The 55,486-nt window shown below is 69.8% G+C and carries 53 protein-coding genes and 7 pseudogenes (1 of these 60 cut by a window edge); 25 read left to right on the top strand and 35 right to left on the bottom strand.

From position 1 onward, the window contains the following. The 3 genes and pseudogenes from ABZ656_RS06815 to ABZ656_RS06825 all read right to left on the bottom strand — a co-directional run. A partial coding sequence (locus ABZ656_RS06815) for an LLM class flavin-dependent oxidoreductase (protein WP_360265412.1) occupies nt 1-318 on the bottom strand: 318 nt, incomplete at its 3' end. Then, nucleotides 295-696: pseudogene (locus tag ABZ656_RS06820) on the bottom strand (transposase); the annotation flags it as partial. The pseudogene ABZ656_RS06820 and the gene ABZ656_RS06815, both read right to left, overlap by 24 nt. Then, the gene (locus ABZ656_RS06825) at nt 581-1,102 is read right to left on the bottom strand and encodes a hypothetical protein (protein ID WP_360265285.1); all 522 of its coding nucleotides are present in this window, start codon (nt 1,100-1,102) and stop codon (nt 581-583) included. The pseudogene ABZ656_RS06820 and the gene ABZ656_RS06825, both read right to left, overlap by 116 nt. Before the next feature lie 234 nt (nt 1,103-1,336). Here ABZ656_RS06825 and ABZ656_RS06830 point away from each other — a divergent pair, with 234 nt between their 5' ends. Further along, nucleotides 1,337-1,606: a hypothetical protein gene (locus ABZ656_RS06830; protein WP_360265419.1), complete on the top strand. Its 270-nt coding sequence runs from the start codon at nt 1,337-1,339 to the stop codon at nt 1,604-1,606. 135 nt (nt 1,607-1,741) lie between these two features. Here the strand turns inward: ABZ656_RS06830 and ABZ656_RS06835 are convergent, their stop codons facing one another. Next, complete coding sequence (locus ABZ656_RS06835; RefSeq protein WP_360265288.1) at nt 1,742-3,334, bottom strand: oleate hydratase; 1,593 nt, start codon at nt 3,332-3,334, stop codon at nt 1,742-1,744. Nucleotides 3,335-4,426: 1,092 nt separating this feature from the next. Between ABZ656_RS06835 and ABZ656_RS06840 the strand changes: the two genes are divergently transcribed. Further along, a complete protein-coding gene (locus tag ABZ656_RS06840; RefSeq protein WP_360265291.1) occupies nt 4,427-4,624 on the top strand; it encodes a hypothetical protein in 198 nt (65 codons plus the stop codon). A gap of 439 nt (nt 4,625-5,063) precedes the next feature. On the opposite strand, the pseudogene ABZ656_RS06845 reads toward ABZ656_RS06840, so the two are convergent. Beyond that, nucleotides 5,064-5,534, bottom strand: a pseudogene (locus ABZ656_RS06845) (universal stress protein); the annotation flags it as partial. On the opposite strand from ABZ656_RS06845, the gene ABZ656_RS06850 reads away from it, so the two are divergent. The 3 genes and pseudogenes from ABZ656_RS06850 to mgtA all read left to right on the top strand — a co-directional run bounded on the left by ABZ656_RS06850 (nt 5,424) and on the right by mgtA (nt 9,341). Next, nucleotides 5,424-6,326: a universal stress protein gene (locus ABZ656_RS06850; protein ID WP_360265294.1), complete on the top strand. Its 903-nt coding sequence runs from the start codon at nt 5,424-5,426 to the stop codon at nt 6,324-6,326. The pseudogene ABZ656_RS06845 and the gene ABZ656_RS06850 sit on opposite strands and share 111 nt — an antisense overlap. A 78-nt stretch (nt 6,327-6,404) precedes the next feature. After that, nucleotides 6,405-6,515, top strand: a pseudogene (locus ABZ656_RS06855) (universal stress protein); the annotation flags it as partial. A gap of 165 nt (nt 6,516-6,680) precedes the next feature. Beyond that, on the top strand, nt 6,681-9,341 hold the full coding sequence (mgtA, locus tag ABZ656_RS06860; RefSeq protein ID WP_101407064.1) for a magnesium-translocating P-type ATPase: 2,661 nt from the start codon (nt 6,681-6,683) through the stop codon (nt 9,339-9,341). A gap of 120 nt (nt 9,342-9,461) precedes the next feature. On the opposite strand, the gene ABZ656_RS06865 is transcribed toward mgtA, so the two are convergent. After that, the gene (locus ABZ656_RS06865) at nt 9,462-10,334 is read right to left on the bottom strand and encodes a slipin family protein (RefSeq protein ID WP_360265297.1); all 873 of its coding nucleotides are present in this window, start codon (nt 10,332-10,334) and stop codon (nt 9,462-9,464) included. 395 nt (nt 10,335-10,729) lie between these two features. Here ABZ656_RS06865 and ABZ656_RS06870 point away from each other — a divergent pair, with 395 nt between their 5' ends. The 4 genes from ABZ656_RS06870 to ABZ656_RS06885 all read left to right on the top strand — a co-directional run bounded on the left by ABZ656_RS06870 (nt 10,730) and on the right by ABZ656_RS06885 (nt 14,935). After that, nucleotides 10,730-10,996 carry a hypothetical protein gene (locus ABZ656_RS06870; RefSeq protein ID WP_101407061.1) on the top strand — a complete coding sequence of 89 codons (267 nt, stop codon included), beginning with the start codon at nt 10,730-10,732 and terminating at the stop codon, nt 10,994-10,996. A 230-nt stretch (nt 10,997-11,226) separates the two neighbouring features. Further along, on the top strand, nt 11,227-11,652 hold the full coding sequence (locus ABZ656_RS06875; protein WP_129592377.1) for a hypothetical protein: 426 nt from the start codon (nt 11,227-11,229) through the stop codon (nt 11,650-11,652). 2 nt (nt 11,653-11,654) lie between these two features. Continuing rightward, on the top strand, nt 11,655-13,574 hold the full coding sequence (locus ABZ656_RS06880) for a tetratricopeptide repeat protein (protein ID WP_101407059.1): 1,920 nt from the start codon (nt 11,655-11,657) through the stop codon (nt 13,572-13,574). Next, the gene (locus ABZ656_RS06885; protein ID WP_360265301.1) at nt 13,571-14,935 is read left to right on the top strand and encodes a serine/threonine-protein kinase; all 1,365 of its coding nucleotides are present in this window, start codon (nt 13,571-13,573) and stop codon (nt 14,933-14,935) included. The genes ABZ656_RS06880 and ABZ656_RS06885 overlap by 4 nt, the downstream gene beginning before the upstream one ends. Nucleotides 14,936-15,075: 140 nt before the next feature. Here the strand turns inward: ABZ656_RS06885 and ABZ656_RS06890 are convergent, their stop codons facing one another. Both ABZ656_RS06890 and ABZ656_RS06895 read right to left on the bottom strand, forming a co-directional pair. Then, nucleotides 15,076-15,573 carry an SDR family NAD(P)-dependent oxidoreductase gene (locus ABZ656_RS06890; protein ID WP_360265304.1) on the bottom strand — a complete coding sequence of 166 codons (498 nt, stop codon included), beginning with the start codon at nt 15,571-15,573 and terminating at the stop codon, nt 15,076-15,078. A gap of 48 nt (nt 15,574-15,621) precedes the next feature. Then, on the bottom strand, nt 15,622-16,413 hold the full coding sequence (locus ABZ656_RS06895) for an SDR family oxidoreductase (protein WP_360265307.1): 792 nt from the start codon (nt 16,411-16,413) through the stop codon (nt 15,622-15,624). 85 nt (nt 16,414-16,498) lie between these two features. Here ABZ656_RS06895 and ABZ656_RS06900 point away from each other — a divergent pair, with 85 nt between their 5' ends. Then, entirely contained in the window at nt 16,499-17,350 is an 852-nt protein-coding gene (locus ABZ656_RS06900) for a helix-turn-helix domain-containing protein (RefSeq protein WP_101407056.1), read from the top strand. A 497-nt stretch (nt 17,351-17,847) separates the two neighbouring features. Here ABZ656_RS06900 and ABZ656_RS06905 read toward each other — a convergent pair whose 3' ends face one another. Continuing rightward, nucleotides 17,848-18,456, bottom strand: a complete 609-nt coding sequence (locus ABZ656_RS06905) for a TetR family transcriptional regulator (RefSeq protein WP_360265311.1) — start codon at nt 18,454-18,456, stop codon at nt 17,848-17,850. Nucleotides 18,457-18,631: 175 nt separating this feature from the next. On the opposite strand from ABZ656_RS06905, the gene ABZ656_RS06910 reads away from it, so the two are divergent. Next, nucleotides 18,632-19,345: an SDR family oxidoreductase gene (locus ABZ656_RS06910; RefSeq protein WP_360265314.1), complete on the top strand. Its 714-nt coding sequence runs from the start codon at nt 18,632-18,634 to the stop codon at nt 19,343-19,345. Nucleotides 19,346-19,396: 51 nt separating this feature from the next. Here ABZ656_RS06910 and ABZ656_RS06915 read toward each other — a convergent pair. The 15 genes and pseudogenes from ABZ656_RS06915 to ABZ656_RS06985 form a co-directional block, all read right to left on the bottom strand. Then, nucleotides 19,397-19,624: pseudogene (locus ABZ656_RS06915) on the bottom strand (IS630 family transposase); the annotation flags it as partial. 71 nt (nt 19,625-19,695) lie between these two features. Then, the gene (locus ABZ656_RS06920) at nt 19,696-20,109 is read right to left on the bottom strand and encodes a cupin domain-containing protein (RefSeq protein ID WP_101407053.1); all 414 of its coding nucleotides are present in this window, start codon (nt 20,107-20,109) and stop codon (nt 19,696-19,698) included. A 14-nt stretch (nt 20,110-20,123) separates the two neighbouring features. Continuing rightward, nucleotides 20,124-20,471, bottom strand: a complete 348-nt coding sequence (locus tag ABZ656_RS06925) for a carboxymuconolactone decarboxylase family protein (RefSeq protein ID WP_101407052.1) — start codon at nt 20,469-20,471, stop codon at nt 20,124-20,126. 226 nt (nt 20,472-20,697) lie between these two features. Then, nucleotides 20,698-21,618 carry a helix-turn-helix domain-containing protein gene (locus ABZ656_RS06930; protein ID WP_101408384.1) on the bottom strand — a complete coding sequence of 307 codons (921 nt, stop codon included), beginning with the start codon at nt 21,616-21,618 and terminating at the stop codon, nt 20,698-20,700. Next, nucleotides 21,513-21,932: pseudogene (locus ABZ656_RS06935) on the bottom strand (hypothetical protein); the annotation flags it as partial. The gene ABZ656_RS06930 and the pseudogene ABZ656_RS06935, both read right to left, overlap by 106 nt. A 36-nt stretch (nt 21,933-21,968) precedes the next feature. After that, nucleotides 21,969-22,724: an SDR family oxidoreductase gene (locus ABZ656_RS06940; protein WP_101407051.1), complete on the bottom strand. Its 756-nt coding sequence runs from the start codon at nt 22,722-22,724 to the stop codon at nt 21,969-21,971. A gap of 375 nt (nt 22,725-23,099) precedes the next feature. Then, nucleotides 23,100-23,723 (bottom strand): flavodoxin, encoded by a 624-nt coding sequence (locus tag ABZ656_RS06945; RefSeq protein ID WP_101407050.1) that lies wholly within the window; start codon nt 23,721-23,723, stop codon nt 23,100-23,102. 71 nt (nt 23,724-23,794) lie between these two features. Then, nucleotides 23,795-24,568 carry an SDR family oxidoreductase gene (locus ABZ656_RS06950; RefSeq protein ID WP_360265319.1) on the bottom strand — a complete coding sequence of 258 codons (774 nt, stop codon included), beginning with the start codon at nt 24,566-24,568 and terminating at the stop codon, nt 23,795-23,797. 40 nt (nt 24,569-24,608) lie between these two features. Next, the gene (locus ABZ656_RS06955) at nt 24,609-25,460 is read right to left on the bottom strand and encodes an aldo/keto reductase (protein WP_101407048.1); all 852 of its coding nucleotides are present in this window, start codon (nt 25,458-25,460) and stop codon (nt 24,609-24,611) included. Between the two features lie 61 nt (nt 25,461-25,521). Next, entirely contained in the window at nt 25,522-26,499 is a 978-nt protein-coding gene (locus ABZ656_RS06960; RefSeq protein WP_101407047.1) for an aldo/keto reductase, read from the bottom strand. A 292-nt stretch (nt 26,500-26,791) separates the two neighbouring features. Beyond that, a complete protein-coding gene (locus ABZ656_RS06965; protein WP_101407046.1) occupies nt 26,792-27,931 on the bottom strand; it encodes an XdhC/CoxI family protein in 1,140 nt (379 codons plus the stop codon). A gap of 177 nt (nt 27,932-28,108) precedes the next feature. Continuing rightward, on the bottom strand, nt 28,109-30,304 hold the full coding sequence (locus tag ABZ656_RS06970) for a xanthine dehydrogenase family protein molybdopterin-binding subunit (protein ID WP_360265324.1): 2,196 nt from the start codon (nt 30,302-30,304) through the stop codon (nt 28,109-28,111). Continuing rightward, on the bottom strand, nt 30,301-31,035 hold the full coding sequence (locus ABZ656_RS06975; protein ID WP_360265327.1) for a response regulator: 735 nt from the start codon (nt 31,033-31,035) through the stop codon (nt 30,301-30,303). Before ABZ656_RS06975 ends, ABZ656_RS06970 begins: the two co-directional genes overlap by 4 nt. 69 nt (nt 31,036-31,104) lie before the next feature. Further along, nucleotides 31,105-32,154, bottom strand: coding sequence for an LLM class flavin-dependent oxidoreductase (locus ABZ656_RS06980; protein WP_360265330.1), 1,050 nt, complete (start codon nt 32,152-32,154; stop codon nt 31,105-31,107). Nucleotides 32,155-32,190: 36 nt separating this feature from the next. Beyond that, a complete protein-coding gene (locus ABZ656_RS06985) occupies nt 32,191-33,255 on the bottom strand; it encodes an LLM class flavin-dependent oxidoreductase (protein WP_360265333.1) in 1,065 nt (354 codons plus the stop codon). 122 nt (nt 33,256-33,377) lie between these two features. Between ABZ656_RS06985 and ABZ656_RS06990 the strand changes: the two genes are divergently transcribed. The 4 genes from ABZ656_RS06990 to ABZ656_RS07005 all read left to right on the top strand — a co-directional run bounded on the left by ABZ656_RS06990 (nt 33,378) and on the right by ABZ656_RS07005 (nt 35,035). Next, nucleotides 33,378-33,902 carry a helix-turn-helix domain-containing protein gene (locus ABZ656_RS06990; RefSeq protein ID WP_101407043.1) on the top strand — a complete coding sequence of 175 codons (525 nt, stop codon included), beginning with the start codon at nt 33,378-33,380 and terminating at the stop codon, nt 33,900-33,902. Nucleotides 33,903-33,948: 46 nt separating this feature from the next. Further along, nucleotides 33,949-34,428, top strand: a complete 480-nt coding sequence (locus ABZ656_RS06995) for a hypothetical protein (RefSeq protein WP_360265337.1) — start codon at nt 33,949-33,951, stop codon at nt 34,426-34,428. Continuing rightward, complete coding sequence (locus tag ABZ656_RS07000) at nt 34,401-34,553, top strand: hypothetical protein (RefSeq protein ID WP_180362668.1); 153 nt, start codon at nt 34,401-34,403, stop codon at nt 34,551-34,553. The genes ABZ656_RS06995 and ABZ656_RS07000 overlap by 28 nt, the downstream gene beginning before the upstream one ends. A 197-nt stretch (nt 34,554-34,750) precedes the next feature. After that, complete coding sequence (locus tag ABZ656_RS07005; RefSeq protein ID WP_101407041.1) at nt 34,751-35,035, top strand: hypothetical protein; 285 nt, start codon at nt 34,751-34,753, stop codon at nt 35,033-35,035. 26 nt (nt 35,036-35,061) lie between these two features. Here ABZ656_RS07005 and ABZ656_RS07010 read toward each other — a convergent pair whose 3' ends face one another. Both ABZ656_RS07010 and ABZ656_RS07015 read right to left on the bottom strand, forming a co-directional pair. Then, nucleotides 35,062-36,600, bottom strand: a complete 1,539-nt coding sequence (locus ABZ656_RS07010; protein ID WP_360265340.1) for a glycoside hydrolase family 43 protein — start codon at nt 36,598-36,600, stop codon at nt 35,062-35,064. 132 nt (nt 36,601-36,732) lie between these two features. Then, nucleotides 36,733-37,034 (bottom strand): annotated as a pseudogene (locus ABZ656_RS07015) (sugar hydrolase); the annotation flags it as partial. A 295-nt stretch (nt 37,035-37,329) separates the two neighbouring features. Between ABZ656_RS07015 and ABZ656_RS07020 the strand changes: the two are divergent. The 3 genes from ABZ656_RS07020 to ABZ656_RS07030 all read left to right on the top strand — a co-directional run bounded on the left by ABZ656_RS07020 (nt 37,330) and on the right by ABZ656_RS07030 (nt 41,061). Then, complete coding sequence (locus ABZ656_RS07020) at nt 37,330-39,015, top strand: Tat pathway signal sequence domain protein (protein WP_360265343.1); 1,686 nt, start codon at nt 37,330-37,332, stop codon at nt 39,013-39,015. 79 nt (nt 39,016-39,094) lie between these two features. Next, the gene (locus tag ABZ656_RS07025) at nt 39,095-40,111 is read left to right on the top strand and encodes an ABC transporter permease subunit (RefSeq protein WP_101407036.1); all 1,017 of its coding nucleotides are present in this window, start codon (nt 39,095-39,097) and stop codon (nt 40,109-40,111) included. Beyond that, nucleotides 40,108-41,061 carry a carbohydrate ABC transporter permease gene (locus tag ABZ656_RS07030; protein WP_101407035.1) on the top strand — a complete coding sequence of 318 codons (954 nt, stop codon included), beginning with the start codon at nt 40,108-40,110 and terminating at the stop codon, nt 41,059-41,061. The genes ABZ656_RS07025 and ABZ656_RS07030 overlap by 4 nt, the downstream gene beginning before the upstream one ends. A 30-nt stretch (nt 41,062-41,091) precedes the next feature. On the opposite strand, the gene ABZ656_RS07035 is transcribed toward ABZ656_RS07030, so the two are convergent. The 3 genes from ABZ656_RS07035 to ABZ656_RS07045 form a co-directional block, all read right to left on the bottom strand. After that, the gene (locus ABZ656_RS07035) at nt 41,092-41,559 is read right to left on the bottom strand and encodes a hypothetical protein (protein WP_360265347.1); all 468 of its coding nucleotides are present in this window, start codon (nt 41,557-41,559) and stop codon (nt 41,092-41,094) included. Between the two features lie 43 nt (nt 41,560-41,602). Next, nucleotides 41,603-42,451 carry an aldo/keto reductase gene (locus ABZ656_RS07040; protein ID WP_101407033.1) on the bottom strand — a complete coding sequence of 283 codons (849 nt, stop codon included), beginning with the start codon at nt 42,449-42,451 and terminating at the stop codon, nt 41,603-41,605. Between the two features lie 97 nt (nt 42,452-42,548). Next, on the bottom strand, nt 42,549-43,874 hold the full coding sequence (locus ABZ656_RS07045; RefSeq protein WP_101407032.1) for an MFS transporter: 1,326 nt from the start codon (nt 43,872-43,874) through the stop codon (nt 42,549-42,551). Nucleotides 43,875-44,117: 243 nt separating this feature from the next. Here ABZ656_RS07045 and ABZ656_RS07050 point away from each other — a divergent pair, with 243 nt between their 5' ends. Continuing rightward, complete coding sequence (locus tag ABZ656_RS07050) at nt 44,118-45,038, top strand: helix-turn-helix transcriptional regulator (RefSeq protein WP_360265351.1); 921 nt, start codon at nt 44,118-44,120, stop codon at nt 45,036-45,038. Between the two features lie 23 nt (nt 45,039-45,061). Here ABZ656_RS07050 and ABZ656_RS07055 read toward each other — a convergent pair whose 3' ends face one another. After that, complete coding sequence (locus ABZ656_RS07055) at nt 45,062-45,976, bottom strand: helix-turn-helix domain-containing protein (protein ID WP_101407030.1); 915 nt, start codon at nt 45,974-45,976, stop codon at nt 45,062-45,064. A 345-nt stretch (nt 45,977-46,321) separates the two neighbouring features. Here ABZ656_RS07055 and ABZ656_RS07060 point away from each other — a divergent pair, with 345 nt between their 5' ends. The 4 genes from ABZ656_RS07060 (at nt 46,322) to ABZ656_RS07075 (ending at nt 48,351) form a co-directional block, all read left to right on the top strand. Next, on the top strand, nt 46,322-46,612 hold the full coding sequence (locus tag ABZ656_RS07060) for an aldo/keto reductase (RefSeq protein ID WP_360265354.1): 291 nt from the start codon (nt 46,322-46,324) through the stop codon (nt 46,610-46,612). Next, entirely contained in the window at nt 46,564-47,043 is a 480-nt protein-coding gene (locus tag ABZ656_RS07065) for a zinc-binding dehydrogenase (protein WP_360265357.1), read from the top strand. The genes ABZ656_RS07060 and ABZ656_RS07065 overlap by 49 nt, the downstream gene beginning before the upstream one ends. A gap of 58 nt (nt 47,044-47,101) precedes the next feature. Next, nucleotides 47,102-47,467 carry a transposase gene (locus ABZ656_RS07070; RefSeq protein ID WP_360265415.1) on the top strand — a complete coding sequence of 122 codons (366 nt, stop codon included), beginning with the start codon at nt 47,102-47,104 and terminating at the stop codon, nt 47,465-47,467. A 92-nt stretch (nt 47,468-47,559) separates the two neighbouring features. Then, nucleotides 47,560-48,351, top strand: a complete 792-nt coding sequence (locus tag ABZ656_RS07075; RefSeq protein ID WP_360265360.1) for a class I SAM-dependent methyltransferase — start codon at nt 47,560-47,562, stop codon at nt 48,349-48,351. A 263-nt stretch (nt 48,352-48,614) separates the two neighbouring features. On the opposite strand, the gene ABZ656_RS07080 is transcribed toward ABZ656_RS07075, so the two are convergent. The 4 genes from ABZ656_RS07080 to ABZ656_RS07095 form a co-directional block, all read right to left on the bottom strand. Further along, nucleotides 48,615-50,180: an MFS transporter gene (locus ABZ656_RS07080; RefSeq protein ID WP_360265362.1), complete on the bottom strand. Its 1,566-nt coding sequence runs from the start codon at nt 50,178-50,180 to the stop codon at nt 48,615-48,617. A 63-nt stretch (nt 50,181-50,243) separates the two neighbouring features. Then, nucleotides 50,244-51,596 (bottom strand): alpha/beta hydrolase, encoded by a 1,353-nt coding sequence (locus tag ABZ656_RS07085; protein WP_360265365.1) that lies wholly within the window; start codon nt 51,594-51,596, stop codon nt 50,244-50,246. Between the two features lie 139 nt (nt 51,597-51,735). Then, on the bottom strand, nt 51,736-52,596 hold the full coding sequence (locus ABZ656_RS07090) for a PaaX family transcriptional regulator C-terminal domain-containing protein (protein ID WP_360265368.1): 861 nt from the start codon (nt 52,594-52,596) through the stop codon (nt 51,736-51,738). A 674-nt stretch (nt 52,597-53,270) separates the two neighbouring features. Continuing rightward, nucleotides 53,271-53,612 carry a LysR family transcriptional regulator substrate-binding protein gene (locus ABZ656_RS07095; protein ID WP_360265370.1) on the bottom strand — a complete coding sequence of 114 codons (342 nt, stop codon included), beginning with the start codon at nt 53,610-53,612 and terminating at the stop codon, nt 53,271-53,273. Between ABZ656_RS07095 and ABZ656_RS07100 the strand changes: the two are divergent. Continuing rightward, nucleotides 53,589-53,717 (top strand): annotated as a pseudogene (locus tag ABZ656_RS07100) (transposase); the annotation flags it as partial. The gene ABZ656_RS07095 and the pseudogene ABZ656_RS07100 sit on opposite strands and share 24 nt — an antisense overlap. A 288-nt stretch (nt 53,718-54,005) precedes the next feature. Here ABZ656_RS07100 and ABZ656_RS07105 read toward each other — a convergent pair. Further along, nucleotides 54,006-54,764 (bottom strand): alpha/beta hydrolase, encoded by a 759-nt coding sequence (locus ABZ656_RS07105; protein ID WP_360265373.1) that lies wholly within the window; start codon nt 54,762-54,764, stop codon nt 54,006-54,008. 358 nt (nt 54,765-55,122) lie between these two features. Here ABZ656_RS07105 and ABZ656_RS07110 point away from each other — a divergent pair, with 358 nt between their 5' ends. Beyond that, nucleotides 55,123-55,486 carry the 5' portion of an FxLYD domain-containing protein gene (locus ABZ656_RS07110; protein ID WP_101407010.1) on the top strand. 275 nt of this gene lie beyond the right edge of the window, so the window shows 364 of its 639 coding nt (coding positions 1-364); the start codon lies at nt 55,123-55,125; its stop codon lies beyond the right edge, outside the window.

Consider the following 55,486-nt stretch of genomic DNA (forward strand, 5'->3'; position numbering starts at 1 on the left):
GCCAAGGTCGGTGGCCTGGGCGATCGCGGCCAGCGGGACGGCTGGGTTGGCGACGGCGAAGTCCGGGCTGTGGTGTTCGCCGAGGCCGAAGACGTCCAGGCCTGCCTGGTCGGCGGCGACGGCGTAGGACACGATCTCGCGGGTGTGGCGCCCGGCGTCGTGCAGGGTTCCCGTGGCGGGGCCGGTCTGAAGGTCGGACAGGGAAAGGATGCCGATTTCCAAGAGCATCTCCTGGGCACGGTCGGGTGGTTGGCGGGTTGGGCCGCGGTCAGGCGCCGGACGCCTCGGGCGGCCTTTGGCCGGCAGGTCGAGTCCCATGTAGCGGCGGGCCTCGGTCCACTCGTCGTTCTGTTCGGCCAGCACGGCGCCCACCAGGCGGATCAGAGCGGTGCGGTCGGGGAAGACGCCGACCATGTCGGTGCGGCGGCGGATCCCCTTGTTCAGGCGTTCATGAGGGTTGTTGGACCAGATCTGCCGCCAGATCTCGCGCGGGAACGCGGTGAACGCCGACAGGCAGGCCGAACCGTCCCCGAGACTCCGGGTCCTCACCGGGCGTTCAGGACCCGGTCCGTTCAAGCGGTCAGCCCACGGGCGAAGTGGCGAAGTCGTGCCAGGACGCGGCCGTGCTGCTCGTCTGCTTGAGCAGCCGGGCCGGTTCGGGCGGGGCAGGCCAGAACTGCAGCAGATACCGGTCATCCGTCTGAGACTCGTCGTCCTCCCGGACGTTCTTACTCCTGCCGGCGTCCATACCGGTGGCGGAGTACCGCACGCGGTAGTCGCGCACCTCCAGTCCCAACTCCCACCACTTCTTCCAGTTCCACTGCCGCAGCTTCGTCTCCTCCGACACCGGCCGGAACGGGACCTCGACGATCTCCTCCCACGTCTCGTCCAGCACAGGTCGGCTGTCATGAAGCTCGGCGGTGAAGCCGACGCCACCGATGCGCAGACCGGTCAGTAGGAGCAGCGTCCCGTCCGTCCCGCCGCAGAGCCCGATGCCCTCTTGCCCGGCGAAGGCATCGTGCAGGTCGCATTCGTCCCCGCCGCTCTCTACAAAGATCTGGCCGTAGTCCACATGCACCTCGCCACTGACAAGCACCTTCATTGATCCCGCCCTCACCTCGGCCGACTTGCTCTCTGATCTTGCCAGTCGGCACTGACAACGGGGCGGGCAGGGACGGCTTCGGCTGATCCCGGCGGTTTGCGCGGTCCGGGGTGACGGGCAGGCGGACAAGGCTCTGGTGGCCGCGGGTGATGCGGCGGCCCAACGGCGGGGCAGGACGACGAACCCGGACGCGCCTTTGGAACGGCGTCGGCCAGCCGGCGCCAGGCGGTCGGCGTGGAGGCGAGGGGGGCCGAACACCTCTGCCTGGTCGCGCAGCAAGGCCAGGTCCGCTGTCGCCTCGCCGCCGTCGGCGAGCATGACCGCGAGATCGACCGCGAGATCGACCGCGAGATCGACCGCGAGATCGACCGCGATCCGGCCGGGGCCGTGCCGGTGCCACGTGGTCGCAGTCGACACAGCGCGTCCGTGCAGGCACTGGTCAGACCAGTGGTGTCGGCGAGATCGGCCAGCAGACGGGATCCCGCGTGGCTGACCACCCCGTGACCGTCGGCCGAAGACGACGAGCTTGGGACGCGACCCGGTCGTGTGCACGCAGAAAGTGCCTTCCTGCTGTGATGACAGAGACCTTCCTGTCTTTCCTGCCCCCGGACGGGAGCGCGTCGGTGATCACGCTCCGAGTTACCGACGGTGCATGGTCTCCAGAGTGGCGGCCAGTACGTGGGGGTCGTGGTGGCCCTTGTAGACCGCCGGAGGGCGCTTGTCCAGGTTCAGGAGCTGAGCCACCGCCGTCCAGGCGGTTCGCACGGAGTACTCGACGGTGAAGACGACATCGTCGGGCACTTCGGCGAACTGCCCGATGAAGGCGAGGTTCACCGATCCCTCGGGTACCACCTGGGGCCGGTCGGCGCGGCGACGGGCCAGGAACTGGCTGGTGATGTACGGCATCACACAGGGCACGACGCTGGACGTCTCCAGGACCCGGGCCGCTGTCTGCTCGTCGAACGGGAGGTGGTGCAGGACCTCTTCGAGGATCTCCCGGCCGGAGCACATGGTCATCGGCTTGGGCGTGTGGTTGCCCGCACGGTCGGGGAACAGGCCGTAGCCCCACCAGACGGAGACGTCCTCGGGCTGGTCGCGGTAGACGGGCTGGCGGTTGGCGACGATGGTAAGCAGCCAGTTGGAGTTGGTGAAGGTCATCAGGCCGCCCTTGCCGGCCGGACGGCCGCTGAACTCCTCGAGAGCCTTCAGGAAGGCGGGGTCCTTCGCGGTGACCGTGAACGACTCCCAGCGGGACGCCTTGGCGTCCTTGTCGAAGACGGCCGGGTCGCCGAAGTCGTCGCGTCCGCGGGCCAGCCGGTGCCACAGCAGCCAGGCGTCCGAGCGATGCGGAGCCGACGGGGGTGCGGAGGTGTGCGAGCCGACGCTGGAGGCATCGGTCATGGAGCCGTTGGTGACGAAGACGAGGTCCTCGGGAGCGACGGCGATCTTCTCGTCGTGGCCGTCCCGGCTCAGGTAGAGAATCTCGACAGTGCCGCTTTCGACTCCCGGGGCGAACCCGAGGTCGATGACACGGCAGCCGGTGTGGACGGTGACACCGCGTTCGCGGAGCCAGGTTGTCAGCGGCCGCACGATGGAGTCGTACTGGTGATAGCGGGTCCGGTGGATGCCCGACATGGTGGCGAACTGGGGGAAGAGGTGGATGAAGCGCCTCAGGTAGCGGCGGAACTCGATCGCGCTGTGCCAGGGCTGGAAGGCGAACGTGGTGCACCACATGAACCAGAAGTTGGTGGTGAAGAAGTGCTCGCCGAAGCAGTCGGTGATCCGCCTGCCGTCCAGGTGCCCCTCGGGGGTGGCCAGGCAGCGCACCAGCTCCAGCCGGTCGCGCTCGGAGAATCCCATCGAGGTCGTGTCCACGATCTCGCCATCGTCGTTGACGAGACGGGCGATGTCGTCCCAGGCGGACTCCTCGTGTCCGGCCAAGATCTCCTCGGTCACGGAGACGGAGGGGTCGTCGAGAGTGGGGATGCCGGACAGCAGGTCGTAGGTGCAGCGGAACTCGGCCTCGAACATCCGCCCTCCGCGCATGGTGTAGCCGGCGTCCGGCGTGCCGGCCGCGTCCAGGCTGCCGCCGATGGTCCGCTGTTCCTCGAAGAGGTGGATGTCGGATCCCTTGAATCCGCCGTCGCGGATCAGGAACGTGGCAGCGGCGAGTGCCGCGATTCCGCTGCCCACCAGATATGCCTTGGCCATCACACAACTCCTCGTTCTCACCGGTCGATCGGGAACCACTCGTCCCACGGTCTCCCTAGGCCCGGAGTTCCGCAGTGGGCCGTTGGTCACCTCATGTGTCCGGACGGCCCTCGAAGTGAGTTTCGGCGGTTTCCGCCTGCAGGCGGAGGACAGGGCGGCGGCCCGGTCGGTGGACCGTCACCGACCGGGCCTGTTCTCACGCGGATTCATGCAGTGCGGGAGTCCTCTGCCGTGCTGCCGGGCTCCGTGGCGGGACGCGACTGTCGGCTTCCGCCGCGCCACGGCGGGGCAGTCGTCCGGTGGCCGTTGTCCCAGGTCTGGGCGGCCTTGGCGCCCCAGCCACGGTGGGCAGGGTGGCCCGTACGAGTGCGGCGGATTCTGCGGACAGCATGGAACCTCCCGGAAAGGGCGGAGGAAGGGGAAAGGAGCCGCATCGCGTCAGGGCGGCGGTCTTCTGTGTAGCCGGCGGGCGGACCGCGTTTCGGCGCCGTTCGGCGGCAGTGGGTGAAGTAGGGCCGAAGTGCCCCATCACCAGGGGCACTTCGCTCCACCGGGTCAATGCGGCCGGGGTCGGACGGCGCTTGGCGCTGCCCCCTCGGCCCCTGCCACCGCCGTTCTCGCGGAGGAGCGCTTACGAGGCAGTCGTCGCCCGGCTGATGTGGGCGGCGACGAGCCACGAGGCCCGCCCGCACGGTCGCTTGAACACGTCAGGCCTGGTCGGTTCATCGGAACGGCGGCCCAGCGCTGCAGCGCGCAGGCGGCCCGCATCGTGCGCGATGAGGACGTGCTAGTCCGCTGAGGGTGCGACCCCGAAGGGCGCGACGTATGCCTTCATGATCGCCGCCTTTGGCACGGATGTCCGCGCTCGGCCGGCTTCTTCGGCACCGTGTCTGTGGCCTCGTCTGTGACGGGTGGCCGGATCACGAGGCGATCGTCCACCAACCTCGGGACCTCTCGCTCTTCCCCTCGGGCGGGCCGGCCCAAGGCCGGTGAGCCCCCGTGTGCAAGGGCCGTTGTGGACCTCTGGCAGGCCTTCTTGGCCCATGCGCCCCGACCTGCGGCGGAGTTGGCTGGGAGCACGGAGAAGGACGTCGGCCAGGGAGGGCGAGGGCAGTGGGTACCAGTCTCACACCGGAGTTTTGGGAGCGGTTCGCGGTGCTGCTCGTGCTGGCGGCGGGTCTGACGTGTGTCCTCGCCGGGGTCTTCGACGATCTCGCCGTCCGGGTTTTGCGCCTTCGGGCACACAGGACGCCGCCACAGGCGCCGTACCGGCCGGAGCGGAACGACCACCGTACGTCGGTGCACTGCTGACGCGTTCGGCGAGCAACGTTTCGTGGGCTGGGGACCTGGTCCCCGGCCCACGCTGCTGAGTACGACGCCTGCGGCGTCGCCACGCGTTTTCGTGAACGTCACGCAGCTCCGCTCTTGAGGAGCACCAGCGTTCCGGGTTTCCCGACCGGCCGCATCGGCTGGTCCGTCGCCGGCACCGCGACCACAGGGAACAGCCGAGTGCCATAGGCACTCCAGGCAGACGGCGCCGATCACGGGCGATCCGCCCTCTCCAGGAGCCGTGCCCCCGGTGGCCGGCAGGAGCGCTCCGTGAGCGGACCCCGGCGGGCTTCCCTCGGCCACGAAGGTACGTACGGTGTTGTCGACGTACGGGGCTGTAGACCTCGCGAAGGGACTCGGCGAGTACTTGCTTGGCCTCCTGCCTGCTGGGACATCGTCGGGTCAGTCTGCACAGGAGCGTAGGGGCGAGCCCGGGCCGCTCCCACGCGTGGACGGCAACCCTCCGGCTCTGCGGGGCTCCGGCCTGCTCCACGGCCCAGCGGAGAGCGGCCGGGGGTGCCACGGATCCGTCGACGCGCACCACGACCCGTTTGTCGGCGGTGATGACGCCGATGTCGAGCGGAACGCCGAGGATCAGACTGCCGGACCGCGCTGTCCGCGGGCAGCCGGGGAGGGGCGTGCCGGCTGCTGCTTCCGGGCTGACGACGGCGGTGCGGCAGGGCCGGACGGCCCTCCGAGGGGACCTGACAGCCCCTGCCCCAGTGCGGGCCGCGGCGTGACGCTGGTACCGGATGACAGACCTAGCGCTGGAGGTGCCGACATGCTTCTGCCCGTTGTCGCCGGAGTCGACGGATCCGCGGAGAGCCTGGCCGCCGCCGCATGGGCGGCGCGCGAGGCCGTGCGGCGAGGACGACCGCTGCGCCTGGTACACGTCTGGGACTGGCACCCCCGTCGGCGGGACGGTGAGATCGCGAACGCCGCGCAACGGCATCTGGCCCGGCGTTCACTGCGCCAGGTGGAGGAACGCGTCCGCACCGAGTGTCCGGACGTCCGTCTCTCCGACGAGCAGGTGGAGGGCCCGGCCGTCGCGGCCCTGCTGAAGGCGGTGGACCAGGCCGACGTGACGGTCCTGGGCTCGCGCGGACTGAGCGGTGTCACCGGATTCCTCGTGGGTTCCGTCGCGCTCGGCGTGGTCGCGGAGGCCACGCGTCCCGTCGTCCTCGTACGGGCGGACGAGGAGGCGGAGGACGAACACGTACCGACGGGTGAGGGAAGAGCCTCGACGGACACCGGATACCGGGACGTGGTGCTCGCCATCGACCTGGACGACCCCTGCGACGAGGTCATCGAGTTCGCCTTCGAGGCGGCCCGGCTCCGGCATGCGCGGCTGCGGGCTGTGCATGCCTGGCACGCGCCCCACCCGACCGGCCTCGGATCCGGCGACATCGGTCTGGTGAACGACGTCTGGCAGGGCGAGGAGTGGCTGGGCTTCCTCAAAGCCGTGCTCCAGGTGTGGCGCGACAAGTACCCCGACGTGGAGGTTCTGGAGACGGTAGTGGAGGACAAGGCCTCGACCGCGCTCCTACGGGCCTCGACCGGAGTGAGCCTTCTGGTGGTAGGGCATCGTCTCGCCGAACGGTCGCTCGGCCCCCGCACCGGACCCGTCACTCACGCCGTGATCCATCACGTCCGATGCCCCGTGGCCGTCGTGCCCCATGCGTAGGAGCCCAGGACCGTGCTGTTGCCGCGTCGCTCGTCGAAGGACCGGCGACAGCAGGGATGGACGAAGGAGGTGAAGGTCATGACGAGGCCAGTCGTGGCCGGTCTGGACGGTTCGGGCGAGAGCCTCGCGGCAGCCGACTGGGCGGCCAGGGAAGCCCTGCGCCGAGGGCTGCCGCTCCCGGGCGTCAGCTGCGATGAGCGTGCGATGCTGGACCCCACGGAGCGCGCCGGTCGTTGGACCCCGCGTCCTCACCGGGCGTGACAACCTCAAGGCGGCGATGTGCATGACTGAGCAGCAGTGCCGAGATCGTGAGACCGACCGATGAGACACCCCCGCCTCCGTAGGCGGGGCCGGATGAGCGTCTCTGCTCCGGCGCAGCCGCCTGTGTCCTCGCCCGGGGTGGTGTCGGCGGCGGCCCTGCAGGGGGACGACGTCCTGCGCGAACTCGGCGTCGTCGCCGCGGAGGGCCTGAGCGGCGAGGAAGTCCTGCGCCGCCAGGCACAGTTCGGCCCCAACGCGGTCGCCACGCACCGTGCCCGCGTGTTCCCTGTGCTGTGGCATCAGCTCCGCTCGCCGCTGCTCGGGCTGCTGGTGGCGGCCGCTGTCGCGTCCTTCCTGGTCGGGGAGCGAAGTGACGCGGTGATCATCGGACTGATCGTGAGTGCGTCCGTGGGACTGGGCTTCGTCAATGAGTACCGGGCCGAGAAGGCGGCCGAGGCACTGCACTCCCAGATCCACCACCAGACCGTGGCGCTGCGCGACGGCCGGGCCACGCTGGTGGACGTCACGGCGCTCGTTCCCGGTGATCTGGTGGAACTGCGCCTGGGCGACATCGTGCCGGCGGACCTGCGGCTGGTGGAGGCCAACGGTTTGGCGTGCGACGAATCGGTACTGACGGGCGAGTCGCTGCCGGTGGACAAGAACCTCGCCGCTGTCGCGGCCGGGACCCCGTTGGCCGAATTGTCCGGGTGCGCTCTGATGGGTACGGTCGTCCGGGCCGGCGCTGCCCGCGGGGTGGTGGTGGCCACCGGGGCGCACGCCGAGTTCGGCAAGATCGCCGCCGGGCTCGACACCCACCCGCTCGACACCGAGTTCCAGGTCGGCCTGCGGCGCTTCTCTCTGCTCCTGGTCTACGTCGCGGGTGCGTTGACGACCTCGATCTTCGTGATCAACGTCGCCCTGCACAAGCCGATCATCGACGCGCTGCTGTTCTCACTGGCTATCGCGGTCGGTATCACCCCGCAGCTACTGCCCGCTGTCGTCTCCACCAGCCTTGCCGCCGGGGCGCGCCGGATGAGCCGGCGCAAGGTGCTCGTCAAGCGGCTGGTGTGCATCGAGGACCTGGGCGACGTCGATGTCCTGTTCACCGACAAGACCGGCACGCTCACCATGGGCCACATCGAGTACATGCGCGCCGTTCCGGCCGACGGCCACGGCCTCGACGCTGTGGTGCGGTGGGGACTGCTCAGTACCGAGAACGCAGCGAGGGATGCGCAGGACGTCGGCGGGAACCCGCTGGACCAGGCCCTGTGGCGGTCTCCGGCCACCGCCGGCGTGCGGGCCGCGCTGGACGGGTACACACAGGTCGCGGTGCTGCCCTTCGATCACGAACGGCGCATGGTCTCGATCCTCGTGCGGGACAGCAACGGCCATACGAGCCTGGCCACCAAGGGCGCCCCGGAAGCGGTCCTGGACCGCTGTGTCGACGTCCCATCCGGAGTCCGTGACGCCCTGGCGGCGGAGTTCGCCGCAGGCAACCGGGTGGTCGCTGTCGCCACCCGGCCGGTCGCCGCCGCGACGCAGGGCGTCGGGCCCGAGGACGAGAGGGGGCTGCGCCTGGCCGGGCTGCTGGTGTTCCTCGACCCGCCCAAGCCGGACGCCGCCACAGCGCTGCGCAGACTCTCCGGCCTAGGCATCGCGGTGAAGGTCGTCACTGGCGACAACGCCGCAGTCGCCACCAAGGTCTGCCAGGACCTGGGGCTCACCGATACGGGCGCGATGACCGGTAGCGAGGTCGACGCACTGGACGACGCACAACTGGCCGAGGCGATCACCAGGACCACCGTCTTCGCGCGAGTGAGTCCCGAGGCCAAGGCCCGTATCGTGCACGCGCAACGGCGCAGCCGCGGCGGCGTGGCGTTCCTGGGCGACGGAGTCAACGACGCACTGGCTCTGCACGCGGCCGACGTGGGCATCTCCGTCGACTCGGCCACCGATGTCGCCAAGGACGCGGCCGACGTCATCCTGTTGGAGAAGGACCTCAATGTCCTCGCGGACGGTGTGGGCGAGGGCCGCAGGATCTTCGCCAACACCATCAAGTACGTGTTGATGGGCACCTCGAGCAACTTCGGCAACATGGCCTCCGCCGCGGGCGCCTCGCTGTTCCTGTCCTTCCTGCCGATGCTCCCCTCGCAGATCCTGATGAACAACCTTCTCTACGACAGCAGTCAACTGGCCATCCCGACGGACAACGTGGACGAGGACCAGCTGCGGAAGCCCTCGCACTGGGACATCGCCTTCATCCGCCGATTCATGATCTCCTTCGGACCGCTCAGCTCGGTGTTCGACTTCGCCACCTTCGGCGTCATGCTCTGGGTCTTCCACTCCGGGCCGGCCCAGTTCCGCTCCGGCTGGTTCGTCGAATCGCTGGCCACCCAGACCCTGGTGATCTTCGCCATCCGCACCCGGCGCATCCCGTTCTTCCGCAGCCACCCCAGCCTGCCGCTGACTCTCGCCGCGCTCGGCGTCGTCACGATCGGCGCCGTGCTGCCGGCCACCCCACTCGCCCACACTCTGGGCTTCCAGCCGCTTCCGGGAGGGTTCTTCGCCACGCTGGTCGGCATGATCCTTGCTTACCTGGCCCTCATCGAGATCGGTAAACGGCTCTTCTACGGGGCTGCAGTCATGGCACCTCCGGTTCCCAGGCACTACCACAGGCGCCGTCACCTGCGGCGCCGTGCGGGCCGCTTCAGCACCGCAAATCCCCGCCCTGCACCGGTCGACGGCCAGCCCTGATGCGAACCGTCAGCCTCGCCGCGAGCGGCGGGGCGGGGCAGGGACGCGGATCACGGTGCGGTGACCCGGCCGGCGTATGTGCGCCGTGGGCCACCGCAGGTTTCGCGCTGCCAGGGGTGCTCACAGGCTCTCGGTCGCCCCGTACGGTGCCGGCACGCGAGCGGACTCGGTCAGGCCGGGAGCCGGTACGGGTGTGGGGGACGGCGGCGCTGTGGTGGCTGCCGCGGTCGTTTCGCGGGCGAGGAAGGCGCCGAGTTCACCGATGGTGCTCATCAGCGGTGCGGGGAAGACGACGGTGGTGTTCTTGTCCACGCCGATCTCGACCAGGCTCTGCAGGTTGCGCAGTTGCAGGGCGATCGGGTGGGCCATCATCGTGTCGGAGGCCTCGCCCAGAGCGGCAGCGGCCAGGGACTCGCCCTCGGCATTGATGATCTTGGCGCGCTTTTCCCGCTCGGCCTCGGCCTGCCTGGCCATCGCGCGCTTCATGGACTCGGGCAGCTGGATGTCCTTGAGCTCGACCAGGGTGACCTGCACGCCCCACTCGGCGGTGGTGACGTCGAGGATCTGACGGATATCCAAGTTGATGCGGTCGGTCTCGGACAAGGTCTCGTCCAGGGTGTGCTGGCCGACGACCTTCCGCAGGGTGGTCTGGGCGATCTGGTTGATCGCCGAGTTCACGTTCTCGATCGCGATGACCGACTTGATCGCGTCGACCACGCGGAAGTAGGCCACGGCGGAGACATCGACGCTGACATTGTCGCGGGTGATGATGCCCTGGGACTGGATCGGCATGGTGACGATGCGCAGCGACACGCGGTGCAGGACGTCGACGAAGGGGACGATGAACCGCAGCCCGGGTTCGCGCGGACCGACCAGCCGGCCGAACCGGAACAGGACACCCTGCTCGTACTGCCGGACGATACGGATGGCCATCGCCAGCCCGATCAGGACCAGGACGAACAGCACCAGCACGACGATGATCAAGGTGGCCATGTTTCACTCCTGCAGAGGATGGACCGCGGTGACGGGGTCACCAGGTCGAAAACGCGTCGCTGCAGCGGAGCACCGGACGCGCGAGACCGCTTCTCGGTCACATGGCGAGCCTGCTCCGCCCACCCTGCGGGCAGTAGGGCCGACAGGCCCTGTGTCGCACACGACCGGCCCTTGTCTCGCCAGCCTGCCGCCGCACACGACCGGCCCTTGTCTCGCCAGCCTGCCGCCGAGGTCGCTCCGCACCGTCCTGGTCGCCGGAGAGGAACCAGAGCATCTGGTTCCGGGCTTCGAAAGCGGCGAGCAGGGTCGGCCAGACCACGGTGTCCCGGACGCCATGGGCTTTGACCTTGCCGTAGTCTCCATCGACCGACACGGTTCGGGCGGGGAGACGGCGGTTGGCCACTCGGTCCAAGGCCTCCTCCGCGGTGCCTTCGGGCGTCGGCAGGATCGTGAAGGACGCGTGGAGGGCTTCACGTCGGCGCTGCGCGATCGGCGTCCCACCTCAGCTCGCGCGCCACGCGTCGCTGATGGATATCGCCTCGGAGCTGCCCGCTTTCGTCATCAGCCGGCTGCTCGGATTCCACCAGTCCACCGGAGACAACCGGACCCGCGAGAGCCAGGGCTTCCGCGGCGACTACGCCGCAGAAGTCAGCCGGCGGTGAGCAGCCACCAGGCGCCGGTCAAGAGTGGGTGAAGCCCAGCACGCAGCGCAGCCGAAGGAAGAGAGGGTCAGATACGGAGGAGGTGGAGGAGTTCCGGGTGACGTAGCGCATCCTTTCGGCTCCCCCACGATTCCCGGAGTGGCACACTGATGTGAGGAGCAGAACACGGGGGGCCGCCGATGATCCGCGGGCCCGATGAGACAAGGCGTGCGGTGGAGAGGCGGTCTGCCATGCGATCCCTGCTGGCAATGGACGGCTCCGAAGGGCCCGACTCCCTTGCGGACCTCAGAGATTGGCTCAGCGACGAGGCACTGTTGCATGGACGGGTGCACGTTCCGCCGTCCGCACCCGGTGCGGGCGAATTGGGCGCCTGGAGCGACACCCTCATCGTGGCGGTCGGCGCCGGAGGTGCACTGACGGCACTGGCCAGGGCGGTTGCGGTCTACGTGCGCCAGCCGCGCCGCAGCACAGTACGGGTCAAAGTGGTCGCCCCCGACGGAACACGTACGGAACTGACGGTCCAGCACGCGAAGAATCTCGACGCGGTCGAGAACCTGCTGCGCACGGCGCTGCATTCGGACACGGATACGGGCAGGGAGGCTGTCTTCGGTGGAGCCGCCCCCGCTCTCGGTGAGGCGTCCGAAGCGGAGGGCTGAGCATGATGCGCCCACCCGACCCGGCTCGTTCACGCGCTGTTCTGGTCGGCACAGCGGAGTACACCGAGGATGCCCTGCTGCCCTGCGTCTCGGCCGTACGCAACAACGTCCGTGACCTTCAGCGACTGCTTACCGAAGGCCGGCCAGGAGCCTTCTCCACGGAATCCACCCGCACGGTTCTCGATCCGGCCACGCCGAGGGATCTCGGACTGCCGCTGCTGGAGGCCGCCCGTCAGGCCGAGGACGTCTTTCTCGTCTACTACGCGGGGCACGGCCTGATCGGCCACGAGCGGCGCGAGTTGTATCTAGGGCTGTCCAAGTCCGTCAGCGAGGCACCGTCGTTCACGGCCTTCCCGTTCCAGGGAATCCGCGAGGCGTTTCTGGCTACTCCGGCGCGCAACCGGGTGCTCGTCCTCGACTGCTGTTTCTCCGGACGTGCCATCACAGGTGGTCTGTCCGGAACGTACGAGCCGCTCGTCGAACAGATGGAGATCACGGGCACCTATACGCTGACGTCGGCAGCCGCCAATGAGCCCGCCCGGTTCCAGGACGGCGAACGGCACACCGCGTTCACCGGCGAGCTGTTGCTCACCCTGCGGGACGGCATCCCCACCACGTCCTCGGCCGAGGTGACGCTGGGCGCATTGTTCCGGCACCTCAAGCGGGTGCTGCCGGCCAAGGGCCTGCCGGAGCCCCAGCAATGCGGAACGGACACCGCGGAGTTCCTGATCCTGAGTCGGCCCCGCCCGCGTGCCAGACGCGGACCGGTCGCCGAGGCCGACGTGGGTGGGCCTCCCGGTACCCGGGAAGGGCTGCTGGCCCGCTGGGACCTCGGCCGCCGCCGTGGTGAGGAAGGCCAGACAGGCGAGGCCATGCGTCTGCTGAACGAAGTGGTGCCCGATCTCACCCGGACGCTGGGGCCGGACGATCCGGCCACTCTCGTCGGGCGGATCAACCTCGCCTACTGGACCGGGCGGGAGGGGGACACCGACGAGGCGCTCAGGCTGTCCACCGCCGCCGTCAGTGACATGACGCGCGTGCTCGGTCCGCACCACCGCGCCACGCTCGTGGGCCAGAGCCAACTTGCGCATTGGATGGGCGAGTCGGGCAGACACCATGAGGCGCTGAGCCTCACCACCTCCGTCCTTACCGACCTCGTGAGCGTCCTGGGCCCCGACGACCGTGAGACCCTCATAGGCCGTGCCCGGCTGGCTCGTTGGACCGGGGAGGCCAGTGACCCGGCTGCGGCGGCGCGGCTGACCGGTGAACTCGTACCCGACATGTCCCGCGTCCTGGGCGCGGAGGACCGCGAGACCTTCACCGGGCGTATGAACCTGGCGCAGTGGACGGGCCGGGCCGGTGGGAGCAAGCGTGCCGTGCGGCTGCTCAAGGACCTGGTGCCGGACGTGTCCTGGGCTCTGGGCCCCGATGATCGGCACGCCCTTCTCAGCCGCTCGCGGCTGGCCCACTGGTCGGGCGCCGCGGGACGGCGGCGCCGGGCGCGGCGGCTGTTCGCCGCCGCGGTACCGGATCTCGAACGGGTGCTGGGCCCCGACGACCGCGAGACCCTGCTCGCACGCAGCCAGCTCGCCCACTGGACCGGAGAGACGGGGCACGCCGCGGAAGCGGTGCGGATCTTCAGCCTGTTGGTGAGCGACATCGCCTGGGTTCTCGGCTCCGATGACAGGGCCACGCTGGTCAGCAGGGCGCGGCTGGCCCACTGGACGGCGGTACAGGGTGAGGTGGGTGACGCCATCCGCCAGTTCCACACCGTCCTGCCGGATCTCAACCGCGTCCTGGGCCCGGATGCTCCCGAAACCGTCGAGAACCGCGTGCTGCTGGCCTTCTGGCGCAAGAAGGCGGACCGGCGGCTCAAGGAGCAGATCTTCTACGGCACCGGGCCGCGCGGAGGCTCGCCGTGAGCCGGCGGGAAACGCAGGGCGTACGGGACGAAGGGGGGATCGGCCCCGGAGTCGGCTCCGCCCTGGAGCGTTCGGATCCCGCGCGGATCGGGCCCTATCAATTGCTCGGCCGGCTGGGGTCCGGCGGCATGGGCAAGGTGTATCTCGGCCGCTCCCGCACGGGGCAACTGGCCGCGGTCAAGGTGCTGCACGACCAGCTCGCGGAGGACCGGGAGTTCCGCAGACGGTTCGAGCGTGAACTGCACGCGGCATCGCGGGTCAGCGGTCGTTTCACTGCCGCCGTTCTGGAGTCGTCCCAAGGTATCGAAGAGCGCCTGTGGATGGCGACCGAGTACGTTCCGGGCCCTTCCCTGAGCCAGGCGGTCTCCGAGTTCGGGCCGCTGGCCCCGACGACGCTGCTGGCCCTGTGGCTGGGGCTGCTCGGTGCGTTGGAGTCGATCCATGCGGTGGGAATCGTGCACCGCGACCTGAAACCGTCGAACGTACTGCTCGCGGAGGACGGCCCCCGGCTGATCGACTTCGGTGTCTCCGTCCTCGGCGGCGCGAGCACCCTCACGCGTACGGGAGTGGTCATCGGAACCCCTGGATACATGTCGCCGGAGGAGGTCCAGGGTCACAAGTCGGGACCCCCCAGCGATGTGTTCGCCTTGGCGTGCACGCTGATGTACGCCGCCACGGGTACCGGCCCGTTCGAGGGGACGAACCCGATGGGGGTGATGTACCGCGTCATCCATGACGAACCCGACCTCAGTCGTGTGCCGGACCAGATCACCTCACTGATCCGCCCCTGCCTCGACAAGGATCCACTGTCGCGGCCCTCGGTCACCGAGCTGATCAACATGTTGCCCGCAGCGGAGACGGACGAGGTGTCCCGGCTACTGGCCCATGGCAAATGGCTGCCCGAGGCCATCGGGCGCCAGACGCGGGAACACGCGGGAAAGGTCTTCGAATGGGACGGCGCGCGCCCGTCCGCCCTGCCTGTGGCGCACCCGGAACATCACGAGGACGGCGAACCCGACTCTCGCACCGGGACGGTGTCCGAACAACCACGGTCGCAGCCGGACGCGACGCCGCAAGCGGACCGCACCGTCACCCGGGGCGTGGACGGCGCTGTGCGCGAGCCGATCCCCGAGCCTCCTACTGTGCCCCGGGGCAGTGTCGCCGCACCTCCGAACGGCAGTCCCCCGAACCCCCCGGGCCCCTACGACACCGGCGCCACCGGCGGTCCCGAGCCCGATCCGACGAACGGAGAGTTCTTGCGGACCCACACGGTTCCTCTGCCCGCGGACCTGCCACCGCTGCCACGGATCCCGCGCCGTACCTGGCTCCGCTGGCTGCCGGATCGACGTGGTACGCGTTGACCATCGCGGGATTCCGCGATGACACCGGACTCGCCGGTCGCGCCAGTTAGGCCCGACAACTGGTTGAAGGCCGAACAGGATCTGAGGTTGGCCGTCATCCACGAAGTCGAACGCGGCAGCTCCTGGACCCAGATCGCGGCCTACCTGGGAATCAGCGCCAGCGAGGCAGAAGAGCGAGATTCGTCTGCTCTCCAAGCATGGAACTCGGCTTTCGAGTCGGTGACGTCGAGCACCGGGCCGAGGCACTCGTCGAGGCCGGCGTTCGCCACGACGACGTCAAGGCCGCCGAACCGGCTGTGCGCCGTGTCGAGGAGTGCCTCGATCTCGTTCGGCTTCGACACGTCCGCGCGGACGCCGATGGCGCGGGAGCTTTCGGCTTCGATTGCCGCGACCGTTGTGGCGGTGCCGGATGCGTCCCGCGAGTAGTTGACCACGACGTTTGCGCCGAGCCTGCCCAGGCGGATTGCGACCGCCTGCCCGATACCTCGGCCGGCGCCGGTGACGACCGCCACCTTGCCCGTGAGATCCGTCATGACTGATTCCCCTTTGTTCCCCTTTTCGGTGTCCCGCAGCTGTCGTGCGGGTCCAAGGCCGACACCGGACGCGTCGACGGTGATCGGAATACTGCTGCCGTTCATGCGCAGGGGGGTGAAAGAGCGGCCCGGAGCCCGTGCCGCTCCTTCTTTTCAGGCGCCGGCGCCGCCATCGACCGGGACGATCGCGCCGGTGACGTACGAGGCGCGGTCGCTGAGCAGCCAGGCGGCCACCTCGGCGACCTCGCGGGGCTCGGCCATGCGGCCGAGCGGAGTCGCGGCGTTGTTGGCCTCGACGATGCCCGGGGTCGCCGCCTCCCACGCGTCGATCATCTCCGTGGCGGTGCCGCCGGGGGTGATGCCGTTCACGCGGATGCCCTCACGGCCCCAGGTCACGGCCGCGGTCTCGGTGATGCTGTTGAGCGCGCGCTTCATGGCGGCGTACGCGGGCAGGACGGGGTTCGCGCGGCGGCTGCCGATGCTGGAGGTGTTGACGATCGCCCCGCCGCCGGTGCGGCGCATGAGTGCGGCCTCGGCGGTCATGGCGGTCCAGTGCGAGCGGAAGTTGACGCCGAACTGTGCGTCGATGTCCTCGTCGCTGGTGGTGTCGAGCGGGCCGGGCTGCTGGATCACCGCGCCGTTGTTGAAGGCGCCGTCGAGGCGTCCGTGCAGTTCCTCGACGCGGTCGACCGCTGCGCGGATGCTCGCGGGGTCGGCGAGGTCGAGGGTGACCGTGTCGGCGACGCCGCCGCCGGCGCGGATCTCCTTCACGATGCGGTCGAGGGCGTCGGTGCTGCGGGCGGCGAGCACGACGGCCGCGCCCTCGGAGGCGAAGAGCCGGGCCGCGGCCGCCCCGATGCCGCGGCTGGCGCCGGTGATGAACATGACCTTGCCGGTGAGCAGGCCGATGGGTGCGCTGTCGGTGGTGTGCGTGTTGTTCGTCATGACATCAGCGTCAGGCCGGCCCCAGAGCGGATACAGGCACAGGCTGTACCAGGATCCGCCGCCGTGCCGCGCGCACACTTGCCGTATGGACAAACAGGAACTCGGGGCGTTCCTCCGCAGCCGCCGCGAACGGCTTCGCCCGCAGGACGTCGGCCTCCCCAACGGACCGCGCCGTCGCACACCAGGTCTTCGCCGTGAGGAAGTGGCGGTCCTCGCGCACATCTCCACCGAGTACTACATCCGCCTCGAGCAGGGCAGGGCGCCACGCCCCTCGGGCGACGTCCTGGCCGCGATCGTGGGAGCGCTGCGGCTCACCGACGCCGAGTCCGACCACCTCCACGTCCTCGCGGGCACCGCGCCGAACCGTACCGGACTGCACAGGCGCGACGTCCGCCCCAGCGTGCTCGCGCTTCTTCAGAGGCTGCCGCAGACGGCCGGCTTCGTGATCTCCGCCGCGTTCGAGGTGCTCGCGTGGAACGACCTCGCGGCCGCGCTCATGGAGGACTTCGCCCCGCTCGCCCCCAGGGACCGCAATCTCGCGCGCCGGGCCTTCCTCGGGCCGCAGCGCGCCGATGCGCCGCTGTACGGGATCTCCGACGCCGCCGAGTTCCGGCTGAGCGCCGTGATGCAGCTGCACGCCACCCTCGCCCGCTACCCCACCGATCCCGAGTTGACCGGCCTCGTCGACGAACTCCGCGACGCCAGCCCCGACTTCGCCCGGCTCTGGGAACGGCGCGACGTACAGGCCGCGCCGATGCTCACGAAGACCTTCCGCCACCCGGCCGTCGGGGAGGTCACCGTCGACTGCGACACGCTCGCCCTCACCGACCGCGACCAGTACCTCGTGCTCTACAGCGCGCCGCCGGGATCCCCCGGCGCCGAGGCTCTGGCTCTGCTGAACGTACTGGGAGCAGAGGCCAGTCACTACCCGCGGTAGCGCCACAGCCGGCCGCCGCGAGCACGCCGGCAGGGATGACGTGCCGATCCGGTTGGCCGTCGCCTACTCGTCCAGGTGGTGATCTGTTGCCGGTACTCCGGTACCTGCCGCGCGCATTCCGTGGAGGACGAAGCTCTCGTCGCACCACAGCCCGTCCAGCCGGTCTCCCACCCAGATCGGTGTCGTACCGATCAGATTGTTCGCCCGCGCGATCTGCGTGGTCAGAGACGGGGCTCACCGGAATGGGGACGGACGGACAAGGGGCACATCGACAACCGCATCGGCCGTCGGAACAGCCCGAGTGTGCCCGCCGATCATGCCGGCGCAGCTGGAAACTCCAAGCGCTCCGACAGAGTCAGGCCAAGTGCTGTGACCGGAGACGATCATGAGGGTGGGGCCAACTGGCCTCGGCGTTAACGGTGATATGAGCCGGGCCGGCAGGCCGACGAGTTCGGTGCTGCCGGTCCACATCTTCGGGGCTGGCTGGTCGCTGCGGGCTAGCCGCGCACTGCAGCCAGGCACTCGTCGTACAGGTCCATGATGTCGCCCGTGCCGTCGTTGCCGACCCACGCCATCGATGCGGCATCCAGGCACGCGAGCGCCGTCGCGATCACCGCGCGGGCCCTTGGATCCGCGCTGCCGACGGCAACGCCCATCCGCGCCTCGACGAGCGGCAGCAGGTCCTCCTGGAAACGCAGCCGCTTCTCGAGCCAACCGGCACGCAGCGACGGGGTGTTGTGCAGGAGACGGAACCGCTCCAGGGCCTGTTCGCGGCTGTCATGCAGGGCCAGTGCGGCGGCAACCCCCGCGCGCAGGGCCTCCCAGACACCGGTTTCGGCGGGCTGTTCGCTGATCGTGTCCGTCAGGACTTGCCCGAACCGGTTCTGGTTGCCGCCGAGGAGGTCCTCCTTGGTGCCGAAGTAGCGGAAGAGGGTGCGCTGGGAGACGCCGGCCTCTCGGGCGATCTGGGCGATGGTCGTCTCGTCGTAGCCCTGCTCGGTGAACAGGCGCAGGGCCGTCTCGAGGATCTCCTGGGAGGCCAGTTGTCGTGTCCGGTCCCACAGCGTGGTCGGCGCGCCCGTCGCTGTCTTGGCTTCCTGCTTCATGCCACCAGGCTAGCCCAGCACTGCCAGACGGACACCCACATCATACTTGGCAGTGACTGCCATCCAGGCGTACGCTGCCAAAAGGTGATCGTCGCGGCACAGCCCGCCCCGCTCCACGGCCCGGACCGCTCGCCGATCGCCCCCTGCCTCCCCAGAGCACGCAAAGGAACGCATCATGTCTGCACCTGCAGCTTTGATCACCGGTGGAACCAGCGGCATCGGCAAGGCGACCGCTGAACTGCTCCACTCCCGCGGCTACCGCGTCATGGTCACCGGCGTCGGCAATGTCGCAGGCGCCGGACTTCCCGAAGACGTCGTGGTCGTCCGGGCCGACGCGCGGTCCCTGCCGGACCTTGACCATGCGATGGAGCAGGCACGCCGACAATTCGGCTCCCTCGACCTGCTCTTCCTCAACGCGGGCATCTCCCGTCCCGGCCCGATCGAGTCAACCGACGAAGACGCCTTCGATGTCCTGTTCGACACCAACGTCAAGGGCAATTTCTTCACCCTGCAAAAGGCGCTCCCGCTCCTCAACGAGGGTGCCTCGGTCGTGTTCACCGTGGGTGCCGGCGAAGGGCTCGGAGCCGCCATGACAGCCGCCAAGGGCGCTCTGGTGCCCCTCATGCGGTCCCTCGCGCTCGAACTCGCCCCCCGCCGCATCCGCGTCAACGCCGTCAGCCCTGGTCTGATCGACACCCCTGCCTACAGCAAGATGGGTGTCTCCCAGGAAATGATCGACTCCTGGGCTCGAGACGTCCCGCTCGGCCGCGTCGGCGTTCCCGCCGACATCGCCGAAGCCGTGGCCTTCCTCGCCTCGGAGGCCGCCGGCTACATCACCGGCGACAACCTCACCGTCTCCGGGGGCATCGGTGTGCACGCCCGCTCCTGACGAGCAGTTCAGCACTCGGCTCTGATCGGGAACTTTCACCGGGTCCGGTGATCAGGCTGTGGCCTTGGTGAGCCGCTGGCCCCAGCGGATGCCCTTCTCACTGCAGATACGTGCGCACTGGGCGGCGAGGACGTCGGGGTGGCGGGCGTGGGCCTGCGCCGGCACAAATAGCGGTGAAGGCCGCGGGTCTGCACGGTGTGGTTGGGGTGGCTGGAGTTGGCCGGGGCGAAGCGGCGCGAAGTGTGCCTCGGTCGGGTTCACCCAGGAGGCGTAGGTCGGGATGCCGACTGCGAAGCCGCGCTGGTGGGTGCGGGCCAGCGGGGCGAAGCCCCGGCGGGGACCGGAGGCGCTCATGCCGACGCGCCTGCCTCTTCGTACACGTCGTCGGTGACGAGCTCGCCCCACTCGACGGCGGGTACGTCCGGGGCGCCGGAGCCCTCCGACAGAGCGATGTGGGTCATGTGGTGGTCGGGGGCCGCGCCGTGCCAGTGCCATTCGCCGGGCGGGGTGTGGACGGTGTCGCCGGGGCGCATCACGATGGTCCCGCCGTCGCGTGTCTGCACCAGGCCGATGCCCTCGGTGACGTGCAGGGTCTGACCCACCGCGTGCCGGTGCCAGGCGGTGCGGGCGCACGGCGCGAACCGCACCACGCCCATCCGCAGCCGCGACCGCTCCTGTCCTTCGGCGACCATGTCCACCCAGACATCACCGGTGAAGCGTTCTGCGGGAGCCTTGGCGGAGGGTTTCTTCGCAAGGAGTTCCATGCCGTCCGCCCGCCCTACTTCGCAGCGCCGTCGGCGGCTTCGTCGGCGTCTTCCACAATGCCCTTGAGCTGGACGAGCGCGCCCATGCCGCTGGGCCATCCGGCATAGAACGCCACGTGGCTGAGGGCCTCGACGAGTCCGGTCTTGCTCAGCCCGTTCTGCAGCGCGAGCTTCAGGTGGCTGTCGAGCTGGCCGGGCCGGTATGTGGCGGCGAGGACCGCGACGGTGATCAGACTGCGGTCCCGTGGGGACAGGCCCTCGCGTTTCCATACGTCGCCGAACAGCACGTCGTCGGTGAGCTGGACCATCTTCGGCGCGAGATCGCCGAGCAGCTGCTGAGCCCGGCTGGGCTGGTCGGACATGGCTGCTTTCCTCCTCGGGGTGCGAAGCGGTTGAGTGGGGGAAGCCGGCCCGGGGCGCTCCGGCCGGGAAGGCCAACCAGGTACCGGCGCCGCGGACGCGCCCGGACACCGGGGCGCAGCAGTCAGTCTTGCCCTCCGGCCAGGGCTCCGGCCAGCTCGAAGAGGGGCCCTGTCATTGCCTGGCTGGTCACTGCCCCCCAAGACCGGCTCGGGGCGTGCGGACGCGTCACACCGTCAGCTCGGGACCGTCAGCCTTCTCGCCGTCCGATTGCGGGCGCCGGGGGCGGTCCTTGTCGAGTAGAGCCACCTTGTCCTGGTCGGGGCTGTCGGGTTCGGCGAAGAAGATGACGAAGCGGTGCTTCGGGCTGTGGTCCACCGGCATCGACTCGTGGGCCAGGTGCAGGTCGCCGACCTCGGGGTGGTGGAAGAGACGCACGCCCGGGGCGTGCGGCTTGATGTCGTAGCGTTCCCACAGCGTCGCGAACAGCTCGCTCTTCGGTACGAGTTCACCGACCAGGTCCGTCAGATCGGGCGCACCGGGGTCGGTGCCCGCGAGCATCCGCAGCCGCGCGACGCAGGCCCGGGCACGCTCGTCCCAGTCGTCGAGGACCTCGGGAGCCCGGGGGTGGAGAAAGACGTAGCGGGCGATGTTGCGGACCTGCGGGGGCTGGTCGTCGAGGCCGGCGAACAGCCGCAGCGCGCTCGGGTTGCAGGCGAGTACGTCCAGGGTGCGGCCGAGGATGAACACCGGGTTGGGGCGCAGCCGTTCGGTCAGTGCCAGTACACCGGGGCGGACCTCCCGGGTCGGCGGCAGATCCGCCGACCCGGCGGAGCCTGTTCCGGCGAGCACGGCCAGATCGCGCAGGTGCTTGAGCTCGTGCGCGTCGAGACGAAGAGCCCGGGCGAGGGAGTCGATGACGGAGGGGCTGGGGTGGATCTCCTTGCCGCGCTCCAGGCGGATGTAGTAGTCGATGCTGATCCCGGCCAGCGCGGCCAGCTCCTCCCGGCGCAGTCCCGGGGTGCGGCGTATTCCCACCGCGGTCAGTCCCGCCTGGTCCGGGGTGATCTCGGCGCGGCGCGCCCGCAGATAGCGACCGAGGCCGCTGTCCGCCGACTGCCCGCTCCCGCTTTCCACCGTACGTGCCATGGAACCCATGGTGCCCGCCCATGGCCTGCGACATCGCTTCGGGGATGGCGAATGACATTGCGGGCAGTGGGTACGGCGGCCAGGGACGGCCAGGAGAAGGAGTCGAGCTGGATGGTGCCGGGGCCGGGACCGCCGCGTGCTCCGGTGTCCAGGGCATCGATCGCGGCGACCTCGTCCGGGACGAGCCTGAAGTCGAAGACGTCGAAGTTCTCGGCGATGCGGTGGGCCCTGACGGACCTCGGGATCGCGCACAGCCCGTGCTCGATGTGCCGGCGCAGGATGACCTGGGCCGGGGTCTTGCCGTACGAGTCTGCCGGCTCGGCGACAACCGGGTCCTGTCGATCTTGTGGTCAGTTGTGGGTGACGGCGGCGCGCACCGCTTCCACGTCTTGCTGTATCCGGACGGGTTCGGCGCTCATGGGTACCCGGGTGCGGTCGTGCACGCCGTCGAGGCCGGCATCGGCGTCGAGCGGTGCGAACAGCGCGGACCAGTCCGACGGCGCGGGACCGCCGTGAGCGAACAGTTCGAACGTCTTCCCGATCGCGGTGTCGGTCAGCAGCGCACGCACGAGCACGGTGGCGAGCTGGTCGCGGCCGACTCCGCCGTCGCCGGTGTCTCCCTGCTCGAGGGTGAGGCGCCCGTCGCCGGGGCCGACGCGGTCGAACCAGCCAGGGCGGACGATCGTGTACGGGGAGCCGGAGGATCGGACAAGCCACTCGGCTCGCCGCTTCCAGTCGATGACGGGCCCGTATCCCTGACCCTGGCGGGTCACGTAGATCGAGGACATGAGGGCGATGCGCGGCCGGCGCGATCCGAGGGCGTGGAAGGTGTTGGCCACGGCCCCGTAGTCGACTCCCTCGTGGTCGCCCGCGTTGGAGCCGTGCGTGAAGATGATCGCGTCGACGTCGCGGACGGCGTCAGTCAGCGTTTCGGCCCGGGTGAGGTCGCCGACGACGAGGTCGGTGCCGGTGGGCAACATCCGCTGGGCGCGGCCGACGTCACGGACGAGGGCTCGCGGGGTGAGCCCTGCCTCATGGGCCACGGCGACGGCCGCTCGGCCGATGCTGCCGGTCCCGCCGACGACGAGGACACTGGAAATGGTCATGATTCGTTCCGATTCGTGATGCCCGCGTCCACGGTGTTCGACGTCGCGGTGCGTATGTCGACTTCGGTCGTCGCCGCCCCTGATTCGGTGCCGTACACAAGGGGCATCAGGACGCTCGCCCTCGTCGCGGGCCAGACAGGAGGCGCCGGCCGCGCAGTCCGGCGGCGGCCACGCGACACACGCGTGCTGCGGGAGCACTGAGCGGGTCGGCGGCCGGGTGCGGCCACAGCAGTGGCAGCGGTGCGCCCGGCGCGAGACGGGGCACCGCCAGGACAGGATCCCGGCTACGCAGTCACGACAACGCGCCTGAGCCCCGGTCGCGCTCCGGCTCCTGTACGGCTCCAGCCCGCGCTGCCACTTGACGCACTCTCTTCGTCAGGCGAGGGGAAGACGGGTGCGCCGCAGCCACGCCTGAATGTTGGCGTCGGCGTCCCGGACTTCCTCACCGCGCACCGCGAGTCCTTCTCCGATGGTTGCACCGGGGCAGGACGCCCTGTAGTCGCGTTCGGTGGTGCCGAGGCCGCTCATGGCATACGTGGTGATCGGGAGGACGGTCTTGCCGCGGAAGTCGAATTTCTCGGTGAAGGTCGACATGATCATGGGCGCTCTGACGTTCCAGATGGGGCTGGCCAGCAGCACGGTGTCGTACCGCTCGATGGAGGAGGGCATGTCGGCGATGGCCGGTCGTGCGTCGGCTTCCTGCTCGCGGACGTTCCGTGCGACCGTCTTTTCGTAGTCGTCGGGGTAGGGGTCGACGGCTTCGATGCGGTGTACGTCGCAGTCGATGCGCCCGCTGATCATGCGGGCGAGAACTTCGGTGTTTCCGGTCTTGAGGTTGGTACGCCCGCCGTAGGAGTAGTTCTCGCCCGGCCGGGAGAAGTACGCGAGCAGGATTCGCCTCCCGGGCCCGGTCGTCGAGGCGGGTCGCTCAGTGGACTCCCGCGCGGCCTCCCCGCTTGGCGTGGAGGTGGAACAGCCGGTGATCTGCGCACCGGTCATGAGGGTGGCTCCTCCCAGAAGCACGCCGCGAAGGAGTGCGCGCCGCCGCGGCATTTCGAGTTTGTTCACTGTCATGAGTCGGTCCCGTGAGGGGAGCGGACGGCGTCGAGGTCCGCGCGCACCTCCTGCGGCTCGGCCTCGAGCGGGAGGTCGGCCGGGTCCAGCACGCCGTCCAGGGAGCCGGCTTCGTCGCTCTTGAGGGCGCCGAAGAGCTCTGTCCAATCGGACTGCTCTCCGCCCTCGGTGGCGATGAGCTCGAACGTCTTGCCCAGTGCGGTATTGGTCAGCAAGGAGCGGACGAGCGTCTCGGCGATCTGGTCGCGGGCGATCCCGCCGTCGACCGTGCCGCCCTGTTCCAGTACGAGGCGCCGCTGGGTGGGGCCGGCGTCGTCGAACCAGCCGGGCCGGACGATCGTGCAGGGCAGTCCGCTGGCACGCAGCAGGCGTTCGGAGCGCCGCTTCCAGGGGGAGTTGCCCGGGATGTCGCTGCGGGTGGCGTAGATGGAGGTCATCAGCGCCACCCGCGGCCGGGCGCCGTCGAGTGCCCGCAGGAGGTTGCGTACGCCGCCGTAGTCGACACGGCGGCGGGTCTCCGGGGCGCCGCCGGAGCCGTGCGTGAGGACGATGGCGTCGGCTCCGCCGACCGCGCGCCGCAGAGTGGCGGTGTCCTCGAGGTCTGCCTGTACCAGTTCGACGCCGGGCAGCAGTCGTTCGGCTCGGCGCACGTCGCGTACGAGTGCGCGCGGGCGCAGGCCGTGCCGCCCGGCGGCCGCTACCGCGAGCCGTCCGATGCTGCCGGTCGCGCCGACCATGAGTACGTCGGTGATGTTCTGATTCGGGGACATGGCGGAGCTTTCTCCTGTGGGGGTGTCGGCGCTTGCCGGATCAGCTGTCCAGGCGGCGCTTGCTGAGCCAGGTGACCATCTCCGGGTCGTGGTGGTCGAAGAACAGCGAGCTGCCGGTGTCCAGGGTGGCGATGGCTGCCATCTGGTCGTCGGTGAGCTCGAAGTCGAAGATGTCGAGGTTCTCCGCCATGCGGTCGGCGCGGACCGACTTGGGGATGGCGATGACGTCTCGCTGGGTCAGCCAGCGAAGGACGACCTGGGCCACGGACTTGCCGTGCTTCTCGCCGATCTCGCTCAGCAGCGCGTTGGTGAAGAGGCCGTTCTTGCCCTCGGCGAAGCCGCCCCAGGACTGGATCTGTACCCCGTGCTCGCGCATGAGGACCTGGTAGTCGGCACGCTGGAAGAACGGATGGGTCTCGATCTGGTTGACCGCGGGTGTGATCTCGTTGTTGAAGATCAGGTCGAGGAGCCGGTCCGGATAGAAGTTGGCGACGCCGATCGCCCTGGCCTGGCCGGCGCGGTTCAGATCCTGCATGGCCCGCCACTGGCCGTAGACGTCGCCGTAGGGCTGGTGCATCAGGTACAGGTCGAGGTAGTCCAGGCCGAGCTTGTTCAGCGAGGTCTCGAAGGCACGCTTGGTGTTCTGCTCGGCGGGCGCGTCCTGGACATACAGCTTGGTGGTGACGAACAGTTCCTCGCGCGGGATCCCGCTGCTCTTGATGGCGCGGCCGACGGCCTCCTCGTTGCCGTAGGAGGCAGCTGTGTCGAGGAGGCGGTAGCCGGCGGCGAGGGCGTCGGTGACGGCCTGCTCGGTCTCCTCCGCGGGGATCTGGAACACGCCGAAGCCGAGGGTCGGCATCTCGACGCCGTTGTTCAGAGTCACGTTCTGCATGGGTATTCCTTCTTTGCTTTCTGTACGGGGTGAAAGGGCGGGCGTCGGGCAGCGGGGGCGGTCAGCGTTCGAGCATCCGCAGGCCGGCTTCCGTATGGGTGGCTCCTGCCGGCGCCGGGAGGCTGGTCAGCCTGTCCAGCTGGTCGGCGGTCAGCCGGATGGCGTCGGCGGCGGTGTTCTCCTCGACACGGTGGACCCGCTTGGTGCCCGGGATGGGGGCGATGTCGTCGCCCTGGGCGAGGAGCCAGGCCAGGGCGACCTGGGCCGGGGTGACGTCCGCTTCCGCGGCGACGGCCTGGACCTCGTCGGCGAGGCGCAGGTTGCGCTGGAAGTTCTCGCCGGTGAAGCGCGGGTTGCCGTGCCGGAAGTCGCCTTCCTTGAAGGCGTCGGTCGAGCGGATCGTGCCGGTGAGGAAGCCGTGGCCGAGGGGCGCGAACGGCACGAAGCCGATGTTCAGCTCGCGCAGCAGCGGCAGCACCCGGGCCTCGGGGTCGCGGGTCCACAGCGAGTACTCCGACTGCACCGCGGTCACCGGATGTACGGCGTGCGCGCGGCGGATGGTGTCGGGCCCGGCCTCGGACAGGCCGATGGCGCGGACCTTGCCCTCGGCGACGAGCTCGGCAAGAGCGCCGACGGTGTCCTCGATCGGGATGTTCGGGTCGACCCGGTGCTGGTAGTACAGGTCGATGTGGTCCGTGCCCAGGCGGGTGAGCGAGCCTTCGACGGCGGTGCGGATGTTGGCCGGGCTGCTGTCGAGGTGCCACACACCGGCGCCCGTGTGCGAGACGAGGCCGAACTTCGTCGCCAGCACGACCTGGTCGCGGCGCCGCTTGAGGGCCCGGCCGAGCAGCTCCTCGTTGGCGTACGGGCCGTAGATCTCGGCGGTGTCGATGAAGGTGACGCCCAGCTCCAGGGCGTGGTGCAGGGTGCGGACGGACTCCGCTTCGTCGGTTCCGGAGTCGGTGTAGCCGTGGGACATTCCCATGGCGCCGAGACCGATCCGGGAAACCTCCAGGTCACGCAGCTTGATGTAGCGCATCAGCTCTCTCCGCTTGATCGCCTTCCGGCGGGTTCCTCTCTGGCTCGAAAACCACCTTCGCGCCGTTTCTCTCCGCGTGGCAGGCCGGGTTCTGCGGGGGAATGACAGGGCCCCCCACCGTGGGGCCGACCAGGTGAGAGCGGATGACACGCAAAGCCATGGCGTCTGGGCGCACCGCGAGGAGCGGCGATGTGGAGCCGGGCCGGTCTTTGGGCCCGCCGGTGACCATGAGCGGTACTCGCCCCGCCGTCGCGTTGGCACGGCAGAGCACCCCACTCGCCTTTCACACGGGTCATGACCTCGCCAGGCTGCGGACTGGGGCCGTGGGGTGGATCGGACCGGTGCTGTGAGTCAGGGGCAGGCCGGTGCCGTGGTGAGTGTGGGCGATGATCTCAGCGGTGATGGAGATGGCCGTCTCTTCGGGGGTGCGGGCGCCGAGGTCGAGACCGATGGGGGAGTGCAGGCGGGCCAGTTGTGCCTCGGAGACGCCGACTTCACGCAGGCGTTCCAGGCGCTGGTCGTGGGTGCGGCGGGAGCCCATCGCGCCCACATAGGCGAGGGGGAGGCCGAGAGCCCGGCTGAGCAGGGGGATGTCGAACTTGGCGTCGTGGGTCAGGACGCAGACGGCCGTACGGCTGTCCACTTCGGTGCGGTCCAGGTAGCGGTGCGGCCAGTCGACGACGACCTCGTCGGCGTGGGGGAAGCGGGTGGGCGTGGCGAAGACGGGGCGGGCGTCGCAGACGGTGACCCGATAGCCGAGGAACGACCCGGCCCGGCTGAGGGCGGCGGCGAAGTCGACCGCGCCGAAGATCAGCATCCGGGGCGAGGACGCGTTGACGTGGACGAGTACGGACAGGGGCTCGGGGCAGGTGTCGCCGTCCCCTCCCACCTCGATACGGCCGGTGCGCCCGGCCTGCAGCAGCGCGCGGGCCTGTGCCGCCACCGCCGCGTCCAGGCGCGTGCCGCCGCCCAGGGTTCCCTCGTGTGCGCCGTCGTGGCCGACAAGGCTCAGCGTGCGTCCCAGCAGTTCCGCGGGGCCGTCGACGACCTGGGCCACGGCGCCGGGGCGGCCGTTTCCCACGGCTTCGAGAGCTCGGATCAGGTGCGGCAGGGCGGTGGGTTCGACACGTTGCACCAGCACGTCGAGCTCACCGCCGCAGGTGAGGCCGACCGCGAAGGCATCGGAGTCGGAGTAGCCGAACCGCCCGCGCTGCGGGGCTCCTCCGGAGTCGAGGATCTCGCGGCACAGGTCGTAGACGGCTCCTTCGACGCAGCCGCCGGAGATGCTGCCGGTCGCGTTGCCGTCGGTGTCGACGGCGAGCGCGGTGCCCGGGGGCAGGGGCGCGCTGCCGCTGACGCCGACGACGGTGGCGAGGGCGAAGGAGCGGGCCTCGCCGCACCACGAGTGCAGCGTGTCCGCGATGTTCAGCATGGATGGTCCTTCGAGAAAGGTCCTTCGAGAAAGCTCGGAGTGAACGGGCCGCCGCCGCGCCGCGGGGGAACGGAAGTACGCGGCGGCGGCCCGGGCCGTCCCGCGTTTCCGCGGCACGACGTGGGGTGCGCCCGGGCGGTGATGGCCAGCACCGGCCAGGACCGCCCAGGGCATGACTCAGAGCAACGCCTCGGCGGTGATGGGCAGTTCGCGGACCCGGCGGCCGGTGGCGTGGAAGACGGCGTTGGCGATGGCCGGCGCCACGCCGACCAGGACGACCTCACCGAGGCCCTTGACGCCGATGGGGTCGGCCTCGTCGTCCCGGCCGTCGAGGTAGATCGCCCGCAGGTCGCGGACGTCGGCGTTGACCGGGACCAGGTAGTCGGCGAGGTTGGCGTTGACGATCCGGCCGTCACGGTGGTCGGTGACCGTATGTTCGAGCAGGGCCGCGCCGATGCCGCCGACCATCGCGCCGATGGCCTGGCTGTCGGCCAGCTTGGGGCTGATGATGCGCCCCGCGTCGAAGACTCCGAGCATCCGCCGCACCCGGACCAGACCGAGGCGCGCGTCCACGCCGACCTCGGCGAACACCGCCCCGTAGGCGTACATGGACGACCGGGACTGGCTCGGGGTCCACGAACCCGCCGCTTCCAGGTACGCGCGGTTGTTGCGGGTGAGGAGCTGCCGGTACGTCTCCCCGCGTGCAGGGTTGTCGCTCAGGTGCAGTCGGCCGCCCCGCACGACGATGTCGTCGGCGTCGGTGCCGTACAGCGGTGATCGCGAGTCCCCGACGGCCAGTTGGATGGCCTGCTGCCGCAGCTTGTCGCAGCCGTCCTGGACCGTGGATCCGACGCTGGCCATGGTCAGCGAGCCGCCGTGCAGCGGGGCCGTGGGCATGTTCGTGTCGCCGAGCCGGAAGGTCACGTTGCGGACCGTGAGGCCGAGGGCGTCGGCGGCGACCTGGGTCATGGAGGTGTAGGTGCCGGGACCCATGTCGCTGGTCGACGACTCGACCAGGGCGGTACCGTCGGCGTCCAGCCGCACCCGGGCCTGGGCCGGGGCCCGCAGGGTGTCGTAGAGCGCGGTCGCCATGCCGGTGCCGATGAGCCAGTCGCCGTCGCGGGTGGAGCGCGGCTTCGGGTTGCGGCGGCTCCAGCCGAACTCGCGGGCGCCGACGGTGTAGCAGTCGCGCAGCCGCCGGGTGGAGAACGGCTGCCCGCTGGACTGGTCGTTCTCGGGTTCGTTGCGCCGCCGCAGCTCGATGGGGTCGACGCCCAGCTCGTGGGCGAGTTCGTCCATCGCGCTCTCGATGGGGAAGGCGGCGCTGGAGTACCCCGGGCCGCGCATCGGCGTCGGGGTGTTCACATCGAGCGGCACCGTCCGGTACGTCTGGGCGACGTTGGGCGTGGTGTAGAGCATCTGTCCGGGGGAGATGACGCCGCGCTCGGCGAACGTCTCGTACCGGGAAGTCTCGGCCCGCAGGTCGTGGGTCATCGCCGTCAGGCGCCCGCTCCGGTCGCTGCCGAGGCGCACCTTGTACTCGTACGCCGGCCGGTAGCCCACCTCGAAGTAGAGCTGCCTGCGCGTCAGTACGAGCTTGACGGGCCGCCCCACCTCGCGAGCCGCGAGGGCCGCGATCGTGATGTGCGGCCAGGCCCGCGCCGCGTTGCCGAACGCGCCGCCGACGAACGGCGAGATCACGCGGATGTTCTCCGCCGGAAGTCCGAAGTTCGCGGCGAGTTCGGCCCGTGGGCTCTGCACCCACTGGGTCTTGTCCCACAGCGTGAGCCGGTCGCCGTCCCACTGGGCGACGGTGGCGTGGAGCTCCATGGCGTTGTGATGGTCACGGGAGAGGCGGTACGTCATCTCCAGCCGTACGGCGGCGGATTGCAGGGCCGCCTCCGCGTCGCCGCGCGCGTAGGTCCTGGGATCGCCCGCGGGCGGGGCATCGGAGAGATCGGTGACGGGCTGCTCGGAGTCGTAGTCGACCTTCACCAGGTTCGCCGCGTGCTGGGCGGCCTCCAGGGTGGTGGCCACGACGACGGCGACCGGCTGCCCGTGGAAGCGGACCTGGTCGTCCTGGAAGACGCGCAGCCGCTCACCCGGAAGGTTGAGCGAGCCCGGGTTCGGGCCGTAGGGCAGCTTCGGGGCGTTGCGGTGGTGGACGACCTTCAGGACGCCGGGCTGGGCTTCGGCGGCGCGGCTGTCGATGCCGGTGATGCGGCCGCGGCCGACGCTGCTGTCGACGACAACCGCATGCACGACACCCTCGGGCTCGTGGTCGGCCGCGTACTTCGCCTGACCGGTCACCTTGAGCCGCCCGTCCACACGGGAGAGCGGTGCGCCGACGGCTGCCTGCGGCTGGGGGCTCATGCGATGTCTCCTACGATGCGCAGCTGGCGTTCGACGGTCCGCTTGAGCAGCTCGATCTTGAAGCGGTTGTGCGTGAGGGGGCGTGCCCCGTCCGAGGCCGACTCCGCCGCCCGGGCCCAGAGCCGGTCCGAGGGGCGTTCACCGACGAGGGCTCGTTCGACGGCGGGTAGTTTCCAAGGCACCGTGCCGACGCCACCGGCGGCGACCTTGGCCTCGCGGATCACGCCGCCGCGGATGTGCAGGGCGACGGCGGCGGAGGTGAGGGCGAACTCGTAGGACTGGCGGTCGCGCACCTTCAGGTAGCCGGACCGCAGCGGACGCGGATACGCCGGTACCTCCACGGCGGTGATCAACTCACCCTTTCCGACGGCTTGTTCGGGTCCCGGACTGGTCAGCATCACCACAGGCAGGCCCGGTACCTCGGCGGCCGGCCGGCGGGTGGCTTCGATCCCGTCGATGCTCCGACCGGCGCTCGCGAACCGCAGATCCATCAGCATGACGTCGGGCGCGAGCCCCAGGGCCAGCTGGACGGCCTCCTCGCCACTGCCCGCCTCCCCGACCGCTTCGAGGTCCGGATCGCCATCCGGCAGGGCCCGCAGACCGGCCCGGACCACGGCGTGGTCGTCGGCGATCAACAGGCGCAGCGGGGCACCGGTCACGGGGTCATCACCGAGGAAACCGGCATGGCGGAGCCGGATTGGGTGCGGGCGGGCAGGGTCGCCCGGCTGCACTGAGCGGCGGGCACAAGGCAGGCGAAACGACCGGTCTGCGGTGCCGGCACAGCAGACCGGTAAGCCGACTTACGCTGCGTCGACGGTGGTCGGGCGCACCTCGGGCCTGACGCCCAGAGCGTCGGCGATGAGTGCGTGGGAGTACCGGCGGGCCTCCTGGTCGGGGTTGATGCTCTGGAGCATCACTTCGGTCGCCCCGGTCTGTTCGATCATCTGGAGGAGCTGGTCCCGCACCGCTTCGGGGCGGCCGGCGACCTGCCGGGGCCATCGGCCGTTCACGATCCTGGACGGTTCGTCCTTCTGCGCGGTGGTGAGCGTGCGGGACGCCTCGTCGATGGACGGGACGACCGGGGCACGTCCGGTTCGGCCCAGACTGTCGAAGATGGCCCGGGTCGGCCACGTCATCCGGCGCGCCTCTTCGTCGGTGTCGGCGGCGAACACGGCGACGCCGAGCATGACTTGAGGGGTCCCGGCGCCGTAGGGAGTGGGTTTGAACGCCTTGCGGTAGGCCCGCAGGGCGGGGACCGCTCCGCCCGGGTTGATGAACCCGGCGAAGGAGTAGCCGACGCCGAGGGCGGCGGCCAGACCGGCGCTGCTGCCGGAGGAGCCGAGGATCCACGGGTCGGGGCGGGCGGTGACGGTCGGCATGAGATCGATGTGACGGAAGGGGTGATCGGCCGGGAAGTCGTGGTGCAGGAACGCCAGTACCTCCTGCACCTGCTGGTCGAAGTCGTCGAGATGTCCGCTGTCCCGGTCACGCTTGAGGGCCATGTCGACGAGCGGGCCGGTGGTGGCCCGTCCGAGGCCCATGTCGAAGCGCCCCGGTGCCACGGTCTCCAACTGCAGGAACAGTTCGGCGACCTTCAGTGGGCTGTAGTGGTTCAGCAGGATCGCGCCGGAGCCGATGCGGATGCGCTCGGTCTCGCGTGCCACGACGCCCATGAGGACCTCGGGCGCGTGCGAGCCCACGGTGCCGAGGCCGTGGTGTTCGGCGAACCACATCCGGTGGAAGCCGTGCCGCTCCGCGTGCCGGGTGGTGGCCAGTGCCTCGTCGAACGCGTCGATCGCGGTCTTGTCGCGCGCGACCGTGGCCTGTTCCACGATCGAGAGTTTCACCATGGTCTGATCTCTTCTCGTTGTTTGATGGACGCCGCGTCATCCGAGGAGTTCGCGAGCGAGGAGTTCGCGAGCGAGGAGTTCGAGGGTTCGTTCCCGGCCGGGAGAGCGCCGCGTGGGGCCCCCACGGCGGGCGGACGGCACCGGGTGGATCATGATTTCGTCGACGTCGAAGCGGTCGGCCAAGGCCGTGACCTGCTTGGCCGCTGTGGTGGCGTCGCCGATGACGAAGGTCTCGCGGAGGGCGTCGATGACGGGACGCAGTGCATCCGTGATCGGGAGTTCGGCGGCTTCCTCCGCGAGGAACTGGCGTCCGAAGGGTTGGCCGGTTTCGAAGCGGGCCAGTATGTGCAACTGCGAGAGGGCCAGGAAGTCCGCTTCCTCGGCGGTGTCCGCGACGACGGCGTTGACGACGATGAACGCCTTCGGCTCGGCGAGTTGCCGCGAAGGGCGGAACGCGCTCCGGTACGCCGCCAGGGCCCGCTCCGTGCCGTGCCCGGCGAAGTGGTGCGCGAAGACGAAGGGCCTGCCCTGCCGTGCGGCCGGCTCGGCCGAGTAGGTGCCGGAGCCCAGCAGCCACACCTCGGGCACGCTCATGGCTCCTGGAGTGGCCTTGAGGTTGTATGCGCTCGTCTGCCCCGCGTTACCGATCTCGAGATCCAGGCCGCTCCCGGTCATCATCGCGGCGAGCTGCTCGACCTGCTCAGGGTACCGGTCGCCCCCTTCGTCGCTGCGGCCGCCGCGCAACAGGAAGGTCGTGACGCCGTCGCCGCCGGGGGCGCGTCCGACACCCAGGTCGACACGGCCCGGGAGCGCCGCCTCAAGGAGGGCGAAGTTCTCCGCGACGGCCAGGGCGCCGTAGTTCGGCAGCTGGATGCCGCCCGGGCCCACTCGGATGCGTTCCGTCGCCGCCGCGACGAGCCCGAGGAGCACGGACGGATTGGTGGACACGAGGCTGGCGACGTTGTGGTGCTCGCCGATCCAGTAGCGGCGGTAACCGACGGCGTCGGCCCGCTGTGCCAGGGCTGTGGTGGCGGCGATCGCGTCACCGCTGGTCTGGTCGGGACGGATCAGGACATGGTCGAGTACCGACAGGGCGGGCATGAAGAGACTCACTCTCGCCAGACGTTACTGGTCGCGGGCGCACGAAGGCCCGGCCATCTGGTGGTGCTAAAATAGAACCAAGTGGCTTCGACTTTAGCAGTAACGGATTGAGGGCGGTCAAATTGCCGAGCCGAATCAGCCTGGAAGACCGGGAGAGCCCGCTGTGCGCGGCGGCGCAGCACGTCTGCGAGTGGTGGACGCTGCTGATCCTCCAGGACGCCTTCGACGGCTACTCCCGCTTCGATCAGTTCCAGGAGAACCTGGGCGTGTCCTCCAGCATGCTCACCACCCGCCTCAAGGCCCTGGTCGCGGACGGCCTGCTGGAGCGCCGTCCCTACCAGACGAACCCGGTGCGTCACGAGTACGTGCTCACCGCCCTGGGGCGCTCCCTGTGGCCGGTCATCGTGGCGCTGACCGCCTGGGGCAACTCCCGCCTCGCGCCGGAGGAGCGCAGCATGGTCCTCATCGAGGCCGCGACGGGAGAAGAGGTCGACCCCGCCGTCGTCGACGCGGTCACCGGTCGCCGGCTCGACGACAGTGACGCCTACGTCTTCACCGCCGGCCCCGCCGCGAGCGACGCCATGCGGGCCCGCTACCGCCATCGGAAGCGGGAGGCGGCCAAGCGGTTGTCGGCGGGAGCCCAATAGCGCGGCTGCGCTGTCGAGCTGGGGCTCGGGGCAACCGGGCGCCCCGGTGCTGGTGTTCTCAGCGGCCTGGTGCCTGCTGGTCGTCCTGATCGCCGTGTTCGCCCCACTGTCCGCGCCGTACGACCCGAGTCACACGGGCAACCTTGCCGCAGGCCAGGGCCCCTCGGCGCAGCACCGGTCCGGTGCGGATCCGACCACGGTCGGCACCATCCTCGCCGTGGCCGGTGCATGGCTCGGCGGTTGGTTCGGCCATGTCCTTCCACGGGCGTTCGCCATCGTCTTCGCCTTTCCCGCGCTGCTGCTTGCCGTACTGGCCGTGGTGTTCTCCGTACTGACCGTGGTGCTCTTCGGCTCGGGCCTCCTTCGCCGGTCATCGCTCTCGCGGTCGCCTCTCCCCCGTACAACGCCCGCGTCGTACGATCCGCCGCGCTGCGCGAGCGCCACCTTCCCGGCATCGATTCGTTCGGTCCGGCTGGACTCTCCGGCCGGAGGATCTGCGTGCGTCACATCCTTCCCAACGGCCTGACCCTGATCCGGGGCCAGGCGGTCACCTCGCTGGGCACCAGCCTGATGGACCTCGACGGCAGTCCGTGGGAGTCGCCGGCGGCAGGCTTCACGATCATCCTCGTCGCCTTCAACATGGCGCGGTAGGGGCGGAACGGGGCCAACTCGTCTCGGTGAGACCGCAGTGCACGGGGCTGCTCATGGCCAGGCCGCGCGGATCGAAGTCGCGATGCGGCCTCGGGGGTCCGCGTGTCGTATATACGTACAGTAGAGCGGATTTTCGAAAGGCTATTGGGGTCGAGCTGGATGTTGTCAAGACTCGCGTCCGGCATCGGGTGCGTCGCGTGAGGCGAGCCGCCAGTTCGACGTCGTCGCTCACCGCGCACGCGGTCCGGCGGGCAGGCGGCGACGTGGACGTCATGCTCATCAACAAGGACCCGGCCAATGACGCCCAAGTCGCCTTGTCCTACAGCGGGTTCACACCGTCGACGGCCACCCCGACCGTGTACTCCTACCTCAAGAACGCCCACGCGATCGGCTCGGTCACCTCGGGCAGCGCGACGCGGCAGACCGTGCCGGCGTACTCCATCGTGGTCGTGCAACTGCACCCCGGCCGAACCGTCCATTGAGTGCGGCCGAGGTGTGCAACGGCCCATCAGGCGGACCGCAGTTCGAACCAGTCGAAGGCCGCGCTGCACCGCGTGGCGTACATGCCGAAGACGCGTCCGGTGAAGCCGCCGGCGACCTCGGTGGTGAGGTAGCGGCCGTCGAGTTCGGCGAGGATCTCGAAGGCGCCGGCCGCCGTTTCGTAGCCGAGGCGGAGGGTGTCGGGGCCGCCGGTCCGCAGACCGGGCGGGGGAGCGTCGTCGGGCCCGGTGCCCCGGGAGGTGACCGTGGGCGGCAGGACGTCGGTGGTCGTGACGTCGATCCGCAGGGTCAACGGGCCGTTTGGTACGGGGTGTTCGGTGATGACGTGGCGCAGCGGGCCGATCCGGGCGATCGCGCGCACCGCGCCGTCGCCCACCTCGACCTCGTAGTGGTGGGCCTCGTCCAGCCGTACAGCGAGCCCGCCCCGGCCGCCTTCGACCACGTCGGCCAGGGTGCGTGCGCGGCAGTCGGCGTCGCGCTGGCGTCGGCCCACGAAGAGGGCGCCGGGCGTGTCCAGGCTGTCGGTGCGGGCATGCAGCACGAGGTGGCCGGGCCGCTCGTCGAGCCGGACGGCGTCCGGGTCCCGGCGCCGCAGTTCGACCCAGCCGGGGGCGAGGACGGGGGAGTCGAAGTCGTCGCGGTCCGGTTCCTGCGGCCAGGTATGCGGGGTCAACTGCGGTGCTGGAGAGCGCAGTTCGATCGGGCCGGGCAGTGGCCAGCCGTCCTGCCAGCGCACCGGGACGAGGAACGTCTCCCGGCCCATGCCGTGGTACATGGGGGTGTCGCCGCGGGGCCGGGTGCCCAGCAGCACCATCCACCAGGTGCCGTCATGTGCCTGGACCAGGTCGGCGTGGCCGGTGTTCTGGACGGGGTGGTTGGTGCTGCGGTGGGACAGCACCGGGTTGGCCGGGTGGGGTTGGAACGGGCCCGGCAGGGCGCGGGTGCGGGCCAGCGACAGGGCGTGGCCGCGTTCGGTGCCGCCCTCCGACAGCAGCAGGTACCACCACTCGCCGACCCGGTAGAGGTGCGGGCCCTCGGGGTACTGGAGCCCGGTGCCGGACCACAGGTGCACCAGCTCACCCAGCAGTTCGCCGGACTTGGGGTCGATGCGCACGGCACGGATGCCGTCGTCGGAGAAGACGCACCAGCAGGTTCCGTCCTCGTCCCAGGAGAGGGAGGGGTCGATGCCCGGTATCGCGATCGGCACCGGGTCCGACCACGGTCCGGCCGGGTTCTCGGCGGTCACCAGGATGTTGCCCGCCCCGGCGACCACGGTCGTGATCAGCCAGAACAGGCCGTCGTGGTGGCGCAGGGTGGGCGCGTACACCCCCGTGGAGGCCGGTGCCGTGTCGGGCAGCGCCAGCTGCGAGGGGCGGTCCAGCGCGTGTCCGATCAGCCGCCAGTGCACGAGGTCCCGGCTGTGCCAGATCGGCACGCCGGGTACGTACTCGAAGCTGGACGTGGCCACGTAGTAGTCGTCACCGGCCCGGCAGATGCTCGGGTCGGGGCTGAAGCCGGGGATCACGGGATTGTCGTAGAACGCCATGTCCGTCCTGAGGAGTGTGGTCGGGGGGAGTGTGCCGCGGGGAACGTTCCGCGCGGGGGCAAGAGGTCCGGTGACAGGCGGTCACGCCTGGAGGCTGATGGCCCCCTCGCCCGTGGCCGGCCGACGGTGGTGCTGGAAGGCCCGCAACTCGATCGCGGTGGTGATCTGGTGCATCAGGTCCTCGTCCCAGGTGGCGCCCAGCCACAAGGGCTGCGGGAAGGTGGTCGCAGGACCCGGCCAGGCGACACCGTGCAGCGCTCAGGTGCCGTGCGGAACGCGGCGACGCCGAGGCGGGGGACGGCGGGCCCGTACCGGTGGAGCATCGCGATCCGCTCGGCGGGGGTCGAGCGCGACAGCAGGTCCTCGACGCGTTCCGCGAGTGAGCGGCCCGGGTCGCAGAACGGGAGCCGGGCCGCGGTCGGCCCGGAAGGCAGGTCGGCGGGCACGGAAGCGGTACTCACAGCGGGCAACCCCTCGGGCATGCGGCAGTCGGCGACGGCTGGTGGGGACCGGGCGAGGCAGCGTAGATCCCTGCCGCACCGGCTGATTCGTTGAAGCGCTTCGAAAGTCGCATGCGGGTTCACGACATGTCAATAGACCTTGAAGTAGGCCTACTTAAGCTGACTTAAGATCACGAACCGGCTTCGTCGGACCTCTTGTGGGTAACGTTACCCGTCGCTAAGGTCGCCGCGAATGTCGAAGCGCTTCGACGAGAAGAGGCGACCCATCATGACCCACGAGCTGAACCGACGGTCCTTCGTCAACGGCGCGATCGCCGTGACCGGGGCGGCTGCGCTGTCGCCGCTGCTGGCCGCATGCGGCGACGGCGGGGGCAAGAGCCGCGGCGGCACCAACTCCAAGAAGGGCATCGCCGCCGCGGTTCCGGCCCACATCCCCAGTACCGCGGTCCAGCCCGACATCCCCTCGGTCAAGGGAGCCGCCGACGCCGTCGCCGACCCGGGATTCCTCAACTACCCGTCGACTCCGGTCAAGACGGTCGGTGGTGTGCCCGGCGCCGGAGGTCACTACACGACGCTGACCCCGTTGTGGGGCGCGATCCCGTCCCCCGGCAACTCGTACTACCGGGCGATGAACAAGGCCCTGGGCGCGACGATGACGATGAAGCCGGCCAACGGCAACACGTACAACACCACCATCACCACGCTCACCGCCGCGAGCAGACTCCCGGACTGGGTGCAGCTGCCGGGCTGGTGGAACGCACTGTTCAATCTGGGAAAGCTCGCAGGCACCCAGCTCGCCGACCTCACGCCGTACCTGGCCGGCGACAAGATCAAGAAGTATCCGAACCTCGCCGCCCTGCCCACCGGGGCGTGGCGGGGCGGGGTCTGGGAAGACAGGCTGTACGGCATACCCAGCTTCTCCAGCGGCTTCGTCCTGCCCGGCCAGTTCTACTACCGCGGCGACATCTTCGAGGCCAAGGGCATCGACGCCGACGAGATCACGTCCATCGACCGGTTCTGGGATCTCGGCAAGGAACTCACCAGCGCCAAGGCCGGTGTGTGGGCCTTCGACGACCTGTACACCTACCTCTTCCAGATCTTCGACTACGCCGCGAAGTTCGCCGTGGTCGACGGGAAGCTGGTGCACCACTACGAGCAGCCCCAGTTCATCGAGGCTCTCAACTGGGCCCACAAGCTCGCCAAGTCCGGCTACCTTCACCCCGACGTGCTGGCGGGCAACAGCAACGACGCCACCACGCGCTTCTACGCCGGCAAGGCGCTGATCGGGGCCGGCGGTCAGGGGATCTGGAACGAGACGGACGCCCAGGCCGGCGTCGCCGCGAACGAGAACTACCGGCGCGCCTCCTTCAAGCCCTTCTCGGCGGACGGCAAGTCCGCGCCACGGCTCTTCCTCACCCCGCCGGCCGGGTTCTTCAGCTACCTCAACGCCAAGCTGAAGCCCGCCCAGCTCGAGGAGTGCCTGCGCATCGCCGACTACCTGGCGGCGCCCTTCGGTTCGGCCGAGCACCTCATGGTCAACTTCGGTGTGGAGGGCGTCGACTGGAGGAAGGGCCCGCACGGCCCGAGCCCCACGAAGGCCGGCCTGGCCGACGTACAGGCGCAGACCTTCCCGTTCCTGGCCAGCGCCCTCCAGGTGTTCTACAACCCGGACTTCCCGCAGGTCACCAAGGACCGGTGCGCGTGGAACGCCGAGGCCGTCAGGTACGTGTACAAGCCGGTGTTCTTCAACATGAACATCACCGTGCCGAAGCGTTTCGCCACCGCCGACGCCGCCCAGGCGGTCGAGGACACCGTCAAGGACGTCGCACACGGCCTCAAGCCGGTCTCCGCCTTCCAGGACGCGCTCAGTACCTGGAAGGGAAGCGGCGGCGGTGACCGACTGGTTGCCTGGTACCAGTCCGAGGTCCTGGACAAGCTCGGCACCGGCCAGTAGCCGCGACCGCCCGGCCGCCGGTGTCACGGGGCACCAGCGCCGAATCCCTGTACGCCGTATCCCCGTACAAGGAGGAATCATGGCCTCGACGCTCGCGCCGGGCAGCAGAGGACAGCAGGACGACGGCAAAGCCGGTCCCCGCGGACGCGCCGACCGGCGACGGCATTCGCGAGAAGCCGCTGACAAGCGACTGAGCTGGCGGATCCGGCTGCGCCGTGACAAGACCCTGATCCTGATGACCCTGCCGGCCATCGTCCTGCTGGTCGTCTTCAACTACCTGCCGATGATGGGTACCATCACCGCGTTCCAGTTCTACGACCCGCTGGACGGTGTCCTGCACAGCGAGTGGGTCGGCCTGGACAACTTCCAACAGCTCTTCGGCGACCGGCTGTTCTGGCACGCACTGGAGAACACCCTCTACATCAGCGCCGTCCAGCTGGTGCTGTTCTTCCCCGTCCCGGTTCTGCTGGCGCTGCTGCTCAACTCCGTACTGAGCCGGCGGGTCCGATCGGTCGTCCAGGCCATCACCTTTCTGCCGCACTTCTACTCCTGGGTGCTGGTCGTCACGCTGTTCCAGCAGATGATCGGCGGCGCCGGCCTGCTCAACCAGTTCCTGCGCCAGCACCACATGGACACCTGGAACGTCATGACCGACCCGCACATCTTCGCGTTCCTGGTCACCTCCCAAGTGGTCTGGAAGGACGCGGGCTGGGGCATCATCGTCTTCCTCGCCGCGCTCGCCGCCATCGACCAGAACCTGTACGAGGCCGCGGCCGTCGACGGGGCCCGCCGGTGGCGGCGGATGTGGCACATCACCCTGCCCGGCATGCGCGGCATCATCGTGCTGATGCTCGTCCTGCGTCTGGGCAATGCGCTGACCGTCGGGTTCGAGCAGTTGCTCATCCAGCGCCAGGCCGTCGGCCACGACGCCGCCGACGTGCTCGACACCTTCGCCTTCTACTACGGCATCGGCACCCAGAACTACAGCTACGGCGCGGCGGCGGGCATCTTCAAGAGCGTCATCTCGCTGCTGCTCCTCTGGGGCGCCAACGCCCTGGCCCACCGCTTCGGCGAGGACGGACTGTACCGGAAATGACCGCTGTGACGACAACCGCGCCCGCGCGGTCCACGGCCGGCCGCCGCAACCCCGACCGCCCGGTCTGGGACGAGCCGCTGACTGCCGTCGGCCAGAGTGCCAAGGGCCTGACGCTGGGCATCGTGGCGCTGCTGATCCTCGTACCGCTCTACTGCGTGGTGCTGACCAGCATCTCCACCCCGCACGCCATCAACAAGGCCGGAGGGCTGGTTCTCGTACCGGACGGCATCACCTTCGAGGCATACCGCACCATGCTCTCGGGCGGCCCCGTACGACGGTCGCTGATGATCACCCTCGGCGTGACACTCGTCGGCACAGCCATTTCCATGGCCGTCTCCGTACTGTGCGCCTATGGCCTGTCCCGGGCCCGATCCCTCGGCCATCGCTTCCTGCTGTTGATCCTGGTCGTCACCATGTTCGTCAGCGGCGGCCTGATCCCCACCTTCCTGGTGGTGAGTGAACTCGGGGGCTACGGCAAGTACTGGGCCCTGATCCTGCCCAGCGCGGTCAGCGTCTTCAACATCCTCGTGCTGCGCTCCTTCTACTCCACCACCGCCGCCGAACTCATCGACGCCGCCCGCATGGACGGCGCCGGTGAATGGCGCATCCTGTGGTCGGTGGTGCTGCCCACCTCCCGAGCCGTCAACGCCGTGATCACTCTCTTCTCCGCGGTCGGCTACTGGAACACCTTCTTCAGCGTGATGCTCTACATGCCGGCCGAGAGCGAGAAGTGGCCGCTGCAGTACGTGCTGTACCAGTACGTCAACCTCGGGATGAACATGCCCGGCCAGGTCAACTCGGGTTACGGCGTGGAGGGCCACGCCCAGACGGCTCCACTCTCTCTGCAGATGGCAGTCGTGGTGCTCACCCTGCTTCCCATCACCGTGGCCTTCCCCTTCCTCCAGAAGCACTTCGCCGAGGGCATGCTCACCGGGGCCATCAAGGGGTGAGGAGAGCGGTGTACTGGGTGGGCAACGCTCTCAAGCGGCACGGGGCGGTCTTGACCAGCCGGGTTGGCATGCCCGCGGATCGCCGACGCTTCCCAGCTCGGAGCCGGAGAAGGCCGCTGGGCCGCAGCCACTGTCGGACATCGGCACCGGCATGCGGGTGTTCCTCATCAGCACTGTGTCGTAACGCTCGATCGAGGCGGAGAGGCCGGCGATGACCGGCCGCGCATCGGCCTCCTGCTCGCGGACACTGCGCGCGACTGTCTCGTCGTAGTCGTCGGAGTAGGGGGCGAGCGCTTCGATGCGGTGTACGTCGCACTCGAAGCGCTCGCTGATCACGCCGGCGGGGAGCAGCCGCTCAGGTCGCTGTACGTCGCGTACGAGTGCGCACGGGCGCAGGCCACGCCTCTGCGCGGCCTGCGCTGCGAGTCGTCCGATGCTGCCGGTCGCGCCGACCATTTTCTCCGGCGTGGGCGCAAAGGGCCGCGTGGTGCGGGGCACCCACGTCAGGAAGCTCCGGTGAAGCGCTGTCGCGCCTTCCGGGTCAGTCGTGAATGCGGACGTTGCCGATTCGGCTGACCGCGGCCGGGTCGCGGTGGTCGAAGAACAGCGAGCTGCCGGTGTCCAGGGTGGCGATGGCCGCCATCTGGTCGTCGGTGAGCTCGAAGTCGAAGACGTCGAGGTTCTCCTTCATCCGGTCGGCGCGGACCGACTTGGGGATGGCGACGACCTCACGCTGGACCAGCCAGCGAAGGACGACCTGCGCGACGGACCTTCCGTGCTGCTCGGCGATGCCGCTGAGCACCGGGTTGGTGAAGAGGCCGTTCTTGCCCTCTGCGAAGCCGCCCCACGACTCGATCTGCACGCCGCGCTCGCGCATCAACTCCTGGTCGGCGGTGCGCTGGTGGAACGGGTGGGTCTCGATCTGGTTGACCGCGGGTGTGATCTCGTTGCGGTCGATGAGGTCGACGAGCCGGTCGGGGTAGAAGTTGGAGACGCCGATCGCCTTGGTCCGGCCTTCGCGGTTCAGGTTTTCCATGGCCTTCCAGGAGCCGTGGACGTCGCCGTAGGGCTGGTGGATGAGGTACAGGTCGAGGTAGTCCAGGCCGAGCTTGTCCAGCGAGGTCTCGAAGGCGCGCTCGGTGTTCTCCTCGCCGGTGTCCTGCACCCACAGCTTGGTGGTGACGAACAGTTCCTCGCGGGGGATGCCGCTGTTCTTGATGGCGCGGCCGACGGCCTCCTCGTTGCCGTAGGCGGCGGCGGTGTCGAGGGACCGGTATCCAGCGGCCAGGGCGTCGGTGACGGCCCGCTCGGTCTGGTCCGGCGCGATCTGGAAGACGCCGAAGCCGAGGATCGGCATCTTGACGCCGTTGTTGAGGGTGACGGTCTGCATGGGATGTTCCTTGTGTCGTGGAGCGGGGTGGGACAGGGGGCCGGTCAGCGTGCGACGGGAGTTCCGGCCGAAGAGGCGATGCTCACGGTGTTTCCCTTCATGTCGTGCGCTGGGCGGGCCGGAGTAGCACGGTGGCGACGACGCTGGCCGCCACCACCGCCGCGGCGATCAGGAGGCTGGTGTGCAGCCCGGAGACGAACCGGGTCCGGTCGGCGACCAGCGCGCCGAAGACGGCGACGGCCAGGGCGCCGCCGAGTTGACGGGCCGCGTTCAGTACACCGCTGGCGACGCCGGCCCGCTCGGCGGGCACGTTCTCCAGCAGCAGGGCCACCAGTGCGGTCACGGCCATCGCACCGCCGGCGCCGACGGGCACCATCAGCACCACGGACAGCCATACCGGCGCCCCGGCCGGCACCGTCACCATCGCGAGCAGCCCGGCCGCCATGAGGCACTGACCGATGATCACCGGAATACGCGCACCGAACCGTGTGGCGAGGCGGGCGGCGACAGGGCCCATGAAAGAGGTGAGCACGGTCATCGGCAGGAATCCCACACCGGTGGCGAGCGCGCTCAGTCCGTGCACCTGCTGGAGATACAGCCCCAGCAGGAAGATCATTCCGTAGAAGCCGACGTTCAGAGCGAACCCGACGGCGGCGGAGAGCGACATCGTGCGGGAGCGCAACAGCGGCAGTGGTGTCATCGGATGCCGGCCACGGGCCTGCGCGACCAGGTAGGCGAGGGCCGCCAGGGCTGCCACGGTGAACGCGACCAGGACCCGCGCGGTGCCGAACCCCTCCGCGCCGGCCTCGATGACCGCGTACGTCAGCGCGCCCATGGCGGCGACGGCGGCGACCTGGCCGGTCCAGTCGAAGGGCACCTCCTGTCGCGGGGATGACGGGGCGCGCCTGAGGAGCATCAGGGCCACCGCGCCGACGGGCAGGTTGACGAAGAAGATCATCCGCCAGTCGATCACCGTGAGGAGGCCTCCGGCCACGGGCCCGGCAGCCGCACCCACCGAGCCGCTCACGCCCCACAGCGCGATCGCCCTCGCCCGCTCCGCCGGGTCGGGAAAGGTCTCCCGCAGCAGTGCGAGGGAGGCGGGAACGACCATGGCGGCCCCGGCTCCCTGTACCAGCCGCGCCCCCACCAGGACGACCAGATTCGGCGCTGCCCCGCACACCGCGGACGCCAGGACGAACAGGCCCAGGCCGATCGCGAACGCCTGGCGGGCCCCGATGCGGTCACTGATCGCGCCGGCGGACAGCAGGAACGCGGCGAAGGCGAGGGTGTAGCCGTCGACCACCCACTGGAGCCCGGTCATCCCGCTGCCGAAGCCGCGTCCGATCGAGGGCAGGGCGACGTTCACGATCATCGCGTCGACCATGATGGTGAAGAAGCCGAGCAGCACGGCGGCCAGCGCCATACGTCCACCCGACCTGCTTTGCGGTGGCAGTCCGGCTGTTCCTGTATCTCGGGAGGCGGGTGAGGCGGACACGGACACGGGACGGTCTCCTGTGCTGGAAGGCTGGGGTGCTGACAGGAATCGAGCCTCGCGCCTTTTCGGGCGCAGTGGCAGGCCGGGCTGTGCCAGGGAGCGGTGTTCGGGGGTATGGCAGGGCCCCCCACGCGCCTGCCACGCAGGTCAGCGCGGTGTGAGACTGGCGGTATGGCATCCGAGCAGAGCACCAGCAGGAGCGGCGACATGGAGCTGGGCAGGTTCCTGTACGCGCGACGCACCCAGACCAGCCCTGAGCAGGTCGGTCTCACCGTGGGTACCGGTCTGCGCCGCACCCCCGGCCTGCGCCGCGAGGAACTGGCCACGCTCGCCGGCATGAGCATCGACTACTACGTCCGCCTGGAACGTGGCAAGGAGACCCGCCCCAGCCCCGCCGTGCTCGATGCCCTCGCCCGCGCCCTGCAACTCGACGAGGCCGAGCACCAGCACCTGCGTGAGCTCGCCGCCCGGGCCGCCCGCTACGCCCCCGAGCCACCGCCGCCGCCGAGCAGGACCGTGCGCCCGCATCTGAAGCTGGTCCTGGAGACGCTGCGGCCGAGCCCCGCGTACATCATCAGCCGCAGCATGGACCTGCTCGCCTGGAATTCCGGAGGACTCGCCCTGTACGCGGGCTTGGACGACTGGCCCGCCAAACAGCGCAATCTGGCCCGCTACCTCTTCCTCCACCCCACCGCGCGCACCCTCTTCCAGGACGACTGGGAGAACCAGGTCCGCGGCTGCGTCGCCAGGCTCCGAGCCCAGGCCGGCATCGACCCGGACGCCCCTGACCTGACGAGCCTGGTGGGTGAACTCCTGCTGAAGAGCCCGGAGTTCGCCAAGTTGTGGGAGCGCTACGACGTGGTGGGGCGCAAGAAGGCCCAGAAGGCCTTCCACCATCCTCGGGTCGGCGACCTCACCCTCAGCGGCCAGAGCATGCACCTCGAAGACACCCCGGGCCAGCGTCTCGGCGTCTACACCGCAGAACCGGGGACCCCGGACCACGACGCCATGCTCCTGCTCGACCTCACCGCGCCGCAGTCCGCCGAGCGTCTCGGTGCGAAGGCCGGCCAGGAAGGGCGCGCACGACCCTGACCAGAACCCGGGCCGAGCCCGGTTCAGGGGGAGGGCGACGTGGTTTCGTCCTCGAAAGAGGACGGTTCGTGCGGCGCGGACTGGGCGCCGAGTATGTCGAGGAGGACGAGGGCGTCGTAGTCGGCCGTGCCCGGCTGGGCGTAGTACGTGACGAGACGGTGGCCGGGGGTGCCTTCCAGCTCCATGGTCTGGTAGCCGAGGGTGAGGTCGCCGACCTCGGGGTGGTGGAAGGTCTTGCGGCCGTGGGCGTGGCCCTTGACGTCGTAGCGCTCCCACAGGCGGGCGAACTCCGGGCTCTTCAGGAGGAGTTCACCGGCGAGCCGGGTCAGGTCAGGAGCATCGGGGTCGGTGTCGGCCAGCGCGCGGAGTCTGGCGACGCAGCCGCGGACCTGGGTGGCCCAGTCGTGGAAGAGGGTGCGCGCGGTCGGGTGGAGAAAGACATATCGGGCGATGTTGCGCCGCTTGACCGGCCACTCCTCGATCCCGGCGAGCAGTCTCAGTCCGCCAGGGTTGGCCGCGAGCAGGTCGTTGGTGCGGCTGACCACGTGTGCGGGGTTCGGCCGCAGACTCTCCAGCAACAGCTTCACGCCCGGCCGCACGGTCCGGCTGGGCACCGTCGGAGGTTCCGGCGCGGTACGGGCGGCAAGAGCGGCCAGGCTGCGCAGGTGCTCGTGTTCGTCTTCCTCCAGGTGCAGGGCGCGGGCCAGGGAGTCCACGACGGACGGGCTGGGCCGGGTCTCTCTGCCGCGTTCGAGGCGGTTGTAGTAGTCGATGCTGATCCCGGCCAGGGTGGCCAGTTCCTCACGGCGCAGCCCGGGCGTGCGGCGCAGCCCGGAGGCGACCGTGAGACCGGCCTCTGCGGGGGAGATCCCGGCCCGACGGGCGCGCAGGAAACGCCCCAGCTCGGTGCCCCCGCTCATGGGCTGCTCACGTGTCATGTTCTCGAGTGTGCGGTCGCCGGTGACAGGCCGGTAGGCGTGTGGGGGGCCCTGTCATACCCCGGAACGCGGTTCCCCGGCACACCGCGGTCTGGCACGTGACGCGCGCGTGCGCGAGCGTTGCCGGTGTCGGGCCCGTCGGCCTCGTACGCCGGATGGCCGCACGCCAGAAGCGTAGTCACCCGGTTCAAGCACATTCTGGAGGACGAACCGCGGCCGACGAGCCCTTCCGTACATCCCCGGTATCACGGCAACCGTTGACAGGAAGCAGGCGGAGCTCATGCCTACGACGATACTCGGGCCCACGGCCCGGAGACCGGCGTCCTCGGCCTCGGCTGCATGGGAATGTCGTTCGGCTACGAAATGGCGGCCTCGCGAGACGAGGAGACGTCCGTCTCCGTGATCCGGCAGGCGATCGACCTCGGCATGACCCTGATCGACACCGCCGGCATCTACGGGCCGTATGCCAACGAGGAACCGCTCGGCCGGGCGCTGGCCGGCGGTTACCCTCGCCGCTCCGGCACTGGAGGGCCGGAGCGGACAAGCGCGTCGCGATCGTCGGCTTCGGCGGCCTCGGGCACGTCGGCGTGCCGATCGCGGCAGCGCTGGGCGCGCCCCCGACCGTACTGGACCTGACCCTGGACCGGCGCGACGACGCAATGCGGCGCGGTGCCCGCGACTACCGCGTCACCACCGACCCTGCGACGTTTACTGATCTGGCCGGAACCTTCGACCTGATCATCTTGACCGCGCCCGCGAACCTCGACTATGAGGCCTTCCTCGAACTGCTCACGCTGGACGGCACGTTCGTCAACCTTGGCGTTCCCAAGAAGCCGATCAGCGTCGATGTCTTCTCCCTTCTGTACAACCGGCGATCGATGGCGGGCACGTTGGTCGGCGGCATCCAGGAGACACAGGAGATGCTCGACTTCTGCGCCGAGCACGAGATCGCCGCCGAAGTGGAGGTCGTCAAGGCCGACCAGGTCGACGCTGCCTTCGACCGGCTCGCAGCCGGTGACGTCCGCTACCGGTTCGTGATCGACATCAGCACGATGGCGGCAGACTGAGTACGGACAGCTTCCCGTCCTGCGGCTGCCGCGCCGCAGGACGGGAGGCCCGGCGCTGCTGAGCCGCCGGGCTCGGTCGGCCTTGTTGTGGAACGCCGAGGAAGATCTCTTGGACCTGCTTGCCACCGCCCGGACCCGCCCGGACCGGGAACAGGTCCGCGATCTGCTGTACCGGTTCTACCGACGCTGCGCCGACGCCGGCCTTCCCGAACTGCAGCGCCTGGCCACAACCGTCGAGACGTGGTGGCCAGAGATCCCGGCGTTCCTGCACACCGGGGTCGCCAATGCCGGCTCCGAAGGCACCAACCGGGTCATCAAGACCGTCGCCCGCGACGCCTACGGCTTCCGCAACCCCGTCAACCAGCGCCTACGCACCCGCTGCGCAACCACCCGGCGAGCCCGTGGGCACCTCGACGCCCGCTAATTTCGTTGAGCCCGCACCTGTGATCGTGTTGGCTGGCGGCGTCGAACCGTCGGTACCGCTGGTGTCCGCTTGGCTGTAGCAGGGAGTTAAACGTGCAGGACTTTGTCGTCGATCCCGGTGCCCATAATCGGGCAGCCTGGGACAAGTATGTCCAGGAGGGCAACGAGTGGTCGAGGCCGGTGAGTGCTGAGGATGTCGAGCGCGCCCGCATGGGCGACTGGTCGATTGTTCTCATCGGGCGTGAGCCAGTCGACCGCTCCTGGCTGCCGACGGACCTGACCGGCAAGGACGTGTTGTGCCTGGCCTCCGGCGGTGGCCAGCAGGGTCCGATCCTCGCCGCCGCAGGGGCGCGGGTCACCGTGTTCGACAACTCGCCCCGCCAACTCGGCCAGGACCAGATGGTGGCGGCGCGCGACGGACTTGAGCTGCGCACCGTCCTGGGTGACATGCGCGACCTCAGCGCCTTGGGCGACGCAGCATTCGATGTTGTGTTCCACCCGGTCTCGAACCTATTTGTACCCGACTTGGCACCGGTGTGGCGTGAGTGCTTCCGCGTCCTGCGACCGGGCGGAACTCTGCTCGTGGGCTTCCTCAACCCTGATGTGTACTTGTTCGACCACGAGGCGCTCGACGAGCGCGGCGAGCTGGTCGTCGTGCACAAGCTGCCCTACAGCGATGTCACGCAGTACTCCGCCGAGGAACGCGCCACCAAGTTCGGCGCGGATGCCCCTCTTGAATATAGTCACACCCTCACCGACCAGATCGGCGGGCAACTCGCCGCGGGATTCGTCCTCACCGGCTTTGCAGAAGCACCGGACCAATCCAACGCATCCGCCCAATACATGTCGAACTATTTTGCGACGCTGGCGGTCAAGCCAGGCTGACCCAGCCGAGGCGCCGGCCGAGACGGCCGCGAACAACCAAATGCCATTCGAAGATTGGCCACTGGTTTATTCGATATGGCCAATCTCCGACTGGCCAAGTGGAGCGCTGTGCCAGCCGACCCCCACTAACTTCGCTGACCTCTGATGGGGCGACCCTTCGGCCGCGAAACACCGTGAGCGACTGGCGGTCCACGAGGAGCCGCGTACCCCGCCGTCCGGCCCTGCGCCCGCTCAGTGACGCCAGATGTTCTGCTCTCGCTGTCCTACTGCTCTGTGGAATCGTCACGTGGAGCGGCTCGGCCGCGGAGTGTGACGAGGGCCAGCAGTGCGGAGAACAGTGCGGCCGAGCCGCAGACGACGAAGCCGATCGAGTAGCCGTGTCCGAGGGCGTCCAGGGCGAGTGGGTGCAGGTCGGCCAGCTTCGGTGATGCCGCCGAGGCGCCGTTCACTGCGAGTGGGCCGCCCTCTTCCAGTACGGCCGTGCCTGCGCCTTTCAGCGCCCCGGGCAGAGCGGAGTCGTGCAGGGAGGCGGTGAAGCTGCTTGCCGCGCGGCTGAGGGCCACGGCGCCGATGACGGCCGGGCCGAGGGTGAAGCCGAAGTCTCGCAGGAGATTGGTGGTGGCGCTCGCCATGCCGGCCAGGTGCACTGGCACGGTGTTGACGGCCGTTGCCGTGATCGACGACACGGTGACCGCGAAGCCCAGGCCGACCAGGCCGAGCGGCAGGACCAGTGAGGTGAAGGCGCTGTCGGCGATCGGCAGCGTGGCCGCCCAGTAGTCGCCCGCCGCGATCAACAGCAGTCCCGCGCCCAGCAGCAGCCCCGGTGCCACAGTTCTCAGCAGCCGCTCCGTCAGCGGCAGCATCACCAGTGTGATGCCGTTGAGCAGGACGAATGCCAGGGCTGTCCGCATCGGGGCCTGGTCCTGTACCGGGCCGAGCCGGATGCTGACGGAGTAGGCGGTGCCGAGAAAGGCGAACATCCCCACCACGGCCACGACCGAGGCCACCGCGAAGGCGCGGTTGCGGAACAGGTCCAGGCGAAGGAGCGGGGACTTGGCGCGTTTCTCGGCCAGGACGAAGGCGGCGAGGGACACGGCCGCCAGGACGAAGGCGATGACGATCGAGGGAGAGGCCCAGCCGTCCGTCGGGCCCTGGATGATGGCGTAGAGCAGAGAGAACAAGCCGAGGCCGATGGTCAGTTGGCCTGCCACGTCGAGTGAACGCCCTTCGGGGGCGCTGGAGTTGACGACGAACAGGGCGCTGACGGCGGCACTCGCCGCGGCGATGGCGGTGACCACGACGAAGGACCATCGCCATGAGCCGTAGGTCGCGGTGACGCCTCCGAGCAGCGGGGCGAGGAATCCGCCGGTGGAGAGCAGGGCTGCCCACATCGCGATGACCCGGGCCCGCTGTGCGGGGGAGGTGGTGCCGGCGGCCAGGAGGGCCAGCGTGGTCGGGAACAGGGCGGCGGCGCCCAGGCCTGCCAGGGCCTGTCCGGCCCAGAGCTGGTGGACGCCGGGGGCGGTGGCGCTGACCAGCTCGCCCACGGCCAGCAGTGAAGCGCCGCCGACCAGCAGCCGCTTGCGGCCGAAGAGGTCGCCGAGCAGGCCGAAGGTCAGCTCCAGTACGGCGACCGGGAGCAGGAAGGCGTCGGAGATCCAGGTGAGCTGCGAGCCGACCGGGTGCAGGTCGGACTGGAACAGCCCGTTGAGGGTGGCCGGTATGGCCAGGCCGATCTGGGCGAGGCAGACGGCGAGGAGACCGGCGGCCAGGGTGCCGGTGGTCAGGCCGGGGCCGGTGGCGGTTCTGGCGGAGGATTCGGTCGTCATTGACACGGAGGGCTCCTGAGGCACGCGAGCTGGGGGTGGGGGTGGAGAGAGGACGCTTCGGGATCAGCGGGTACCGGTCAGACGATTCGGCCGGTAGTCGGTGAAGGCAGCGCCGTCGAGGCCCAGTTCGTCGGCGCTGTGCTGGAGTTCGGCGGTGGTGGCGGACTCGTCCCAGTGCCCGGTGTCCAGCCGGTGCTCCACGGCGTGCAGCCCGGCGACCACTTCGGCGGTGGTGAAGTTGCAGTGGCTCTGGCGGGCCACATAGGCCTGTCGCAGCAGCGCGGAGTCTCCGGCCTTGCGTACCCGCCCGGCGAAGGCCGATTCCTGCCCGACGGGCACCAACTGGTCGGCGGTGGTGTGGATGTCCAGCAGCGGCACGGCCAGGCCCTGTCCGGCGGTGGAGGTCCGCTTCAGATGAGCCACTGCGGCCGGGTCGGCCGTGACGTGCGCACCGCGGGTGAGACGGTTCAGGTCGGTCCGCAGGTCTAGCCCGGCGTCGCGGTACAGCGCGTCGACCTGCTTGGCGTGGGCGGACTTGCGCAGCAGCCCGGCGTAGTCGACGCCCTTGTTCCAGGACGTGTTGCCGCCGGCGGACTGCTCCACCGACCAGCGCGCCGGGACGATGAACCCGAGCAGGCCCTGAGCCAGCCATGCGTACTGCTGCTGCTCCTGGCCCGCGAAGTCGTCGCGCGCGGGCGGCTGCTGGCCCGGAGCCCAGTCGGCCAGGTTGAGGTAGGCGGCGGCCAGGGCGATCCGGGCGCGTCCCGCCGGGGTCTGCTGCGCCGTTTCCACCGCCTTCGTGAGCCGGTCGGCGAGGGCGCCGGCGTCGGTCTGGCTGTCCAGGTTCACCAGGGCGTCGGCGTCGGCAGGGTCGAAGAACGTGGCCAGGGTGTATTCGGCGTCCAACTGATAGTTGTCCAGATCGACGCCGCCCGCGACCAGGCCGCACAAGCCGAGCGCACCGTCGACGCGTCCCGCGCCGTCCCGGGCGATCTGGGCGTTGATGAGGCCGCCCATGGACTGGCCCACCGAGATGACCCGTGTCGGTGTGCCGAGCTGTCGGCGGAAGGCGGTGAGTGCGGCGAACTGATCGCGCTCGGCCGAATCGAGTGCCCACATCGAGCCGTTCGGGTCGTAGGAGGAGCCGACGAGGGCGTAGCCGGCGTCCAGCAGAGCCTGGCGCACCGCTGCCGACGGGGCGTCGGCAGCGGTGGTCGGTCCGAAGCCGTGGCTGAACAGCAGCAGGCTGCCGTTCCACTGCGCGGGCTTGTCCGCGATCCAGGTGGCGCCGTCGGACAGAGTGCCGGAGTAGTGGTCGGCGGTCGAGGCCTGGGCGCCGGTCGCCGGCCCGATCAGGGCGGTCGCGAGGGCGGTTGCGCAGGCGGCGGCGAGGGTCGAAAGACGGGGTCGGGGCATGGCGGCGGCTCCGCGAGTCGAGGGGGAGCTGGCTGGAAGAGCGCTGCGAATGTAGGGCTCTTTTTTCATCGCCGTCAATAGACTGACCAATAATGAGGCAGGCGGGTCCGCGTCTGGATGCGCGGGGCCCGGGTGCGGATCAGTCCAGCGTCAGGGTGTCGAGCAGTCGGGCGGCCGCGAGCGCGGCCGGGCGTTCCCAGCGGCTGGCCAAGCCGCGGAAGACTGTCTCCGCCTGAGCGGCGGGCCAGTCCGCCGGAAGGTGCTCGGCGGGCAGATGCGGGTCCCGTCGCACCAGGTCCAGCCAGTCGGTGTGCAGCAGGAGCTGGCCTGCGAGTTCGTCGCCGGAGACCGCTGCGGGAAGCGGGTCGGTGCGGTCCCAGCGCTCCAGGAACGCCCGGTACCGTGCACCGATGGCCGGCACGTCGAACGCCTGCTCCAGCACCTCACGGACGTCGGTCGGCGACTCCACCTCTGCCCGGAACACCCGCAGATACGGTTCCAGGCCGAGACCCGCCACCATCTCACGGACGTCGACGCGCCCGGGGGCTACCCACAGGCCGTTCTGCAGCGGGCCGAAGCCCGCCCAGATCAGGCGGGAGCGCAGATCGTGCCGTTCGCGGCTCCATGCCTCGGGCAGAGAGAAGCCCACCATCGTCCACCGGCCGTCCCAGTCCCGGTTCACCGCGCCGGTGCGCCAGATGCGGTCCCTGCCGTCCGTCAGCACTTGGACGGCGTGCGGCGTCAGCCCGAAGTAGGTCTTCCGGCCCTGGCGACGACGCTCCAGCAGACCGCGTTTGACCATCCGGTTCAAGGTGGTCCGCACCGCCTCCTCGGTACTGCCCAGCCTCCCGAGAGCAGCGATCACGCTCCCCGACGACACGGCGATGGGCCGCCCCAGCACGTGAACACCGAAGAAGGTCAGCATCAGGGACTGGGTGCGCGGCTCGGGACCGCTCTCGGCGGTCGGTGCGGCGGAGACATCGACACTGGTCACCGGCACAGCGTAGGCCCGGGGCGAAGATGCACTGCCTCCGCTCAGGAAATGTGTCATTTCTGTGACGGCAGTCGAGGAGTGGCCCGATGTGGAGTGCGGCCGGGCCGGAGCAGGAAGTCGGCGCAGGGCACAGTCCGCTGGCCGGCCGGCCCCGGCAGATGCATTCGCAAGAGACTGGAACCTGCTCCGGGGACGTGTCGACGTACAACGTCCACCCAAACACCGGGTCAGTGATGGACTGCGGGCTTTCGGGTCGACCAGGACCCGTCCGGTCGATCACGGCGGAGATGCGGAGTGTGGCCGTCGGGTCGGCCGTCGCGGAAATCCACGGCCCGCACTGGAGAGCCGATAAGGACGTTGCCGGCGAATGCGAAGGGCCATGTCCGCGTCGGTGAGAGCGCGTGAGACGACGAAACCCCGCCGGAATACTTCGGCCGGGCACGGGCACTCCCCTCGCTCGGCGGGGCCTCTCCCGAGCGGACGGCCGCCGCGGTTCGGCTCGCCGCCGCCGGGCTGGGGCCGGCACTCGTTCCCCGCACGTCCGTGAGCGACGACGTCGCCGTCACCTGGCGCGCGCCACGCCCCGAGGTCGGCTGCGACCTGGCGGCCTACACACGCGGACCTGCTGCGCCGCACGTCATGGCATTCGTACGTGCTCTCGGCGGCACGGAGCGGAGACGTTAGAGCGTGCCGTGCTCGGCGAGCACCTCGATGAAGGCCAGCGCCGCCGGTGACGGATCGGGGCGGGTGAAGGCCGCGAGTTCCCGCTGCACGGGCGGATCGGGACGACGCGCATGTCCCGCGAACCGCTGCGGGATCATGTTCCCGGGAACAAGCGCAGGCCCGAGCCCCGCGACGGCGAGTTCCACCGCCGTGTCGGTGTAGTGGATGCGGGCCGCCGCTTGAGGAGTGAACCCCGCAGTCGCGCATGCTCCGTCCACGACCAGGCTCAGCCCGACCTCCCGTGCGTAGAGCACCCAGGGCCGGTCGGAGAGTTCTACGTGCTGCACACCGGGATCCACTGGGAGTACCAGCCACAGGGCCTCGGTCTCGGCTCGGCCACGAGGTGCTGGCGGCGGCTGAGGGACTGGAACGAGGCCGGCGTCTGGCAGCGGCTGCACCCCCTTCCCAAGGCTCCCCCGATGCCGGTCGCCAGGTGCGGGCCTTCGGGCGGGGCGGTCGGCTTCCGTTAGCGGTCGCGGGGGTCCTCGTACGGCGCGAGCCACGGCATCCGGCGACAGGGCCGCAGCGGCCACCTCGGCCCGTTGGCGTGCAGGCCGAGCGGCACTCCGCTGGAGGCGGCGCCAGGTGGAAGGCGTGGACCAGGGGGCGCTCGGACGCTCTGTCGAGATGGGGCAGCGGTATCGGCGGCCGGCTCGAAGCCGGACGCCGATACCGCCGTCAGGTCAGGTCAGTCAGGCCGGTGACGTGCCGGCCCGGCCGAGATGCCGGAGGAAGAACCGGGCCGAGTTGTCGACCTCGAATCCAGGTACCTGGTTATGCCTGCCCGGGTAGGCGTGCAGCGCCTTCTCCTTCGAGGCGCAGGCGTCGAACAACGCGAGACCGGATCGGCGGTCGATTTCCTCGTCGTCCCACGGGAGCAGGAACTCGATCGGGATGGTGATCTGTCTGGCCGCCTCGGTCAGTGCCTCGTACACGAAGACCGCGCCGAAGGCCGCGGCGGTGATTCGGGGTTCGATCGCTGTCAGCAGCAGTCCGGTCGCGGTGCCCAACGTCATGCCGCCGTAGCCGACCGGCGCTTCGCTGCCGATCTCGGGCAGAGCCTGGAGGGCGTCCAGGGTTGCCCGCCATTCCGGCACGGCGCGCTCCGCCAGTGAGCTGTTGTAGTCGACGATGATCGGGCCGATCGGCTCTCCTGCCGCCCGGGCCCGCAGGAGAGCGGCGACCCACTGCGCGTCCCGCGCGTTTCGCGGCCGGTCGCCGTGTCCGGGTGCGTCGATGGCGGCGACGGAGAATCCGCAGGTGGTCACGTAGCGGTGCGCACGGGCCAGGATCCCTGGTGCCTTCTTGTGCAGGCCGCCGCTGTGACCCATCAGGACCAGGGGTGCACCATCGGAGCCGGATGCGGGTGACCAGAGAACGCCGGTGACCTCATCCAGGGTGAAGTTGCGCTCGACGACACCGTTCGACGATGTCTCCGCGGTGAAATGCATAGGTTGTTGCCTTTCGGGAGTGCCTTGTTGAGGCGCTCCCGGCGACACCTACGTCAATCGCCCGGCCGTGAAGAAGATGGGGAGCACCCAAGGGATACAGCGTTCATGGGTCTCACCTCCTCGCGCGATGTCACGGTGTCCCGGACGCTAGCAGCCCTGACATCGTCCCGGCCAACCCTTTTTCCTGCCGACCGACTGTGTGCTCCGTCGGGCGCGCCGGCCCGCGCCGGGACCCCGCTTTGCCATGTCCCGGGCAACCCCAACGGGTCAGCACCGATCGCGGACGCGGAGCCCGGCACGGAGCATGAGGGAGGCCCGTAGAGCGGGTTTCCGGACCGGCAGGAAGAGGACGAGCTCCATGAGCAGACGCACCCACGGTGGCCAGGCACGGACCGGCCGCAGCCGCGCGACCGCGGCCCTCCTGGCCACCCTGACCTGCGGCGCCGCGCTCGTCTCGTGCAGCACGAACAGCGGCGGCGACAGCGGCGCCGCCTCCGTCACCCCGCGCGCCACCCCGCCGGACACCTCGTCGTTCAGTGGTACACCGCCGTCCGCCCTGGCCTCGGCCGCCTCCTCGATCATCGGCTCCGCCCGGGCCTCGGCCTCGGCGGCGGCCTCCTCGCTGTCCGCCGCCGCCTCGGAGTTCGAGGCGTCCGTCTCGGCCGACACGGCCCGCGCGAGCGCGCAGGCACAGGCGGAGCTGAAGAAGGTGCAGGGCGCCG

Source organism: Streptomyces sp. NPDC007095, from assembly GCF_040634475.1.
Classification (GTDB): Bacteria; Actinomycetota; Actinomycetes; order Streptomycetales; family Streptomycetaceae; genus Streptomyces.

Coding starts and splice junctions, on each gene's coding strand:
- ABZ656_RS07060 (WP_360265354.1), top strand. CDS start 46,322: ATGTCGTTCGGCTACGAAATGGCGGCCTCGCGAGACGAGGAGACGTCC.
- ABZ656_RS06980 (WP_360265330.1), bottom strand. CDS start 32,154: ATGGTGAAACTCTCGATCGTGGAACAGGCCACGGTCGCGCGCGACAAG.
- ABZ656_RS06950 (WP_360265319.1), bottom strand. CDS start 24,568: ATGTCCCCGAATCAGAACATCACCGACGTACTCATGGTCGGCGCGACC.
- ABZ656_RS06955 (WP_101407048.1), bottom strand. CDS start 25,460: ATGCAGAACGTGACTCTGAACAACGGCGTCGAGATGCCGACCCTCGGC.
- ABZ656_RS07010 (WP_360265340.1), bottom strand. CDS start 36,600: ATGGCGTTCTACGACAATCCCGTGATCCCCGGCTTCAGCCCCGACCCG.
- ABZ656_RS06825 (WP_360265285.1), bottom strand. CDS start 1,102: ATGAAGGTGCTTGTCAGTGGCGAGGTGCATGTGGACTACGGCCAGATC.
- ABZ656_RS06900 (WP_101407056.1), top strand. CDS start 16,499: ATGGACAAACAGGAACTCGGGGCGTTCCTCCGCAGCCGCCGCGAACGG.
- ABZ656_RS07080 (WP_360265362.1), bottom strand. CDS start 50,180: ATGACGACCGAATCCTCCGCCAGAACCGCCACCGGCCCCGGCCTGACC.
- ABZ656_RS06880 (WP_101407059.1), top strand. CDS start 11,655: ATGATGCGCCCACCCGACCCGGCTCGTTCACGCGCTGTTCTGGTCGGC.
- ABZ656_RS06910 (WP_360265314.1), top strand. CDS start 18,632: ATGTCTGCACCTGCAGCTTTGATCACCGGTGGAACCAGCGGCATCGGC.
- ABZ656_RS07025 (WP_101407036.1), top strand. CDS start 39,095: ATGGCCTCGACGCTCGCGCCGGGCAGCAGAGGACAGCAGGACGACGGC.
- ABZ656_RS07020 (WP_360265343.1), top strand. CDS start 37,330: ATGACCCACGAGCTGAACCGACGGTCCTTCGTCAACGGCGCGATCGCC.
- mgtA (WP_101407064.1), top strand. CDS start 6,681: ATGAGCGTCTCTGCTCCGGCGCAGCCGCCTGTGTCCTCGCCCGGGGTG.
- ABZ656_RS07105 (WP_360265373.1), bottom strand. CDS start 54,764: ATGCATTTCACCGCGGAGACATCGTCGAACGGTGTCGTCGAGCGCAAC.
- ABZ656_RS07085 (WP_360265365.1), bottom strand. CDS start 51,596: ATGCCCCGACCCCGTCTTTCGACCCTCGCCGCCGCCTGCGCAACCGCC.
- ABZ656_RS07045 (WP_101407032.1), bottom strand. CDS start 43,874: ATGGCGCTGGCCGCCGTGCTGCTCGGCTTCTTCACCATCATGGTCGAC.
- ABZ656_RS07030 (WP_101407035.1), top strand. CDS start 40,108: ATGACCGCTGTGACGACAACCGCGCCCGCGCGGTCCACGGCCGGCCGC.
- ABZ656_RS06865 (WP_360265297.1), bottom strand. CDS start 10,334: ATGGCCACCTTGATCATCGTCGTGCTGGTGCTGTTCGTCCTGGTCCTG.
- ABZ656_RS06850 (WP_360265294.1), top strand. CDS start 5,424: ATGCTTCTGCCCGTTGTCGCCGGAGTCGACGGATCCGCGGAGAGCCTG.
- ABZ656_RS06930 (WP_101408384.1), bottom strand. CDS start 21,618: ATGGCACGTACGGTGGAAAGCGGGAGCGGGCAGTCGGCGGACAGCGGC.
- ABZ656_RS06890 (WP_360265304.1), bottom strand. CDS start 15,573: ATGAACGGCAGCAGTATTCCGATCACCGTCGACGCGTCCGGTGTCGGC.
- ABZ656_RS07050 (WP_360265351.1), top strand. CDS start 44,118: ATGGCATCCGAGCAGAGCACCAGCAGGAGCGGCGACATGGAGCTGGGC.
- ABZ656_RS07055 (WP_101407030.1), bottom strand. CDS start 45,976: ATGACACGTGAGCAGCCCATGAGCGGGGGCACCGAGCTGGGGCGTTTC.
- ABZ656_RS06895 (WP_360265307.1), bottom strand. CDS start 16,413: ATGACGAACAACACGCACACCACCGACAGCGCACCCATCGGCCTGCTC.
- ABZ656_RS07040 (WP_101407033.1), bottom strand. CDS start 42,451: ATGCAGACCGTCACCCTCAACAACGGCGTCAAGATGCCGATCCTCGGC.
- ABZ656_RS06945 (WP_101407050.1), bottom strand. CDS start 23,723: ATGACCGGTGCGCAGATCACCGGCTGTTCCACCTCCACGCCAAGCGGG.
- ABZ656_RS06925 (WP_101407052.1), bottom strand. CDS start 20,471: ATGTCCGACCAGCCCAGCCGGGCTCAGCAGCTGCTCGGCGATCTCGCG.
- ABZ656_RS06965 (WP_101407046.1), bottom strand. CDS start 27,931: ATGCTGAACATCGCGGACACGCTGCACTCGTGGTGCGGCGAGGCCCGC.
- ABZ656_RS06920 (WP_101407053.1), bottom strand. CDS start 20,109: ATGGAACTCCTTGCGAAGAAACCCTCCGCCAAGGCTCCCGCAGAACGC.
- ABZ656_RS06875 (WP_129592377.1), top strand. CDS start 11,227: ATGCGATCCCTGCTGGCAATGGACGGCTCCGAAGGGCCCGACTCCCTT.
- ABZ656_RS06905 (WP_360265311.1), bottom strand. CDS start 18,456: ATGAAGCAGGAAGCCAAGACAGCGACGGGCGCGCCGACCACGCTGTGG.
- ABZ656_RS06970 (WP_360265324.1), bottom strand. CDS start 30,304: ATGAGCCCCCAGCCGCAGGCAGCCGTCGGCGCACCGCTCTCCCGTGTG.
- ABZ656_RS06940 (WP_101407051.1), bottom strand. CDS start 22,724: ATGACCATTTCCAGTGTCCTCGTCGTCGGCGGGACCGGCAGCATCGGC.
- ABZ656_RS06985 (WP_360265333.1), bottom strand. CDS start 33,255: ATGCCCGCCCTGTCGGTACTCGACCATGTCCTGATCCGTCCCGACCAG.
- ABZ656_RS06960 (WP_101407047.1), bottom strand. CDS start 26,499: ATGCGCTACATCAAGCTGCGTGACCTGGAGGTTTCCCGGATCGGTCTC.